This is a genomic window from Streptosporangium sp. NPDC002721 (assembly GCF_042888905.1).
GTDB lineage: Bacteria > Actinomycetota > Actinomycetes > Streptosporangiales > Streptosporangiaceae > Streptosporangium.
The window spans coordinates 260,130-315,356 of the sequence record NZ_JBIAQI010000003.1; the positions used below are offsets into that span (position 1 = coordinate 260,130).

Here is a 55,227-nt window from a genome sequence, read left to right on the forward strand (position 1 = left end):
TCAGCAGGCCGAGCGAGGGAGGGCAGTCGATGAGGATGTAGTCGAACTTGACGGCGTCGTACGCGGTCAGCGCGCGCTGCAGGCGGGCCTCGCGGGCGACCATGGAGACCAGTTCGATCTCGGCACCGGCCAGGTCGATCGTGGCGGGAGCGCAGTAGAGGCCCGGCATGTCCGGGACCTCCTTCACGACCTCCGCGAGCGGCAGGTCCTCCACGAGCACCTTGTACATGTCCGGTACGTCACCGCGGTGCTCGACGGCGAGGGCCGTCGAGGCGTTGCCCTGGGGGTCCAGGTCGACCACGAGCACCCGCTGGCCGTGCATGGACAGCGCCGCCGCCAGGTTGACCGACGTGGTGGTCTTGCCGACGCCGCCCTTCTGGTTGGCGACGGTGAAGATCCGGGTCTTGGCGGGCCGGGGCCAGTCACCGTCCCGGACCCCGGCGGAGCCTCCGGGGGCGGCGGCGGTCTTCTGGGCCGATGTTTCACGTGAAACCACTGAGCTGAGTGCCTCTCGTACCAGCGGCGAGTCGCCGGGATTAAGGGGGGTCTGGGTCACGGTCGTCTTCCTTTCAACCGGCCTGACTACGGCACCGGGTGCCGATGCCGGCCAGCCCAGACCGGAAAGGCGTCCATGGGGCAGAGCGGCGGGAACCTCGGGCCAGCCGAGACCGCTCCTCGCGCTGGCGATCGCACTCGAACGGTCGTTCACTGGCCTCGTACTCGCTTTGCTCGGTTTACCTGATGGCCTCGCGCTTACCTGCCTCGCGAGGCGCGATCCTTCCGGCGAGAGGCCTTCCGCGCTCCTTCGGGAGCCCGACCGGCGACCACCCGGATGAGAGTTGCGGGCGGCTCGACCTTACCGTGCCCGACCGATGCGAGCTCGGCGGTTTGCACCCCACTCGCCCGTAATTGCGGTTCGGCGTCCGCCAACTCCTCCGCGGCGCGCTCGCCCTTCATGGCCAGCAGCTCGCCTCCCTCCCGCAGGAGGGGGAGCGACCATTTCAGCAGGCGGTCGAGCGGCGCCACCGCGCGGGCGGAGGCGACGTCGAACTCCCGCCTGCCCGCGAACTCCTCGGCCCGGCCGCGCAGCACCTCGACGTTGTCGAGTTTCAACGACTCCACGCACTCCTCCAGGAAGACCGTCCGGCGAAGGAGCGGCTCCAGGAGGGTGACGGTGATGTCGGGCCGTACGATCGCCAGGACCAGGCCGGGCAGGCCGGCACCGGAGCCGATGTCGACCAGGCGCACGTCGGCGGGCACGGCCTCGGCGATCACCGCGCAGTTGAGCAGGTGCCGGTCCCAGATGCGCGGCACCTCCCGAGGGCCGAGCAGCCCGCGCACCACCCCGGGGCCGGCCAGCAGCTCCGCGAAGGCCTCCGCTCTGGCCCAGGCGTCGCCGGTGAACACCTCGCGCGCGACCTCGGGCGGCTCGGGGATCTGGTCACTCACTCGATGCTCACTCTTCCCTCGGGAATATCGCGGTCAGGCCGATCTCAAGGCTAACGGCCCGCCTCCGCGCCGTCGTACAGCACGGGGTGGCGACACCCGGGACACGGCCCTCCGGAGGACGGCCGGAGGGGCGACATCAGCGCGCCGGAACACGCCCCTCCGCGCGCGGCCCCGCGCAGGACGGCCAGGAGGCGCCATCAACGCGCGGGACACACCACTTCGCGTACGGCGCCGTGCGGGACGGCCAGGATGGCGACACCACCTCAGGACAAGCCTCTCCGCGTACGGCACCGCGAAGGACGACCAGGACGGCGACACAACCGCGCAGCGCGTCCGGCCGGAATGGCGACACCACCGCGGAGTGCGGGGCATGAAAAAAGCCGCCGTCCCCGGGAACCGGGGACGGCGGCCACTGTCGGCCCGTGCTGTCGCTGGAGGGCCTTCTAAACGGGAAGGACCACCACGAAACGGCGGGGCTCCTCGCCCTCGGACTCGCTCCGCAGGCCCGCCGCGGCGACGGCGTCGTGCACGATCTTCCGCTCGAACGGCGTCATCGGCTGCAGCGACTTGGGCTCGCCGTCCCGCTTGACGTCCGCCGCGATCTTGGTGCCGAGCTCGCTCAGCTCGCTCCGGCGGCGGTCGCGGTAGCCGCCGATGTCGAGCATCAGGCGCGACCGCTCGCCCGTCTGGCGGTGGACCGCCAGACGGGTCAGCTCCTGGATCGCCTCCAGCACCTCGCCGTTGGGGCCGACCAGGTCGCCGCCCTTGATATCGACGACCGACACCACGGCGCGATCACCCTCGACATCCATGTCGATGTCACCGTCGATGTCGGCGATGTCGAGCAGACCCTCGACGTAGTCCGCCGCGATCTCGCCTTCCTGCTCCAGGGCGGCGAGATCGGGAGCCGTCTTCGCGGGCTCCTTCTCGGCCTCGGCCTCGGTCACGTCCGGCCACTCCTTCGTGCTGTCGGTATGAGACGTCAGGACTTCTTGCTACCGGTCCGCTTGCTGCGGGGCTGGCGGGTGGGCTGCTGCCGGACCACCTTGACCTCCGGCTCGGGCGGCGCCTCGGGCGCGGGAGCGGTCTTCTTGACCTTGCTCAGCAGGCCCGGCTTGGGCTCGGGAGTCGTGATGTTGCCCTTGGCGTCGACCACCGGGGTGGGGTTGCGGCTGTAGAACCAGTGCTGCTGGCCGAGGGTCCAGAGGTTCGTGGTGACCCAGTAGAGGATCAGGCCGAGGGGGAAGTTCAGCGAGAAGATGGCGAACAGCGGCGAGACGTACATCAGGATCTTCTGCTGCTGCGCCATCGGGTTGTCCGGCATCTGGGCGATCGAGCGGGTCACGCTCTGCCGGACGGTGAGGAAGGTCGTCAGCGAGCTGACCGCCACGAAGATGGCGAGCACGATCTTGGTGACGATCGGGTCGGCGTCCAGCTTGAGGATGTCGGCCGAGCTCGTGAAGAACGTCGCGGGGATCGGGGCGCCGAAGATGTGCGCGGCCCGGGCGCTGTCGACGAGCTCCTGCGTCATGCCGAACTTGGCCTGGCCCGCGGCCATGGCCTGCAGCACGGTGAACATCGAGATGAAGATCGGGAACTGCGCCAGGATCGGGAGGCAGCCACCCAGCGGGTTGGCCCCCTGTCCCTGGTACAGCGCCATGACCTCCTGGTTCATGCGCTGCTTGTCGTTCTTGTAGCGCTTGCGGATCTCCTGGACCTTGGGCGCCAGCTCCTGCATCTTCTTCGACGAGCGCATCTGCTTGAGGAAGAGCGGGAAGATCAACAGTCGCATCAGCACGGTGAGCGTGATGATGGTCAGCGCCCAGTTGAGCCCGTTGTCCTTCGGGATGAAGGTGCTGTAGCCCTGGTGAATCCAGGTGATTACTTGGGCGACGGCTGTGTACAGCCAGTTCAGCCAGGACAGCTCCACCGAGCTAGCTCCCTTGCGTTTCGTCGGACCGGCCCGGGCGCGGGGGCACCGGGTCAAAGCCTCCGGGATGGAATGGGTGGCAACGCCCGATTCTCCGGATCGTCAACCATGTACCGCGCAGCGCGCCGTGAACGGCCACGGCTTCGAGGCCGTAGGCACTGCACGAGGGGTGGAAACGGCAACGGGGACCCAGCAGAGGGCTCACGAAGGCCCGGTAGAACCGGATCGGAGCCATCAGGATCCTGGCAGCCGGAGAAATTCCAGCGGTCTGCTGCGCCGTCATCATCGCCCATCCATGCGAGCCCCGGGGGGCTCCAGCCGCCTGAGTAAACGATCCAGCGCGACGTCGAGTTCGGCGGCGATGCGCTCGCTTCGCGCGGACGCGGCCGGTGGATTGGCGCGTACCACCAGCAGGCTACCTCTCGGAAGCCGGTCGAGACGGTCTCGCATGAGGTGTCTCAACTGACGTTTGACCCGATTTCTGATGACCGCGCCTCCGACGGCACGGCTCACCACGAATCCGACCAGGGGGGGAGCGTCCCTGTCAGCGCGCATGCCGAAATGCGCGACCAGGGTGGGACGGCCTGCTCGGCTTCCCCTTCTGACCGCGCCGGCGAACTCGTCGCCCCGGCGCATGCGGGACCCGGACGGCAGCACGAGAGATCTTGGTGACCCTGGGCAGGTACGCCTGTCGCCCGCCGACAGCGATGCCGGCGGGCGACGGGCGTTACTGCCTCGGCCCGGCGAACCGGGCGCAACGGATGCGTCAGGCGGAGATCTCGGCGCGGCCCTTGCGACGGCGAGCGGCAAGGATGGCGCGGCCGGCGCGGGTGCGCATGCGGAGCCGGAAGCCGTGGGTCTTCGCACGACGGCGGTTGTTCGGCTGGAAAGTACGCTTGCTCACGAGTGGGCTCCAGGCTCAAGACGCATCCCCAGCACATGGGGACGCTCGACAATGGCTGGCCTGCCGGACGCGGGGCATGCGAAATAGCCGCCGCATGGCAAGCCGACCTTCGTACGCTACGGGGCGGGCATGTCCCAGGTCAAACCGGGGAGCGTTCCGGAGCGCGTCCACCCAGGTTATCCACGTTTCCACAGGCACGTTATCCACCGGCGCCTCGCCGTCCACAGGATGTGCGCTCCGTCCCCCTCGTACGCCACTAGGCTGTGGACAACGTCTTGTACACAGCTGTGGACAGGGCTACTGTCGGCCCTTCCAGACCCTCTCTCCGCTGCGAGGACGCGTCGGACCGCAGGTAACGGGCTGTGCACAGCCTGTGGATTCGATGTGGATTTCGTACGGCGCCCACGACGGGGCCACGAGACTCCCGGCATGTGGACAACGACGAGATCCGGTGCGCCCGGCGGCCACCATTGTGGATAAACAGATCGCGGTAGGCCAGCGGGGCCGCGTCGGGAGGAGGGGAGCCGGACCATGGACGGAACGGACCTCAGCGCGGTCTGGGCGAGGGCCCTGGAGAACTCGCTGAACGAGAACGTCCCGTCCCAGCAGCGGGTCTGGCTCAACATGACCCGGCCCTTCGGCCTGATGAACGACACCGTGGTGCTCGCCGCACCCACGGATTTCGCCAGGGATGTCCTGGAGAACAAGCTTCGTCCGCTCATCAGCCAGGCGCTCTCCCAGGAGTTCGGCCGCCCGATGCGGGTGGCGGTCATGGTCGACCCCAGCGCGGCGGGCCCGGACAACGGGCTCACCCCCCGCCAGGACGCTTATCCCCAGGCGCAGCCGCCGGGTTATGCACAGGGTGGCGGGGCCCAGCAGGGTTATGCACAGCCCGCGCAGGGCCAGCACCACGGGGGTTCCGGGCTCCAGCACCCCTATCCCGGGGGCAACCAGGCCGCGCAGCCGTCCACCGACTATCCACAGGCCCAGCCGTTCTCCTACCCGTACCAGCAGGGCGAGGAGTCCCCCCAGCCGTACCTCCCGGCGGAGCCGTCGCAGGCCCCCTCGCAGGGGGAGCAGAACCCCGGATATGGCCGCGGCTACACCCCGCAGCCGTCGCCGCCGCGCTCCGAGCCCGACTCCTTCGAGCGCGGCGCGCCCCCGGTGCCCGCCGCGGGCGGCGCCGGCGGCGTGCAGAACAGGTGGGACGGCCGCGGGAGCCGCACGCCGGGGGAGCCGGCCCGGCTGAACCCGAAGTACACCTTCGACACCTTCGTGATCGGCTCCAGCAACCGGTTCGCCCACGCGGCGGCGGTCGCGGTGGCCGAGGCGCCGGCCAAGGCGTACAACCCGCTGTTCATCTACGGTGACTCGGGCCTGGGCAAGACCCACCTGCTGCACGCGATCGGCCACTACGCCCAGAGCCTGTACGACGGCGCGCGGGTGAGATACGTGAGCTCGGAGGAGTTCACCAACGACTTCATCAACTCCATCCGCGACCACAAGGCCGACAACTTCCGGGGCCGCTACCGGGCCGTGGACATCCTGCTGGTGGACGACATCCAGTTCCTGGAGGGCAAGGAGCAGACGCAGGAGGAGTTCTTCCACACCTTCAACACGCTGCACAACTCCAACAAGCAGATCGTCATCTCCAGCGACCGGGCGCCGAAACAGCTGGTCACGCTGGAGGACCGGCTCCGCAACCGGTTCGAGTGGGGTCTGATCACCGACGTCCAGCCGCCCGAGCTGGAGACCCGGATCGCGATCCTGCGCAAGAAGGCGATCCAGGAGGGCCTGGCCGCGCCGCCCGAGGTGCTCGAATACATCGCGAGCCGCATCTCGACCAACATCCGCGAGCTGGAGGGCGCCCTGATCAGGGTGACCGCGTTCGCGAGCCTGAACCGGCAGTCGGTGGACCTGCAGCTCACCGAGGTCGTGCTCAAGGACCTGATCACCGAGGACGCCGGTTCGGAGATCACCGTCGCCACGATCATGGCCTCCACCGCCGCCTACTTCGGTCTGTCGATCGACGACCTGTGCGGCGGGTCGCGCTCGCGGGTCCTGGTGACCGCCCGCCAGATCGCCATGTATCTGTGCAGGGAGCTGACCGACATGTCGCTGCCGAAGATCGGCCAGCAGTTCGGCGGCCGCGACCACACCACGGTCATGCACGCCGACCGCAAGATCCGCTCCCTGATGGCCGAGCGACGCTCGATCTACAACCAGGTCAACGAACTGACGACCCGGATCAAGCAGCAGTCCCGCAATGGATGATGAGGTTTCTCACCCCGTGATGCACAGGCTGTGGAAAACCTTGTGGATCAACGGTTCGCAGGGGCTCGGGAGGCTCCAATGCCTCAAACCATGACCAAATGGAAACCCGCTGGTCCGAACGCCGTTCTGGGCATGTGGACAACTCTGGGGAGAACTTGGGGACAACCTGGGGACAACTCGTGGATAACCTGGGGACGCCCTGTGGGGAGAGTTTTCCACAAGGACAAAACGACCTCCTACCCCGTGGATAACCTGGGGAAACCTCGTGGAAAACTTGGGGACAGAGGGCACCGAATCTGGGGACGGCCTGTGTGTACTCCGAGGTTCTCCCCAGGCCCAAGAGTTGTCCACAGTCTCCGCCCACAGCCCCGGTGGATGAAAAAACAGCACTTGACCTGCGGAAACAATGGCTTTCCACAGTATCCACAGCCCCTAATACGAAGGCCACTTGTATCTCTAACTAGGAAACCCAAGAGCCATAAGAGGGGTTCCGAGGGAGCGCAGGTGCGCGAGAGTGAACACTTGAACCCCAGGCACCGAGCGGATGGCGCTCGACACACAGGAGGCAGATCCACGTGATGTTCCGGGTCGACCGAGACGTGCTCGCTGAGGCGGTCGCATGGACGGCGCGCAGCCTGCCCGCGCGTCCCTCCGTGCCGGTGCTGGCCGGCATGCGTCTTGAGGTCACGGAGAACGGGCAGCTCAAGCTCTCGGGCTTCGACTACGAGGTCTCCGCCGAGGTGACCCTCGAACTGCAGACGGGCGAGGCGGGCGTGGTGCTCGTCTCCGGCAGGCTTCTGGCCGAGATCACCAGGGCGCTCCCCGCGCAGCCTGTGGATTTCGTGGTGGAGGGCGCCAAGGCGGTCGTCACCTGCGGCAGCGCCCGGTTCACACTTCTCACCATGCCTGTGGAGGACTACCCCTCCCTGCCGACCATGCCCCCCGCCGCCGGCAAGATCGGCAGCGACGTGTTCGCCTCGGCCGTCGGCCAGGTCGCCGTGGCCGCGGGCAAGGACGACACCCTGCCGATGCTCACCGGCGTCCGCGTGGAGATCGAGGGCGACACGGTCACGCTCGCGGCGACCGACCGCTACCGCCTGGCCGTACGGGAGCTGAAGTGGCAGCCGGGCCAGCCCGACTTCTCGGCGATCGCGATGATCCCGGGCCGGACCCTCGCCGACACGGCCAAGGCCCTGGGCGGCACCGGCGCCGAGGTCGAGATCGCGATGAGCTCGGTCGGCGGCACCGGCGAGGGCATGATCGGCTTCTCCAGCGCCGGTCGCCGCACCACCACCCGGCTGCTCGACCCCGAGTTCCCCAAGTACCGCTCGCTGCTGCCGACGGAGTTCTCCGCCCGCGCGGAGCTGCCGACGGCCGCCTTCGTCGAGGCCGTCAAGCGCGTGGCCCTGGTCGCCGAGCGCAACACCCCCGTGCGGCTGGCCTTCCGCGGCGACGAGGTCGTCCTGGAGGCGGGCAGCGGCGACGAGGCGCAGGCGGTCGAGGTGCTCCCCGTCGACTTCGAGGGCGACGACATCAACATCGCCTTCAACCACCAGTTCCTGCTGGAGGGCCTCGGCGCCATCGACTCCGACGTGGCCCGCCTGCAGATGACCACGTCCACCAAGCCCGCCATCCTCACCGGGGGCAAGCCCGCGGACGACGGCGGCGTCCCCGACTACCGCTACCTGATCATGCCCATCCGCCTGTCCAGCTGATGACGGCCCCGCTGCGGCCCGGCGCGGTGGCTCCCGCGACGGGCCGTGAAAGTGGCCGGGCACCGGAAACGGCCGTCCACAGGACCGCCGAGACGCACCACGAGGCGCGCGGCGGGGCCGGAGGGGGAGCGACGTGGCTCAAGGCGTGCCTGAACGGCGCCAGGAGGCCCGGCGAGCACCCCGCCCTCCCCCTGACCCCCCTGGAGCTCGCTGAGGCGGCCCGTGGGGCGCGTGGGGCGGGTGCGGACGCCGTTCACATGCATCCGCGCGACGAGGCTGGCAGCGAGTCGCTCAGCGCCGCGCACATCGGGGCGGCCGTGCGCGCCGTGCGCGAGGCCTGCCCCGGCCTCCCCGTGGGGGTGAGCACAGGGCTGTGGATAACCGGCCGGGACGAGGGCGCGCGGCGCGAGGCCGTCCGCGGCTGGGCCGCGCTCTCCCCCGGCGAGCGGCCGGACTTCGCGTCGGTGAACCTCTCCGAGCCCGGCTTCGAGACCCTGTGGCATGATCTGCGACGGCTCGGCGTGCAGGTGGAGGCCGGGGTCTGGTCGGTGGAGGACGCCGACGCGCTCGCCGCGACCGGCCTTGAGTGCGTGCGGGTGCTCGTCGAGATCATCGGCGGTCCGCCGGACACCGCGCTCCCCCGGGCGCGCGCCGTCCTGGACCGCCTCGCCGAGCTCGGCGTCCCCGGTCCGAGGCTGCTCCACGGAGAGGGGGACCCCACGTGGATTCTCCTGGACGAGGCCGGGCAGTCTGGACTCGCCACGCGCATCGGCCTGGAGGACGTCCTCCACAGCCCTGTGGGTGACCCTGTCGGCGGGAACGCCGAGCTGGTAAGGCTTGCGCGGGCACGCCTGGCGTAGGTGAATGATGAAACCCTGAAGGGGGTGCTCGTATGCAGATCGGCATGGTCGGGCTGGGCAAGATGGGCGGCAACATGGCCGAGCGCCTGCGCCGCGGAGGTCACGAGGTCGTCGGGTACGACCGCGACCCCGCGGTCAGCGACGTCCCAGGCCTGGAGGAGCTCGTGGAGCGGCTCCAGGCGCCGCGCACCGTGTGGGTCATGGTGCCCTCCGGCGACCCGACCCGGGCGACGGTCGAGGCGCTCGGCGACCTGCTCTCGCCCGGCGACATCCTCGTCGACGGCGGCAACTCGCACTACGTCGACGACCGGAAGCACGGCGCCACGCTCGCCGCCAAGGGCGTCGGCTTCGTCGACTGCGGCGTGAGCGGCGGCGTCTGGGGGCTGCAGAACGGCTACGCGCTCATGGTCGGCGGCGACAAGGCCGACGTCGAGCGGGTCATGCCGATCTTCGAGACCCTCAAGCCCGAGGGCGAGGACGGCTTCGTGCACGCCGGCACGGCCGGCGCCGGCCACTTCGCCAAGATGGTCCACAACGGCATCGAGTACGGCATGATGCAGGCCTTCGCCGAGGGCTGGGAGCTGCTGGAAGCCTCCGACATCGTGACCGACGTGGCGGGCTCCTTCAAGAGCTGGCGCCAGGGCACGGTCATCCGCTCCTGGCTGCTCGACCTGATGGTCCGCGCGCTCGACGAGGACCCGTCCCTGGCGGAGCTGGAGGGCTACGCCCAGGACTCGGGCGAGGGCCGCTGGGCGGTGCAGGCCGCCGTCGAGCACGCGGTCCCGCTGCCGGTCATCACCGCCGCCCTGTACGCCAGGTTCGCCTCCCGCCAGGACGACTCGCCGGCGATGAAGGTCGTCGCGGCCCTGCGCAACCAGTTCGGCGGCCACGCGGTCACCTCCAGGGCGGGCTCGGCGGAGAAGGGCGCCGACTCCCCCGGCGCCGACGTCACGCCCCCCGCCGAGGCGGCCGGCTGACCGCTCGTCCACACCCGGCCCGCGCCCTGTGGAGAAGGCGGGGCGCGAGCCGTACGGACGCGGGGGCCCTCAGGGTGGGGCTCACGCCCGGCTCGCGCCTCCCGCGCGAGTCCGCGCGAGCCGTACGGACGCGGGGGCCCCGGTGACGGGCGGGGCCGACTAATCTTCCTGGGGTGCATGTCGCCCATCTCTCCCTGACCGACTTCCGGTCCTACGAAACCGTCGACCTCGGCATGGAGCCGGGGGTCACGGCCTTCGTCGGGCCCAACGGCATGGGAAAGACCAACCTGGTCGAGGCGCTGGGTTACGTGGCGACGCAGGCCAGCCACCGGGTCGCCAACGACGGGCCGCTGGTCCGGCAGGGCGCGGCGCGGGCGATCGTCCGCTCGTCGGTGGTGCGCGACGACCGGCGCGCGCTGATCGAGCTGGAGATCAACCCGGGCCGGGCCAACCGGGCCAGGCTGAACCGCTCGCCCGTCTCCCGTCCCCGCGAGATCGTCGGCATGCTGCGCACGGTCCTGTTCGCCCCCGAGGACCTCGCCATGGTCAAGGGCGACCCCTCCGAGCGGCGCCGTTTCCTCGACGACCTCCTGGTGGCCAGGACGCCCAGGTTCGCAGGGGTGCGCGCCGACTACGACCGGGTGCTCAAGCAGCGCGGCGCCCTGCTGCGCACCGCCGCGCAGGCCCGGCGGGGCTCGGGCCGGAGCCGGAGCGCGCGGCGGGCCGAGAGCGACGCGGCGTTCGCCGAGGCGGGGGCGGGAGACCCGCTGAGCACCCTGGAGGTCTGGGACGCCCACCTGGCCACGCACGGCGCCGAGCTGCTCGCGGCCAGGCTGGAGCTGGTCGAGACGCTGCGCCCGCTGGTCGCCGCCTCGTACGCCTCCCTCGCGCCCGACTCCGCCGCCGCCGGGCTGGAGTACCGCGGCACCCTGCCCCCGGACGCCGGGACCGGCCGGGCCGAGCTGGCGGAGCGGCTGCGGGCCTGCCTGCTGGAGGTCCGGTCCGCCGAGCTCGAACGCGGCGTGACCCTCGTCGGCCCGCACCGCGACGACCTGTTCCTCGGCCTGGGCGAGCTGCCGGCGCGCGGCTACGCCAGCCACGGCGAGTCGTGGTCGTTCGCGCTGGCGCTCAGGCTCGCCGCCTACGACCTGCTCAGGGCCGACGGCGGCGACCCGGTCCTGATCCTGGACGACGTCTTCGCCGAGCTGGACAACAGGCGCAGGCGCCGCCTGGCCGAGATGGTCGCCCCCGCCGAGCAGGTGCTGATCACCGCCGCGGTCCCCGACGACGTGCCGGGAGAGCTGGCCGGGAGCCGCTTCGACGTGACCGAGGGGGGCGTGGCCCGTGTCCGATGACGCCGGAGGGGGCGCGGGGGGCCCGGGGCCGGGCCAGGCCGGCGCGGCACCCGCGCCGGGCGGTGCGGGCGGTACGCCTGTGGACGACGGGGCAGCGGCCGGTTCCGCGAGGAGCGCGGCCGCCAAGGGGGCCGCGATGGCCAGGGAGAAGCTGGCCCAGGCCAAGTCGGACGCCGCCAGACGGGGGCAGCTGCCCCGCCGCGAGCCGCGGCGCAGGGCGTCGGGGCCGCGCAGGGACTCCGGCGACCCCCAGCTCTTCGGCAGGGCCATCGCCGACCTGCTGTCCGACCGGGGCTGGGAGCAGCCCGCCGCGATCGGCGGGGTTTTCGGTCGCTGGCCCGAGATCGTCGGCCCGGTCATGGCGGCCCACACCAAGCCGGAGACCTTCGCCGACGGCGAGGTCGTGGTGATCGCCGACTCCACCGCCTGGGCCACCCAGGTGCGCATGATGGCGAGGACGCTCATCAGGAGGTTGAACGAGGAACTCGGGGACGGAACGGTGCAAAAGGTAAAAGTTCGCGGGCCGCAGAACGGCCCCCGCTCCAGCGGCGGCCTGCGCGTCACCGGAAGCCGCGGCCCGGGCGACACGTACGGCTGATCCGGGGCTCGAAAACGGATCAGCGGCCCCTCTGGCGCGGTGAACCCCGTCCCCGTAGGGGGATGTCCAAGGCGATGATCGTCGCGCGACAGGCCATTCCAGAGGCCGTCAATGCCACATGATGTGCTCTGAGCCGCTAGAATGAAATCGAATTCCGGACACGTCCGTTTGCGTGTCACCCCCGGCGCGCATGCCGGCTCCCCTGGGTGAACGCATCGGGGCATTCACGACGGTGACGGGCACGGCGGGGCTACATGTTGTCTCCCTGCCGCGTGTCCGCGGCAGGAGGATTTCGCACTTGTCCTACGACGCTAGCTCAATCACCGTTCTCGAAGGGCTCGAGGCGGTCCGTAAGCGCCCAGGCATGTACATCGGCTCCACCGGCGAGCGCGGTCTGCACCACCTCGTCTACGAGGTCGTGGACAACTCCGTCGACGAGGCGCTGGCGGGGCACGCCGACCGGATCGAGGTCACCCTGCTCGCCGACAACGGCGTGCGGGTCGTCGACAACGGCCGTGGCATCCCGGTCGGCATCGTCCCCGGCGAGAACCGTCCCGCGGTCGAGGTCGTCCTGACCGTGCTGCACGCGGGAGGCAAGTTCGACGACAAGTCGTACGCCGTCTCCGGCGGACTGCACGGCGTGGGCGTCTCCGTCGTCAACGCGCTGTCCAGCAAGCTCGACGTGGAGATCCGCACCGAGGGCCACCACTGGCGGCAGAGTTACGTCGAGAGCAGGCCCACCGCCCAGCTGGCCAAGGGCGAGAAGACCGACGAGACCGGCACCTCGATCACCTTCTGGGCCGACGAGACCATCTTCGAGACCACGACCTGGCACTTCGAGACCCTCGCGCGCCGCTTCCAGGAGATGGCCTTCCTCAACAAGGGCCTGACGATCTCCATCAGGGACGAGCGCCCCGAGTTCGCCGAGGGCGAGGAGGGCGAGCCCAGGGAGGCCACGTACCACTACGAGGGCGGCCTGTCCGACTTCGTCAAGCACCTCAACTCCAAGAAGGAGCCGGCCCACCTCTCGGTGATCGACTTCGAGGAGCAGGGCGAGGGCATCGCCGTCGAGATCGCGATGCAGTGGAACAACTCCTACAGCGAGTCCGTCTACACCTTCGCCAACACGATCAACACGGCCGAGGGCGGCACCCACGAGGAGGGCTTCCGCGCGGCGCTGACGTCCATCGTCAACCGCTACGCGCGCGAGCAGAAGTTCCTCAAGGAGGGCAAGGACGACAACCTCGCCGGAGAGGACATCCGCGAGGGTCTCACCGCGATCATCTCGGTGAAGCTGACCGACCCGCAGTTCGAGGGCCAGACCAAGACCAAGCTGGGCAACACCGAGGCGAAGTCGTTCGTGCAGAAGGCGTGCAACGACCACCTGCGCGACTGGTTCGAGCGCAACCCCGGCGAGGCCAAGGACATCATCACGAAGTCCCTGCAGGCCTCCCGCGCCCGCCTCGCGGCCCGCCAGGCCCGCGACCTGACCCGGCGCAAGTCGCTGCTGGAGTCGGGCTCCGGGCTGCCGGGCAAGCTGGCCGACTGCCAGTGGAGCGACCCGGAGAAGTGCGAGCTGTACATCGTCGAGGGCGACTCGGCGGGCGGCTCCGCCAAGGGCGGCCGCGACTCCAAGTTCCAGGCGATCCTCCCGATCCGCGGCAAGATCCTCAACGTCGAGAAGGCCCGGATCGACAAGGTCCTGCAGAACAACGAGGTCCAGGCGCTGATCACCGCCATGGGCACGGGCGTGCACGACGAGTTCGACATCTCCAAGCTCCGCTACCACAAGCTCATCCTGATGGCGGACGCCGACGTCGACGGCCAGCACATCACCACGCTGCTGCTCACCCTGCTGTTCCGCTTCATGCGGCCCCTGATCGAGGCCGGGCACGTCTACCTCTCCCAGCCGCCCCTCTACAAGATCAAGTGGGACCGCAAGGGTGAGGACGCCTCCTACGCCTACTCCGACCGCGAGCGCGACGTGGTCATCCAGGCCGGCATCGACGCGGGCAAGCCCGACCCCCGGCCGCGCGACAACGTGCAGCGCTTCAAGGGTCTGGGCGAGATGAACGCCGGCCAGCTCTGGGACACCACCATGAACCCCGACACCCGCCTTCTCCTCCAGGTCACCCTCGACGACGCGGCCCAGGCCGACGAGCTGTTCAGCGTGCTCATGGGTGAGGACGTCGAAGCCCGCCGCTCCTTCATCATCAGGAACGCCCGGGACGTCCGTTTCCTCGACGTGTAGCGGTAGCCGTACCAGAAAAGGATCTTGACCTGTGACGGAAGTCAACACTCCGCCCGGCCCTCCGACCGACCGCGTCGAGCCGGTCGACATCCAGTCCGAGATGCAGCGCAGCTACATGGACTACGCGATGTCGGTCATCGTCTCGCGCGCGCTGCCGGACGTCCGTGACGGCCTCAAGCCGGTGCACCGCCGCGTGCTGTACGCCATGTACGACGGCGGCTACCGGCCCGACCGCGGCTACTTCAAGTGCTCCCGCGTCGTCGGTGACGTCATGGGCTCCTACCACCCGCACGGCGACGCGTCGATCTACGCCACCGTGGTGCGGATGGCCCAGCCCTGGTCGCTGCGCTACACCCTGGTCGACGGGCAGGGCAACTTCGGCTCGCCGGGCAACGACCCGCCGGCGGCGATGCGCTACACCGAGTGCAAGCTCGCGCCCATCGCCATGGAGATGCTGCGCGACATCGACAAGGACACCGTCGATCTCGTCCCCAACTACGACGGGCGCTCCCAGGAGCCGCTGGTCCTGCCCTCGCGCTTCCCCAACCTGCTGGTCAACGGGGCGGCGGGCATCGCGGTCGGCATGGCCACCAACATCCCGCCGCACAACCTGCGGGAGGTGGCCGGCGGCATCGTCTGGTGCCTGCAGAACCCCGACGCCGACGACGAGGAGCTCCTCGAAGCGCTGATCGCCCGCGTCAAGGGGCCCGACTTCCCCACCGGCGCGCTGATCGTCGGCCGGCGCGGCATCGACGACGCGTACCGCACCGGGCGCGGCTCGATCACCATGCGGGCGATCGTCGAGGTCGAGGAGGACGCCAAGGGCCGCCAGTGCCTGGTCGTCACCGAGCTTCCGTACCAGGTCAACCCGGACAACCTCGCGCTGACCATCGCCGAGGCGGTCAAGGACGGCCGGATCAGCGGCATCGCCGACGTCCGCGACGAGAGCTCCTCGCGCGTCGGCCAGCGCCTGGTGATCGTGCTCAAGCGCGACGCGGTCGCCAAGGTCGTGCTGAACAACCTCTTCAAGCACACCCAGCTGCAGACCACCTTCGGCGCCAACATGCTGGCCCTGGTCGACGGCGTGCCGCGCACGCTCAGGCTCGACCAGTTCGTCCGCCACTACGTGGCGCACCAGATCGAGGTCGTGGTCCGCAGGACCCGCTACCTGCTGCGCAAGGCCGAGGAGCGGGCGCACATCCTGCGCGCGCTGCTCAAGGCCCTGGAGCGGATGGACGAGGTCATCGCCCTGATCCGGCAGTCGCCCTCGGCGTCCGCGGCGCAGGGCGGCCTGATGACGCTGCTGGAGATCGACGAGATCCAGGCGCAGGCCATCCTCGACATGCAGCTGCGCAAGCTGGCCGCCCTGGAGCGCCAGCAGATCACCGACGAGTACGACTCGCTGATGGCGCAGATCACCGAGTACCAGGCGATCCTCGCCTCGCCCGAGCGGCAGCGCACGATCGTCCAGGACGAGCTCTCCGAGCTCACCGCGCGGTACGGCGACGAGCGCAAGACCGACATCATCGCCTACGAGGGCGACATGTCGATCGAGGACCTCCTGGCCGAGGAGGACATGGTCGTCACGATCACCCGTGGCGGCTACGCCAAGCGGACCAACACGGACCTTTACCGGGCGCAGAAGCGCGGCGGCAAGGGCGTGCGGGGCGCGCAGCTGCGCCAGGACGACATCGTCGACCACTTCTTCGTCACCACGACCCACCACTGGCTGCTGTTCTTCACGAACAAGGGCCGCGTCTACCGGGTCAAGGCGTACGAGCTGCCCGACTCCGGCCGCGACGCGCGCGGGCAGCACCTGGCGAACCTGCTGGCCATGCAGCCGGACGAGGTCGTGATGGAGGTCCTCGACCTGCGCGACTACGAGGTCGCCCCGTACCTCGTGCTCGCCACCCGCAGCGGCCTGGTGAAGAAGACGCGCCTCTCCGAGTACGACTCGCCGCGCACGGGCGGCCTCATCGCGATCAACCTGCGCGAGGACGACGAGGTGATCGCCGCCAGGCTGGTGTCGGAGGACGACGACCTCCTCCTCGTCTCGCGTGGCGCCCAGTCCATCCGCTTCACGGCCTCCGACGAGGCCATGCGCCCGATGGGCAGGGCGACCAGCGGTGTGATCGGCATGCGCTTCCTCGACGGCGACGAGCTCCTGGCGATGAACCGCATCGCCGACGGCGACAACGTGCTCATCGCGACCGAGGGCGGATACGCCAAGCGCACCCCCGTCGATCAGTACCCTCTCCAGGGAAGGGGCGGAAAGGGAGTCCTGACCGCCAAGATCGTCAGCGCTCGTGGCAAGCTGGTTGGCGCGGTCATGGTCAGACCCGAGGACGAGGTTTTCGCGATCACGTCCGCCGGAGGGGTTATCCGGACGAGTGCCGGGGAGATCAAGCAGTCTGGCCGCCAGACGATGGGGGTTCGGCTGATGAATCTGGCGGAGGGGGACAGCGTCGTGGCGCTGGCCCGTAACGCGGAGGCGCTGGAGACCGGAGAAGGCTTGGTCACCGAAGAAAGCGCCGAAGTGCAGGTGGAGACCGGTGACAACGGGGAAGGGGAGAATCCGTGAGTGCTCAGGGCAAGCCGGGATCGCGCCCCGCCTCTTCCTCGACACGCGATCAGGCGACGGAGAAGATGGACAAGACCGCTGGAACGAAGGACGTCGAGGCGGCCTCGTCACCGGTTAACGGTAGCGCGCCCGCGCCGGGGACCGATGAATCGGTATCCGACGATCGCAAGGGCAGGAAAAAAGTGACGACGACAGAGGACGGCAAGCAGGCCGACACCACGGTGCGGATCCGTCCAAGCGGATCCCCACCGCCCTCCGCGCCCTCGCTGCAGTCGCCCGCCCCGCCCCCGACACCGCAGTCCTCGCCCCCGCCCGGCGGGCAGCAGGGCCGTCCCCCGGTGGCCTCGCCCTCACCTTCACCGGGAGGGCAGCAGGGGCGTTCCCCGGTCGCCCCGTCCTCGCCTCCGCCCGGCGGGCAGCAGGGCCGTCCCCCGGCCGGCCAGCAGAACAACCGCGCCGCGTGGTCGCCCGGCAGCCTGTCGTCGCCCGAGGCCCCGTCGGACGCGTCCGGCAGGAAGGCCAAGGACCTCGGCGGTGCCAGGTCGCCCCGCAAGGCACACCTGGTGCTGCGCAGGGTCGAGCCGTGGTCGGCCATGAAGTTCAGCTTCGTCGTGTCGCTGGTCTGCTTCGTGGTGCTGTTCATCGCGGTCGCGGTGCTCTACATGGTGCTGTCCGGCCTCGGGGTATTCGAGAACATCATCCAGACGGTCACCCAGCTGACGACGGCCGACGGCAAGGCCACCAGCGGCGTCGACATCGCCTCCTGGTTCGAGCCGGTCCGCATCCTGGGCTACACCGCCCTGATCGGCGCGGTGAACGTCGTGCTGATCACCGCCCTCGCCACCCTCGGTGCGGTGATCTACAACGTCGCCTCCGACCTGGTCGGCGGCGTCGAGGTCACTTTCAGCGAGGCCGAGTAACCGGTCTGTCGCGTGTCCCCGCCCTCTTTCGAGGGCGGGGACATGGCGCGAGCAGGTACCGAAACAGGGTAAGCTTTTCCCTGTTCGAGCGAACGGGTTCGCCTCCGTCAAGCGGATGTGACACCGTTCGTCTGTGTGATGAGGGGCTATAGCTCAGACGGTTAGAGCGCTTCCCTGATAAGGAAGAGGTCCCAGGTTCAAGTCCTGGTAGCCCCACCAGCGAAAACGCCCCGAAGCGATCATGCTCCGGGGCATTTTGCTGCAACGGGTACTGCAACGGCCTCATTCGAACAGTCCGTTGACTTTCTTGATGGCGTCTTGGCGGCTCTCACCGTCCCCATGTGTGTAGATCTCCATCGTGACCGAGATGCGGCTGTGCCCGAGAATCTCCATCGCGTCACGCGGCGCGACACCTAGTTTCTTGAGCAGCGACGCGGCCGTGTGCCGCAGGTCGTGAACCCGGATCAGCCGCAGCTTGTTCGCCTCCACGATCCGGGCGAAGGACCGGGCGAGATTACGCGGCTCGATTGGCCGGCCCGACTTTGTCGTGAACACGAGCCCGGTGTCCACCCAATCTTCACCCGCTTCCTCCTGGCGGATCTTCTGCCCGCCCCGCTGCACCTCCAAGGCTTCACGGACGACACCGAGGAGAGGCAGCGAGCGGTTTCCTGTCCTGGTCTTCACCGGCCCATGGTGCAGCTCCTTACCGACACGGACGAGTTGGCGGCGGATGTTGACGTGCCCCTCGTCGAAGTCCACATCTACCCAGCGGAGCCCCAGGGCTTCACCCCTGCGAAGGCCGTATAGCAGCAGGAGCACGAAGGCCGGATACAGCGGATCGAAGCGCGCGACCCGAAGGAAGGCCCTTGCCTCGTCGGCTGTCCAGGGCTGATTACGCTGGGAGTTGGTTGTAACAGCGCTTCTTGGCTCCAGTTGGCGAGTTAGGACTGGCCCCACTGTGTAGCCGAGCGGTTACTGTTCAGCGAGATTTGGCCCCACCCAGGTGGTTGTGGTGAGACGCTCGGCGTGCTGAGCGGCCCTTGGGGGTGGGTGTGGCACTGAGCAGGGTGGAGCAGTTCGCGGCGATCCGTAGGGACTCGCGGCTGGGAGGCCTGTCGGTGCGGGCGTTGGCGAAGAAGTACGGGGTGCATCGCCGGACGGTTCGCGAGGCTTTGTCGTCTGCGTGGCCTGCGCAGCGGAAGAAGCCGGCGCGGAGGTCGTCGCGGCTTGATCGGTTCAAGCCTGTGATTGATGAGATGTTGCGGGCTGATCTGGATGCTCCGCGCAAGCAGCGGCATACGGTGCGGCGGATCTTCAATCGGCTGGTCGCCGAGCATGAGATGGAAGCGGTCTCGTACTCGACGGTCTGTAACTACGTTGGAGAACGTCGCCCGCAGATCTTGGCCGAGGCGGGACGGATCGTGCTGCCCGAGGTTCCGATCGACCAGGTCCACCGGCCGGGGGTCGAGGCCGAGGTTGACTTCGGGGAAGTCTGGGTGGACCTCGGCGGGGTGATGACCAGTTGCTTCTTGTTCGTGTTCCGCCTGTCGTATTCGGGCAAGGCAGTACACCGCATCACCGCGACGGCGGGTCAGGAGGCGTTCTTCGAGGGACACGCGCACGCTTTCAGGGTGCTGGGTGGAATCCCGACGGGCAAGGTCCGCTACGACAATCTGCGGGCCGCGGTTGCACAGGTCGTCGGGTTGTCACGAGCCCGGGTGGAGAACGAGCGGTGGGTGGCGTTTCGCTCCCACTACGGCCTGGACGTCTTCTACTGCCGTCCCGGCAAAGACGGGGCTCATGAGAAGGGCGGAGTCGAGGGAGAGGTAGGCCGGTTTCGCCGCAACCATCTGGTCCCGGTCCCGCAGGTCGCATCCCTCGCGGAGCTGAACGCCATGATCGAGGATTGGGAAGCTGAAGACGACCACCGGCGGATCGGGGCTCGGGCCCGCACGATCAGCGAGGACTTTGCGACTGAACAGCCCTTGCTGCAGCCGCTGCCCGAGGAGCCATTCGAGACCGGGCGGGTCTTTCATCCGCGGGTGGATCGCAGGGCGCAGATCTGTGTTCGGATGAACCACTACTCGGTGCCGGTCCGGCTCATCGGCCGGCAGGTCCGGGTCCTGCTTCACGCATCTGAGCTGGTGGTCTTCGACGGGCGGACCGAGGTCGCCCGGCATGAGCGGATGGGCACCCGGCACCAGTCCCGCCTGGACCTGGACCACTATCTGGAAATCCTGATGCGCAAGCCCGGCGCGTTGCCGGGCTCAACCGCGCTGGAGCAGGCGCGCCAGACCGGTAAGTTCACCCCGGTTCATGACGCGTGGTGGGCGGCGGTCCGCCGAGCCCACGGCGACGCTGATGGGACCCGGGCGCTGATCGAGGTTCTGCTCTTGCACCGGACCATGGCGCACGACCACGTCGTCGCCGGGATCGCCATGGCGTTGAGCGTTGGTGCGCTCTCTGCGGACGTTGTCGCGGTCGAAGCCCGCAAAGCCGCCCAAGCCGATCAGGTCGGCAGCGCTGAACCTCAGCACACCACCCCTGGATCACGCCCGGTCGGCAACCCGGCCGAGATTCCTGATGACGTCGCCTCCCTCACCCAGCGGCGGCTGACGACGTTACCGGTCGATTCCCGGCCGTTGCCCTCAGTCGCCGCCTACGACCAGCTGTTGCGCCGCCGTGATCGCCCATCCGCCGCCAGCCAGGGAGATGCCTCATGACCTTCAAACCTCAACGAGGACTGACCGAACCCGCCGCCGACGCCGCCATCGACCAGGCCTGCCGGATGCTCCGGCTGCCGACCCTACGCAATCAGTTCGCCGCGATCTCCGATGCCGCCGACCGCGAGCAGCTCACCTATCGCGGCTTCCTGGCCGAGCTCCTCATGGCCGAATGCGAAGACCGCCAGCGCCGCCGCTCCGAACGGCGCATCAAGGCCGCAGGGTTCCCGCGCGAGAAGTGGCTGACCGACTTCGACTTCTCCGCCAACCCCGGCATCAACCCCGCCGTCATCCACACCCTCGCCAAAGGCGACTGGGTCAAGAACGGTCACCCGCTCTGCCTCATCGGCGACTCGGGCACCGGCAAGTCCCACCTGCTCATCGCCCTGGGCGCCGCAGCAGCCATGGCCGGCTACCGGGTCAAATACGTTTTGGCGGCCAAGCTTGTTAACGAACTTGTTGAGGCAGCCGACGAACTCGTCCTCAACAAGACCATCGCCCGTTACGGACGTGTCGACCTTCTCTGCATCGACGAACTCGGCTACATGGAACTCGACAAACGAGGCGCTGACCTGCTCTTCCAAGTCCTCACCGAACGTGAAGAGAAAGCAAGCGTCGCCATCGCCTCCAACGAGAGTTTCGGCGGATGGACCAAGACCTTCACCGAACCACGCCTTTGCGCCGCGATCGTCGACCGGCTCACCTTCAACGGCGCCATCATCGAAACTGGCACCGAGTCCTACCGGCTCGCCCACACCCGCGCCCGCCAAGCCGCGGAGCCTTCGTGATCAAAGGGTATCTGCCGGTCAGAGCGCTCAGGTCAGGGTGGGATCGTCTTAGGTATGTCGACCTCTCACGAGTCCCGATGGGCCGAGGCTCTGGCCAGCATGAGCGACCAGGATCGGGACGCGGCGACCGCTCTGCGTGATCGCTTCACCGAACTTGGAGCCAATAACCCCGAAGAATGGGCCCTCTCAGAGATCTCCGAGAACATCCCCCAACTGGCCCGGTTCCTGGTCCTGCGAAACATCTGGCCCGAGTTCATCAACAGCTGGACCAATGTCTTGAACAACATCCCCGCAGGCGCTCGTCTGCTGACTGCGGGAGCAGACCGCGACGACCTGACGACACTCGCCCGCGCAATCGCCTACGAAACAGCGTTCGGCCTACTCGCACACCTCACGGCATCGGAGTGCAACCACACAGCACCCGGCTGGAGCCTGAGGGAAACCACGCCAGAGGGCCACCTCACCGGCCGAACAGTCCAAGGACTTCACGAAGACCTTCTCAGCACGGACCCCTCCGGCCGCGACGGACAAGACCTCTTCCGATAGCCGACACCCGCCAGGCCCCCCGAGCCCCCGCCAGCCAGCCAGGGTGGGGCCAATTTTTCTTCGCCGAACACCCTCACGAGATCACCAACTGGGGCCACCAGAGGCTAGAACTCGGGGCCAACTGAGGTTCACCAAATCAGGGAGTCGATTGCCGGAAGAGTCGCCAGTCGTGCGACATTGCGGGAGATGATCTCTTCCCGCATCGCCCGAGTCAGGGCCGCGCTGAGGACGTTCCGCATCACATGGACGGTCCCGATCGCATGCTCCTCCCCATTGATCTTGCCGTTGAGGAATGTCTGAACTTCCGCGACGGTCAGCCTGTCGAGCTTCTTCCGGCCGAGCCCCGGCTTGAGATAGAGACGGACGATCGTCTCGTACTTGGCGTAGGTGGTCTTGCGGATCGAGTGACGGGCAACGTCGTTGAGCCAGTAGTCGAGGTAGTCACCGACCTTCCAGGCCCGATCAGCCGCAGGCACACCCCGACGTGACTTGATCTTCATTTCTTGGATTTTGGCCCGTGCCTCGTCGGCGGTCTTGCCGTAGACGGTCTTGCGCTTCTCTGTACCGTCTGCGGTGAGAACGTAGACTTGCCCGCACCACTTACCGTCCGCCCGCTGGTAGACGGTTCCCTCGTTGTTGGCACGCTTGCGCCGGCTTCTCTTACGCGGTTCCTCACCGAGGGGATCGATCAGGGGCTTGGTCATCACGCAGCCTCTTCCATGAGCAGGTCAACGAGTTCGGTGATCGCGGAGACCGGCACGAGACGACGCCGACCGGCCTTGAATGACTTGAGCTGGCCCGAACGGATGAACTTGTAGAGCGTCCAGCGGCTCACCCGGAGCTGTTCGGCGGCCTCTTCGACCGAAAGGACGGGACCGTTCATCAAGCCGCCTTTCCGATTGCCGAAAGATCCGGAACAGGAATGCCTTCTGCTCTGGCCTGGAGTTCGGTCAGGCGTGCTTTGGTGCGATGGCGGTTGGCGACCCCGCGTAGCAGCCGTTTGGCCAGCGGGGTCCGGTTGGGGTCCTTGGAGGAGACCGGCCGCCACACGTAGCGGTGAGCGTCGGTCACGGTGTCATCGGGCAGGCCGAGCATGTCGAGGACCCAGGCCCGGCGTTCGGCCTTGTGCTCGCGCAGGGTCTTGTTCGACCACTTGCGCGAGACCAGGACGCGGCGGCCCGCGTAGCCGAGGTGTTCGGCCTTGTGCGCCTTGCCCTTGCACCGGCCCGGCAGCATGCCCGCTTTGGCGCCCTTGGGCTGGATGCCGTAGCGCAACCAGTTCGAGCAGGTGGCCGAGCAGGGTTCGTAGCGCAGCGCCTCAACCATGCGGGTGGCGTGATCACGGCGTGCGGGGTTCTCGGTGGTGGGATCGTCGGGGTCGAGGGGGTCGCCGAGGCTTTTGGTCAGGTACTTGGTGAGGTAGCCGATGCGCTTGTGTGCGTCCGGCGCTCCGGCGACGAGGCCCTGAACATCAACTTGAGCACCGAAGCGCACCACGTGCAGCGGTTCGGCCTCGTCGTCCTGGTCGAGCTGGTCGAGGGCTTCGTCCCAGGTGGGCAGCAGTTCCCCGGTAGCGGGGTCGAGGTAGTCGCCGGCCTGTCCGTCCGGGTAGGTAGCGCCGTCGCCCAGGTCGGCCCGTTCCGTCCAGAGGGGCAGGTGGTCGCCGTCGAACTTCACCTCGTCAACGGATGGCCACCACACTTGGTGGTAGGTCGCGGCGGCGATCGCCTTGATCTCAGCGCGGGGCATGGTGCCGCGGACGGCCATGTGCAGGTGAGGCGCGAGCCGTTTTTGTGGTTCGACGGTGGCGAAGTACTGCACGTCATAGCTCGCCACCCGCCGGAGGTTCTGCACGAAGCGGTCGACGAGCTTGGAGAAGTGCAGCGCATCGCGAGCAGCCGCCGCGTAGTCGTAGGTGCTCGGGTCGACCGGCACGCCCAGGCCGGAGCGGACACGGCCGTAGGAGGGCAGGGTGAGCGTGATGAACAGCGACGGCCGATACACCCTGCCATCGGGGGCGATGAACGTCCGGCCGAGCGTGGTGTTCTCCTTGGCCCGCTTGGGCAGGTCCGGCGCATCCTGGCGACGGCGGGTAGAGCGCGACCGCTTCGGGGTCGACCGCCCGCCCAGGACGTTGCCCCGCATCCCGGCGGCGTTGATCTCGGCGTCGATGCCCGTGATGGCCTCGTCCCAGTCGGCGACCTCTTCGCCGTTCCGCTCGGCCTCGTCGCGCTTGGCTTGGACGTCGGCCCGGAACTCGATCAGCCATTTCTGGTCATCGGTGGAGGGGTGGGGTTCGGCGATGGGTTCGTGGTCGAGGTGCCAGCCTTCCCGGCACTGTGCCCGGCGGAGTTGCTGGTTGCGTTTGGCGCACGGTGGGCACTTGGCCTCTTGGGTGGTGCCGCAGGGGATGTCGAAGGGTTCGCTCTGGCCGGTGTGGGTGTCCAGGCGTCGCATCTCGATGGGGCGGACGCAGACGCCGTTGAGCTTGGCGACCTCGATGGCCACGTCCAGGGCGACGGGCAGGGTGTCGCGGACGAGGCGGGGAAGGGTGCGGTCAGCACCGTTCGGCGGGGTGTCGGTCGAGGGGATAGCGGGGGTGTCGGTCACATGGCCCCCTTCGGGTCGACGAGATCGGCGCAGATCCGGTAGGCGTCGCGGTAGGGGTGTTTGCGCAGCCGCGCGGAGCCGAGGTCAACGATCACTGTCACTTCGGCGAGGTCGGAGCCGTCGACGGTGTGCAGCCGCCGGACGGGCAGGCCCGCGATCTGGGCGGGGGTGGCGTGCAGGATGATGCGCATCAGGCCGCCCCGTCCATCTCGATGGGCAGGGTGTCACTGGTCATCAGCGCCGCCATGTCTCTGATGTCGGTGTCGGAGACGTAGGCCGCGCGGACCCGGATCGGGTCGGGTGAGGTCTCCAGTCGGACGTAGGCGACGCCCGCGCCCTGCTCGGGGATGGGTGAGATGTGGTCGGCGAGTGCTCCCCTGTCGCGTGCGCCGTCGCCGAGAACCATGTCCACCTGTTCTGACTCGTCCAGGCGGAGCGCGATTTTGTCGGGGAACAGGTTGCGGATGTTCATGACCTCCTTGCACGGGTCCTGGAGGGCCGCCATCACGCCGAACCCGACCGCACGGCCCTGCGTGGTCAGCGTCGCCAGCGCAGCCGAGATGCGCAGCTTGAGGCCCTTGTCCGACTGATAAGCGGTCAGGAACGCCACCTCGTCGACCACCACCAGGACGAACGGATCCTCAACGGTGGGGGTGTGGGAGCGCTGGAGCCCGGCGTAGCGGTCGGCCCGCTCCTGCATGACCGTCACGGCGGCTTCGAGGAGATCGGCGCACGCGGCCGGATCAGCGGCGTACCGGTCTTCGAAGATCTCGTGGCCGTAGGACAGTTCCATCCGCTTGGGATCCAGCGCCCAGACCTCAGCGATGCCCGCCCGGACCGCCGGGAGGAGACCACGGATGGCCGACCACAGGAACGAGCCCTTGCCCGCGCCCGTGGTGCCCGCGATCAGCACGTGTGTGCCGTGCACCTTGAGCAGGTACGGACGACCGTCCTCACACGTGCCGATCTCGACCGGCCCCACCGACGCGACCACCGGGAGGGGAATGGCCGGCAGCGGGACGGCCAGCGGGTCATGGCGGGGAAAGGTCAGCTGGAGGCGACCGGCTCGCACGATGGCCACCCGGCAGGAGGAGGCGCCGAAGCCGTGGGCGAGGTTGTCGATGCGGTCGGCCCAGTCCTTGACTGACTGCCCGCTGATCATCTTCACTGTGACCACATCGGCCCAGGAGGTACAGCGGATGCGGACGAGGTAGGGCAGGTAGTCGCGGCCCTGGAGGTGACGGCCGAGCCCGGAGACGATCATCACCGGTTGCCAATGGCGCCGATACACCCACACCAGCCGCCACCAGGCCAGCAGCCGCCAGCCCATCCACCGGTTGAACGAGGCCCGATCGAAGAACGGCCACGGCGCCAGCAGCGAGATGGGAACGGCGACGACGACCAGGGCGAGACGCCAGCCGTACACGATGGCGACAGTGGCGGGAACGGCGAGCACGGCCACCGCGACCGGATGACGCCAGACGAGCCGGACCACTCCGGCCAGCAGTCGCCACAGGAAGATGGTGATGGTGAAGATAGCCGGGGTACGCACCACGGCCGGGCGGAACACCACGGCGGTGTCGGGGGTGGTGGTGACGAGGGTACGTGCCTCGTCGCCGGGCAGTTTTTTGAACATTAGGCTGGAGCCCTCTCTTGATTCGCTGTCTGGGGAGACCGAGGGGCCGCCGGAAGTTGCCGCTTCCAGCGGCCCCGCTTCGTGTCAGGCCGCTTCGCCCTGCTCGGACTCGTCGGCCGCCTGGTCGGGGTTGGTGAACTGGGTGGTGTGCAGGCGCTCGCAGTCGGCCAGGTAGCGCGCGGCGGCGTCGACGATCTGCCGGGCGAGGATCACGTCCCGGTCGGTGACCGGTCCACAGCCGGTGGTGGTGACCGTCATCTGCGCCTCAGTGCTGGACAGGGTCAGGAACGGCCGCTCACCGTCGCCCCCGAACGCCCGAGCCGACACCTCCGAGGTGCAGAAGGAGATATCGAGTCGGGTGACGCCCTCATGGATCGACGCGGTGACGTAGGTATAAGGCTTGCGCTCACTCATGCCGCCACGTCCTTACCGGCCGCCGCCTTGGCCGGAGCCGCCGCCGAACGGAGAGGACGCATCGCGGTGGCGCGGATGGACCAGGCCAGACGGCCGGTGTTCTGGCCGACGTAGGCGGTGGCGGTCATGCCGTCGAACTCCACCGGCACGAACGGCACCCCCGGCAGCGCGGCCGGGACGACCGGCTGAGTCGGGGACAGGATCTTGACCGCCACCGTCTTCTGTCCGGCCTTGACGGTGGGGTCTGCGTCCATGACCGCGACCTGCCACACCAGTTCTCCGGTGTTCTTGTCCTTGGCGTAGACGGTGCGTCCCTTGGACGAGGCGTCGAAGTCCTTGACCTGCTCGACCTCGCCGACGATGAAGCAGCCGTGCGGGAAGACCTGGTGGAAGCTGACGGGGATGGGTCCCTGAAGGGCCATCGCATTCTCCTAACGTGACAGAACCTACTTGAAGTTCAACCTAACCTATCAGGTTGCTCTATAAAAATAGGTTCGCTAACCTGTCACGTCAAGTTGAATTACAAAGGTGATCTGTCAGGCGGGATCAGGTCAGGGGGTAAGCGTCGCGCAGTTCATGGCGATCCCCAGGAAGGACAGCGTCAACGAGCTGGAGCGCCTTGCCGTCAGCGTCATGTCCGGTCACCACAAGATTCAGCACCGGCGCACCGGCCGACATCCCCAGAGCGTGCGCCTCATCTGCCGTCGCCGATCGCGCGAACGTGCGTTCCACGGCGTAGTCCAGCCGAAGCCGCTTGCGACCGTACAAATGACGGCGGATGCCCTCGTCCATCGGCTCAGGCGCGGCCAGCTTGGTCCCGGTTACCAGGTCGATGGGAAACCACGCCGAAACCAGTTCCACCGGGCCGTCCTCATCATTGAGGACGTATTGCCGCAGGAAAGCCTTAGACCCGGCGGGCAGCTCAAGCAGGGTGGTAACCCGCGTGGGGGCGACGATGATCCCGGCTTGCAGCAGTTCGGCCGAGGACTCCGACTCGGCGAGGTCGAGAAGACGCTGACCGGGGTAGGCGCGCTCCAGGTTCAGCAGGGGCACCTTCCCGCGCACGAACGAACCACGTCCGGTCTGGGATTCGATCAGTCCTTCTTGGCGAAGCAGCCGCAACGCCTCGATCACTGTCGGCCGTGACACGTCGAACTCGGCGACAAGCTGGCTTTGGGAAGGCAGCATCATCCCCGAGGGATAGGTTCCATCCGCGATGCGCGACCTCAAGGCGTTCAGTACCCGCTCGTATTTGAGGCCGTCCCCAGGTGGAGCTGCCATTACAACCGCCTTACCAGCTTTAACGTGTTCTATCAGGTTGAGGGTAGCATCGGCGTTCTGATCTTCCACCCTCCATGAAGGTGGAAGGCCCGACAAGCCTAGGTGTGGGAAGGGCAGGCTTGCCGGGCCACAGCGCGACGGCGAAGAACACGCTCAGTGCCGGTCACACACCGGCAGCGGTCACTCTCGCCGTCGCGCCTGCTTCGGTGGACCACTGGCAGCCGAACCGGGACCCTCCAGAACACCGGCCGTCCACCACTGCTCCTCGATGCGCTTCTCAGCCGCCAGACAGCCGGCCAACTCCTCCAAGGTCTGGCCACACCGCACATGAGACAGGCCACGCTGGAGGCTCTTGAGGGAAAGATCCTCTCGGCGCACCGCGTACCACCCGCCCCCCAGGGACGCCGAGATGCTCCAACGCCTGCCGTAGGCGGCCTTCAACTCGTTGAGGGTCACGAGATCACTCCGGACAGGCAAGCGGGACAGAACGCCTCCCACGCAGGTCGACCGGTCGGCGATCATCCGGAAGAACGCACTGCGCCTCTTCGACCAGCCTCGACAAGGGATGGCCACCGCGCAGCTCCGCATACCGAACAGCGATCCGACGAGCAGCGGTCACCGGATCACCCACCGGGTTGTACGCATAAAGTCGGCGTCCGCGCGTCGACACCGTTCCCGACCACCAGTGGTACGAGACCCCGTTGGTCCAGACGACCAGGTCGATCCACACCGAAACCAGCGCGATACCGAAACCCCGGTGAATATCGGCGGGCATTCCCAGATTTCTCAGCTCCTCGGCGAGCGCCGCAGCAGCATAGGAAGGATCATCACTTCCGGATTCAACAGGCCACCGCCAAACAAGTATGTCCGTCATGTTCCCTGCCATCCAGTTCCGGAGCAGTCGAAACAATCGCTCCGCGTTCTCTGGCTGCGTCGGCCATCGATGACCTGCACGCCGTAGGCCGCGCTCACCTGGACATACCGCCACCCTTTGCCCCGGCAGGATGAACAGTCTTCCCCGCCGGTTCCACGTGAGCCTGTCGTATCCACTCCTTACTCCTCCGTCGCGATGGACGTTTTCTCGGTCAGTCGAGACACTAGGAAGAACAGGCCGCTCCGCCCCGGAAAAGAATTCCGGGGTCTCCGAGATATCCATGCGAGGCTGACCGGTATGCGAGGCATGACGGATCACCTGACCATCGGAGAACGCGTAGCGTGGTATCGTCGGCGACGCGGAATGTCGCAAGAAGTCCTGGCCGGTCTTGTCGGCCGCACGGTCGATTGGCTGAGCAAAGTCGAAAACGACCGCATCGACCTTGACCGCTTGTCGGTCATCAAATCCCTGGCGGGCGCTTTGGACGTCGCCCTCGGTGACCTTCTCGCCGAGCCGTCCCTGCTCGACTGGAACTCCGACAGCGGAGATCGCACCATCCCAGCCCTGCGAGCGGCGATCACCGACTACCGCCAGCTCACCCCGCTCGCCAATCTCGCCCAGGCCCACGGACCCCCCAGCCTCACCGAGCTACGCAGCGAGATCGCCGACGTATGGCACGCCTACCAGGCATCCCGGTACGGACTCGTGGTCCGCCGCCTGCCGGCACTTCTCGCCGAGGCCCACCACGCCGCAGGCGCCTACCACGCTGACCAGCGCATCCAAGCTCTCAGCCTGCTTGGTCAGACCTACCACGCCGCAGCCACCATCCTCGTCAAAGTCGGAGAAACCGACCTCGCGTGGATAGCCGCCGAACGTGGCCTGACCTACGCCCAAAGCTCCGGCGATCAGATCATGGTGGCCTCACTGCTGCGATCCGTCACCCATGCCCTGCTTTCCAACGGCCGCTACGACGCCGCCTCCCAGTTGACGAGCGACGCCGCCGGACTTCTCCAAGAAGACCTGTCCCAGGCGAGCCCTGAACTCCTGTCGGTGCACGGCACGCTCTTCCTCGCCGGATCGATGGCCGCCGCCCGCGCAGAAGACCGCGCCACCACCCGAGCCTTCCTGACCGAAGCCGCGGAATCCGCCCAACGGTTAGGAGGCGACGCCAACCACGTATGGACCGCGTTCGGCCCCACCAACGTGGCCATCCACCAGGTAGCCACCGCCATCGAACTGGGAGACATCCAAGTCGCCATCGACCTCGGCCCCGGCCTGGACACCAGCGCCCTGCCGATCGAACGCCGCGCCCGCCACGGCATCGCCGTCGCCCAGGCGTTCAACCAGTGGAACCGCACCGACGAGGCATTGGACACCCTTCTACAAGCTGAGCACCTGGCCCCCGAACAGATCCGTCACCACTACCTCAGCCGCCAACTCGTCCTGACCTGGATCCGCCGCCAGAAGGGCAAACCCAGCCACCGACTCACCGACCTGGCTCGCCGACTGCGCGTCACCTGAGGCACCTTCACACGGGGCGGACTTCCCGTACCGTAGGGATCATGACCGGACAAGAGACCCCGCCAATGGCCACCCCCCGCGCCGCAGCCGGGGCACTCTTCTTCGACGAACACGACCGCCTGCTTCTGGTCCGCCCCCACTACAAGGACTACCGCGACATCCCCGGCGGCTACATCGAACCCGGCGAGACCCCGTTCCAGGCATGCGTACGCGAGGTTCACGAAGAACTCGGCATCCAACCGCCGATCGGTGACCTCCTCGTGGTCGACTGGGCACCGCACCCCGAGGAAGGCGACAAGGTCCTGTTCCTCTTCGACGGGGGAACCCTCAGCCCGAGCATGCGCGACAGCATCCGCCTCGGCGCCGACGAGCTGGCCGGCTACGACTTCCACCCCGTCGAGGAGCTACCCAGCCTCCTGATCGAACGACTGGCCAACCGCGTCACAGCCGCCGTCACCGCCCGCAGCATCGGGCGCCCGCTCTACCTGGAGCACGGCCAACAGTTGCCGAATTAATCAACGCCGCTGCGGAGGCACGGCCCCACATGAACAGCTCCGCACCGAAGGTGCGCGTATCCTGCTCGATCCCAGGGGCAAGCCCCATGCCACAGGTACGAAACCGCCCGAACCGGCGCTTGCCATGGCACCTGACTTTGAAAAAACTTCAGGCCGCGTGACGCGAGGTGGTGATCCCCGACAGGATGCTTAGGGCGCCCGCTTTGCTGAAAGCACAGCCAGGCCCAATCCTGCTATGAGGAAAGCGATCGCGAGCACGAGCATCGCTACGTCAAGTACGGATCCTGGCTCCATTACGTCCTGGCCCAGCGTCCCGGTGACCCCGAAGGCCGCTATTGACAGCACCGCCCAGCCGTAGTATTGGGGATCACGGCGGCCGAACCGGAGGAAAGGCAGGTGAGGCATTCGCTTGGTCGCCAACGCGTAGACGCCTAATGCAGCGATCAGGCATGAGATTCCCAGCACGACTGCCTGCACCACTTCGATATCCATCCGTGCCAGCTCCTTCGATACACGGAGCGATCAGGCTCCTGAAGATAGCTTGCCGAATTGTTCTTATATGGATCAAGGGGCGGCGGCGCTGCGCGCCGTCGCCCGGCCCTGCGCCTGCGGCGCACGCCGGGCATGCGGCCTGGAGGCCGGTCCCGACGCGCGGGCAGGACTCCGGGCCGTCGCCGCACGCGCGCCGCGCCGTACCTATGCCCCTCGCCAGCCTTTGGTCGCGCCGCCGCCCCGATGCAGCCCGACGATCGCCTCATCGTGGCTGAGGTCTGCCGTGGTCGGGGGCGATCGAAGATCCAGGGTTCGTTCCTCACCCTGGCTCACCGGGGAACGTGGTAGACGACCGCTCTTGCGTCGGCTGCCTCCGGTTCTCATTGCGGTGACGCACGCTTTCCCTTTGGCTGTGTTCCATAACCGCACCGTGTTGTCTTCAACGCCGTTGGCCAGCCAGGTGCCATCGGGGAAGGCCCTCTTTGGCAGGCTCAGAATTGTAAACCTGTCAGCTTGGCCTGTTTAAGTCGGCTCATGTAACGCTTCGTTTGGCTTCTTCCAAGTAGAGGTGTAGCTCGGGGAGGACAACGAAGGGAACACGGCCGGTGCGCCTCAGACGAACGGGGTCGGTGGAGATCTCCACCGACCCCGCGGCTTTCGAAGCCTTCTACCAACGCCACATAGAAGCCGTCACGCGATTCCTGGCCCGCCGGGTCGACGACCCCCACACAGTCGCCGATCTGGTCGCCGAGGTCTTCATCGCGGTACTCGACTCAGCGCATACCTACCGCCCCGGTCTGGGCAGTGAGATCGGCTGGCTGTACGGCATCGCGCGTAACACACTCTCCGCCGAACGGCAGCGGGCCGCACGCGAGCTCCGGCTGGCTGGACGGATCAGCGGACGCAGACTCCTCGACGCCGACGACCTGTTACGCCTTGAGGAACGCCTGGACGCGGAGAGGCCCGCCCGGCGGGCGCTCGCCGCCATGGCCATGCTGCCCGAGAGCGAGCGGGCCGTCCTGGAGCTGGTCGTCGTCGACCAGCTCACTGTAGGAGAGGCGGCCGTCGCGCTCGGGATCAGGCAGGGGACCGCCAGGGTCCGCCTGCACCGTGCCCGCCGTTCGCTACGTCACGTTCCCGGCGTGGTCCCTCCCGCCGTCATGGAAGGACTCCGATGAACTTCGAAGAGAGACTGTTGATGGAACTCAAGACCGAGATGGCCGAGCGGGCAGCGCGAGAGCCCGCCCCCAGGCCACGAGGGATCATGACCCGTACGCGCCTCGTCGCGGCGGCAGCCTTGACGGCGGTTGCCGTCGCGATTCCGCTTGTGCTGGGCGGGGGAACGGCCGCGTACGCGGTTACGAAGAACTCTGACGGTACGCTGATCGTAACGATCAACGAGTTGCAGGATTCCGAAGGCTTGCAGGCCGCGCTGAACGCCCAGGGCATCAAGGCTGACGTCACCTACACCCCACGAGACAAGGTGTGCGCGCCCGGCCGGTTCGCCAGTGCGGACTATGCCTACGGCGGGCCCAACCCCAAGAACATGACCGCGGAGCAGCGCGAGGAGTTCAACCGGCCGGAGCACTGGCGGTCCAGGGACGTCGCCCGCCCCATTGCCAAGGACAAGTTCAGGATCTCCCCGAACTTCATGAGGCCCGGAGAGACTTTGGTGCTGGAGTTCAGGCTCGGCAACGATCCGAGGGTTGGCTGGAGCTTTGGGAATTGGCTGGCCAAGGCGGACAGCTCCGTGCGACCCTGCACGCTCGTGGACGAGGGAGGGGCAGACAAGGAGCATGCCGAGGAGATGGCGGGAGGCTGACAGTGAGGCTTCTGCGGGACGATCTGACCCCGCAGGAGCCTCCTGCTCTGGGGCCTGCTCGCAGTAGTGCATCGGGGAGTGGTCGCCGCAGCGGTCCAGCCGCAGGACAACCCGCCGGGCCTCGACCGCCGGCTGAGAGCAGATGCTCACTGCGCTGGACGTTGTTGACGCCTGGAGAGGCTCCGGAACAGGCTGTGATCAACGCTCTGCGTCACCGGCTGAACTTCCTGATCAATGCCCAGCTCCGGTTCTCCTTCGGGCAGTAAGGGTTCTCAGCGGGCGCGTACTGCAACGAGTACTGCAACAGAGGCGCACGATGGCTCACATCCACACCCGTCCAGCACCGCTCAGGACTGGGTTGCGAGTCCCCGATCACGGCCTAGATGGTCCTGATAAGGAAGAGGTCCCAGGTTCAAGTCCTGGTAGCCCCACCCAACTCAGAGGCCATTTCCCGGCAGGGAAGTGGCCTTTTTCGATCTTCCGGGTGACCAAGCTTTTTGGCTTCAATGGAGAAGATCATGTCCATCGTTCCGGCTCCATCGAGCAGCACGGGGCGGAGCTGTCTCCGGTAGATCTTCTCCGTCACCGCGGTCCCCTTGTGGCCGATCGGGCAGGAGATGTTCTCCAAGTCCTTCTCCCTCACCGGGTAGCCCTGAGCCTTGAGCCGGCGGACCGCGACGTCCAGGTAGGCCGTCGTCCACAGGGTGACGCAGCGGAGCATGTCGAGGGCTGACGTCGGCGATTGGGCGCGTCTTTCGATGAAAGGACTCTCATGTTGGCCTCAGGGGCGCCTCACCGCCGGTCGTGATGCTTCGTATCGGGCCGGGTAACCGTTCGGGCCGAAGTTGACGGAGGAATGACATGAGCAGGATCAGAATGGTGCTGGCCGGAGCCGTCCTTGGTGCCGCCGTCGGAGGGGTGGCCGTCGCCACCCCGGCGTTGGCCGAGGAGCGTACCTGTCGTGGCACCCTCGCCGCGGTGACCCTCGACAACGTGCGCGTGCCGCAGGGCGCCACCTGCACACTCAAGGGAACCCGTGTCAAGGGCACCCTCAAGGTCGAGAGGAACGCGACCCTTGTCGCCCGCGGAGTGTACGTCGTCGGCAACGTCCAGGCCGAGAGAGCCGCCAGTGTCTCGGTCGTCGGCGGGTCTGTCGTCGTCGGCAGTGTCCAGGTGAAGCAGGGCGGCGCGGCCACCGTCGAGTCGTCGCGGATCAACGCCGACATCCAGTACGACGCCAACAGCCGCTACCTCAGGGCCAATGGCAACCGGGTCGGCGGCAGCATCCAGGTGGTCGGCAACCGAGGTGGCGCGCAGATCACCGGGAACAAGATCAAGGGCAACCTTCAGTGCAAGGAGAACCGGCCCGCGCTGACGGGGAAAGCCAACGCTGTCGGGGGCAACAAGGAAGACCAGTGCAGGCGCTTCTGACCAGCTGGTGATGACCGCCCAGACATGCCGGAGCGGCTCGGCGACGATCTCATGAGCGCTGTCCCTTCGGGGTCGACGTGAGGCCACCCGATCGGGCGATGTGATCGTCCCACATACGTGACCGACCAAGCCGCTGGGGATGGCCGGTCACGGGCGATCTCTCCGCGACGGTCATGAGAGGTCTTCTCGCGGCGGGGATGGGGATTCCCACAGCGGGGACGAGCGTGTTCTACGGGGCGGCGAGTGCCTCGGCCGGGAAGAGACGGGCGGTGCGGACGGCCGGGTAGAGACCGCCGTGGTCGTCGACGACGAGGGACGCATCCTCATGCGGAAGCGCACCGACAACGGGCTGTGGGCGCTGCCCGGCGGCGGGATGGACCTCACCGGGTCGGTGCCCCGGGCGGCCGTGCGGGAGGTGAAGGAGGAGACCGGCTACGACGTCGAGGTGACCGGGATGGTCGGGCTCTACATCTCCGGATCACGGTGGTCCCTTGATCTTTCGAGATCGCCGCTGACTCCAATGTGGCGTTACCGAATGTGAACGACAATCAGCCCGGCCGGAAATGGTCTCAGGGGATTGCCGTGCCGGAATCGTTGTTCGCGAGTCCGCCGGTAGGCGCGGTGGGCATATCCGTGAAGAATACGGAAAGCCGCGACGGGATCGTGACGAGGTGAAAGTTCGCGGGTGCCGGATTGTCGTCGATAATGCCACGATGAAACTTCAGGGGCGTCGCGCCGTATCCGCTGTGATGGTCCTGGCGCTGGTCGCGGGCTGCGGCCTCGTCGACCGAATCGCCGGACGCCGGGGGTACGTGGCCGAGGACGAGGCGATGGAGCCCACCATCGAGAAGGGGGGTCATGTCACGAGCCGCTTGACCGATGGCGAGTATGTTCCCAGGCGTGGTGACGTCATCGTTTTCCGGGCGCCTGAAACGTGGAGGGAACGGGGCGAGGGCGGAGACACCCTGTCGCGAGTCGTCGGAGTTCCCGGAAGCGTCGTGGAATGCTGTGACTCCATGGAACGAATGGTCGTGAACGGCGAGTCGCTGGAAGAGCCCTACCTGCTCGGCGCGCCGGCGTCCCGCACCGTTGTCGAACCTTTCACCGTCCCGGACGGGCACGTGTGGGTCCTGGGAGACAATCGTGATTCCGCCATCGACTCACGTTCCTATCGGACGTCCCTCGGCGGAGGTGCCGTCCCGGTGGCCAATGTCATTTCGGTGGTCGAGATCGAGGGCTCCCGGTAGAGACGGCGGATTCGGCAAGGAGATCCGACGGCCGACGCGCACCCCTCGTGTGACCTCGATCACAGCCGTACATAGGATGGCTCTGTAACGGGGGAGGCGGTTGTCCGATGGCGAAGCTGCTTTTCGTGATGACGGGGACGGCGTACTGGACGCTCAAGGACGGCACCAGGCACGCGACGGGATACTGGGCCGAGGAGTTCGCGGCCCCCTACAAGGCGCTCACCGACGCGGGTCATCAGGTTGTGGTGGCCACGCCCGGCGGGGTGGTGCCGTACGTGGACATGATGAGCCTGCGGCCCGAGATGGCAGGGGGCGCGGGGGCGGCGGTCGAGCTGGAGGAGATCATCCGCTCCGCGGAGGTGATGCGGCGGCCGATCGGGCTGGCCGACGCCCGCCTGGACGACTACGACGCCGTCTACCTCCCCGGCGGCCACGGTCCCATGGAGGATCTGTGCGTCGACGCGGACGCCGGCCGGTTGCTGACCGAGGCCCTGGCCTCCGGCAAGCCCCTCGCCATCGTCTGCCACGCGCCGGCCGCGATGCTGGCGACCAGGATCCACGGCGTGTCGCCCTTCGCCGGCTACCGCGTCACCGCGTTCACCAACGAGGAGGAGAACGCGGTCGGGCTCGCTCCCAAGGCCCGCTGGCTGCTGGAGGACGAGCTCGTCGGCCTCGGGGTCGACTTCACCAGGGGCGACGCGTGGAAGCCCTACACGGTGGCCGACCGCAACCTGCTCACCGGGCAGAACCCCGCCTCGGCGGCCGAGCTGGCCGGACGGCTGCTCGAAATCCTCTAGGGCACCGTTCGGCCCGCGCGCGTCAGGTCACCGGCCGGGTTTCCGGTACGCGAGGACCTCGCGGAGCAGCAGGTCCCAGTCCGACAGGAAGCGGGCCAGGCCGTAGCGGGTGAGGGCGGCGGCGCGGGCGGCCTTGCCCGCCTGTGCGGCTCGGGCGGGGTCGGCGACGAAATCCTCGAGGGCGGCGGTCAGGGTAGTGAGGCGGGTGGAGACGACCCCCGCCTCGGGGGGTACGGCCTCGACGGCCTCGGTGCCGGCGAGGGCGACGACGGGCAGCCCGAGGAGCATGGCCTCGATGAGAGCGAGGCCGAGCGAGGTCCACCGGTAGGGGTGCAGGTAGACGCGGCGGCGGGCGAGCTCGGTGTGCATCGCCTCCTGGGGCGGGTTCTCGAAGGTCCCGAGGGGCAGGCCGAGCCGCCCCGGCAGGCCGGTGACCTCCATGCCGAAGACGTCGAGTGGCACGGCCCTCGCGAAGGCGGGCAGCAGGTCGGTCCCGGCGACCCGGCCGCGCCGGACGGGCTCGTTGACGACGACGCCCGCGCGGGGGAGGTCGCCGGTGTAGCGGTGACCGGGATCGGGGACGCCGTGCTCGATCACGCGGGTGGGCGCGCGGCCCGAGTCCCAGAACAGGTCGTTGAAGTGGGTGACGTGGACCAGCGTGACGTCGTCGCGGTCGGCGAGGTGGTGCCGGGTGTGCGGGACGGCCCCGGCGGGGGTGTTGTGCTCGACGTAGACGGCGGGAAGGTCGCGGCCGGGGCGACGGCCGAGCCAGTGTTCGGCGAGGTCGGCCTCGTGCGGCCGCTGGAGTACGACCACGTCGACGTCCTCCTCGCGCAACCGGTCCCAGGGGACCTCGCGCGCGTTCGGCGGCCACGGGTAGGTGAGCGCCCGCCCGCGCCCGTCGGGGCCCCGGTCCGGGACGACGGGCACCAGGTAGTCGTGGCCGCCCCGCACGAACGCGGTGGCCCACGAGCCGTGCACGTGCCACAGCAGGATTCTCATCGGATCACCCTCTCCACCGCGCTGACGAGGTCGGCGGCGGTCTCCGGTGCCGTCGCCACCTCCCGGGGCAGGGTCCGCGAGGTCGGCACGAGGATGCCTCTCGCCCCGGCCGCCCGGGCGGCGTCCATGTCCCTGCCGATGTCCCCTATCACCACGCAGTCGCGGGCGTTCACGCCGAGGATCGCCGCCGCCCTCACGATGAGGCCGGGGGCGGGCTTGCGGCACCCGCATCCGTCGTCCTCGCCGTGCGAGCACACCGCCCAGACGTCGAACGGCCCCAGGAGCGTCTCCACCCGGGAGTTCACCTCGTGCAGTTCCTCGACGCCGATGAGGCCCCTGGCCACGCCCGACTGGTTGGTGACCACCCCGATCGGCACGCCCCTGCGACGGAGCCGGTCCAGCGCGGCCCGCGCGCCCGGCATGGGGCGCACCAGCCCGGGGTCGCGGTTGTAGGGGACGTCGACGACGAGCGTGCCGTCGCGGTCGAAGAGGACGGCGGCCGGTCGCGTCCGGCCCGGTGGCGAGTGTCTCTCGTCCTGAGTTTCCACGACGGCTCCCCGTGAATGTTCTCGCTGCCCAGCCGGAAAGGCCGTCAAACTCCCGAACGACTACTCACTGCGACAAGCGGCGGCTTTTCTGGTCTAGTGAATGGGCTTATGTCCGATTTCTTCGTTTGAGAAGCGCTGCTCTCGGTAGTCATTAGGTATCCGACGAGAGGCCACTCCATGAGATTTCTCGGCATAAACGCGATCTTTCATGATCCGGCGGCGGCCCTGGTCGTCGACGGGGAAGTCGTCGCCGCCGCGGAGGAGGAGCGGTTCAGCCGGCGCAAGCACGGCAAGCGCCCGCTCCCCTTCTCCGCCTGGGAACTGCCGGAGCGTGCCGCGGCCTGGTGCCTGGAGCGGGCGGGACTGCGGCCCGAGGACCTCGACGCCGTCGCCTACTCCTACGACCCCGATCTGGTACGGCCGGGCGGGCCGGGTCTCGACGAAGGCTGGGAGGACCTGCGCACCACCTACGCCCGCAGGGCGCCGGCCTTCCTGGCGAGCGTCCTGCCGGGCCTGGACTCCGAGCGGGTCCGCTACGTGCCCCACCACGTCGCGCACGCGGCCTCGGCGGGGCTGGCCGCGCCGTACCGGGACTCGGCGGTGCTGGTCTGCGACGGGCGGGGCGAGGCGGTCTCGCACCTGGCCGGGCACTACCGCGACGGGGAGCTGACGATCCTGGCCGCCCAGGAGCTGCCGCACTCGCTGGGGCTGATGTACGAGGAGGTGACCCAGCACCTGGGGTTCCTCCGCTCCAGCGACGAGTACAAGGTCATGGCGATGGCCTCCTACGGCGAGCCCCGTCACCTGGGCGCGCTGCGCGAGGTGATCCGCCCGGACGGGGAGGGCGGGTTCCGGGTCGAGCCCGTCGACTGGGGCGGTTACGCCAAGGCGCTGGAGCGCGGGGAGCCCTGGACCGAGGAGCACGCCGACCTCGCGGCGAGCGTGCAGAGGCGCCTGGAGGAGGTGCTGCTCGACCTCGCCCGCTGGCTGCACGGGCGGACCGGCGACCGGTGCCTGACCATGGCCGGAGGCGTGGCGCTCAACTGCGTCGCCAACACGCGACTGCTCGCCGAGGGGCCCTTCGAGGAGTTGTGGGTGCAGCCGGCGGCCGGCGACGCGGGCACCGCGCTCGGCGGCGCGCTGCACCTGGCCCAGGCCTTCGGCGAGCCGGCCGCGCCCATGCCGGGGGCCGATCTCGGCCGCGGCTGGAGCGACGAGGAGCTGGCCGCCTGGCTGGACGTGGCGCGGGTGCCGTACGAGCGGCCCGCGGACCTGGCCGGCGCGGTCGCGGCGGAACTCGCGGCCGACGAGATCGTGGCCTGGTTCCAGGGGCGCGGCGAGTACGGCCCGCGGGCGCTCGGCCACCGCTCTCTCCTGGCCCATCCGGGACGGGAGGCCAACACCGAGCGGCTGAACGACGTCAAGGGCCGCGAGCAGTTCCGCCCGGTCGCCCCGATGGTGCTGGCCGAACGGGCTCACGAGATCTTCGGCCGGGGCCCGGTCCCCAGCCCCTACATGCTCTTCGTGCACGACGTCCGGCCCGAGTGGCGCGAGCGGATCCCGGCCGTCGTGCACGTCGACGGCACCGCCAGGATCCAGACGGTGGACCGGGCGGACGACCCGCTGCTCGCCCGGATGCTACGGGAGTTCGAGCTGCGCACCGGGCTGCCGGTGGTGGTCAACACCAGCCTCAACACGGCGGGGAGACCGATGGTCGACGACCCCCGCGACGCGCTGGAGTGCTTCGGCTCCGCGCCGGTGGACCTGCTGGCGCTGGGCCCGTACCTGATCCGCCGGAGGGAGGTGTTCGCCACATGATCACGGTGGTGATTCCCACGGTCGGCCGCCCCAGCCTCGCCGGCACGCTCGCGGCCCTGGGCGCGGTGACCCCGGCGATCCCGGTGATCGTGGTCGACGACCGCCCCGAGGGCACCTCCGCCGGGCTCCCGCGGATGCCGGACCACGTCCGGACGCTGCGCTCGGGAGGGCGGGGGCCCGCCGCCGCCCGCAACACCGGCTGGCGCGCCGCCGTGACGCCTTGGGTCGCCTTTCTCGACGACGACGTGGTCCCACGGCCCGGCTGGGAGGAGGCGCTGCGCGCCGATCTCACCGGCCTGCCCGAGGACGTGGGCGGCAGCCAGGGGCGCGTCGAGGTCCCGCTCCCGCCCGGCCGGCGGCCCACCGACGCCGAGCGCAACACCGCGGCCCTGGCCGGCGCCAGGTGGATCACCGCGGACATGGCCTACCGGCGCGCGGCCCTGGAGCGGACCGGCGGATTCGACGAGCGCTTCCCCCGGGCCTACCGCGAGGACGCCGACCTCGCGCTGCGCGTGATGGCGGCCGGGTACCGGCTGGTCCGGGGTGAGCGCGTCACCCTGCACCCGGTCAGGGACGACGGCCCGTGGACCAGCGTCCGCCTCCAGCGGGGCAACGCCGACGACGCGCTCATGCGCCACCTGCACGGTCCCGCCTGGCGGGCGGCCGTCGGCGGCGCTCCCGGGCGGGTGCGCGAGCACGCCCTCACCACCGGCCTCGGCGCGCTCGCGCTCGTCACGGCGGTGACGCGGCCCAGGTGGGTGGCCGTCCTGGCCGGTACGGCGTGGGCGCTGCTCACCGCGGGGTTCGCCTGGCAGCGCATCGCTCCCGGGCCCCGGACGAGGGAGGAGATCCGGCGGATGGTGGTCACGACGGTGCTCATCCCGCCGGTGGCGTGCGCGCACCGCCTCCGCGGCGAGCTGCGGGTGAGGCGATGACCGCCGCGACGGCCGGCACCGTCCTGGTCGCCCGCCTGGACAACGCGGGCGACGTCCTGCTGGCCGGGCCCGCGATCCGGGCGGTCGCCCATGCCGCGCGGGAGGTCGTGCTGATGGTGGGACCGCACGGCCGGGCGGCGGGCGAGCTGCTGCCCGGGGTGTCGCGGGTGGTGGAGTGGCGGACGCCGTGGATCGACCCCGAGCCGTCGCCGATGACGGGGGCGCACGCGCTGCGGCTGCTGCGGATCCTGCGGAGGACGGCTCCCGAGCAGGCGCTGATCCTCACCTCGTTCCACCAGTCGCCGTTGCCGCTCGCCCTGCTGCTGAGGCTGGCCGGTACGCCGAGGATCGCCGCGATCTGCGGCGACCACGCCGGCTCGCTGCTGGACGTGCGGCACGTCGTCGACGAGACGGTGGACGTGCCGGAGGCCGAGCGCATGCTCGCCCTGGTCAGGGCGGCGGGCTTCGACCTGCCGCCCGGGGACGGCGGAGCGCTCGCCGTGCGGCGCCCGCTGCCGGAGACCGGCCCCCTCACCGGGCCGCCCGGATACGTGGTCGTGCATCCCGGCGTCTCCGCCCAGGCCAGGGCGTGGCCGGTGGAGAGCTGGACGGGGGCGGTACGGGACCTGGTCCGCGCGGGCCGGCGGGTCGTGGTGACCGGTGGCCGGGGGGAGCGGGCGCTCACCGCGCGGGTCGCCGGGACGGACGCCCACGACCTGGGCGAGAGGAACGCAGGGAAGTACGCCCACGACCTGGGAGGGACGCACGCAGGAACGGACGCTCGCGACCTGGGCCGGACGCACGCCGGGACGGACGCCCACGACCTGGACGGGAGGGTCGCGGGGCCGCAGGTTCCCGGCACCGGCGGGAGGGGCGCGGGGCCGCACGTCATCGACCTCGGCGGGAAGACCTCGTTCGCGCAGCTGGCCGCGGTGCTCGCCGGGGCGTGCGCGGTCGTCGTCGCCAACACCGGCCCGGCGCACCTGGCCGCGGCGGTCGGCACGCCGGTGGTCAGCCTGTTCGCCCCGGTCGTCCCGGCCGTCCGCTGGGCCCCGTACGGCGTGTCGACGGTGCTGCTCGGCGATCAGCGAGCCGCCTGCCGGGGCAGCCGGGCCAGGGAGTGTCCCGTTCCGGATCATCCGTGTCTTTCGTCGGTGAACAGCGAGCGGGTCGTCGAGGCCGTCGACCGCCTGACATCCGTGAGGGAGGTCGTTCGATGAGGATCGCCTTGGTATCGGAACACGCGAGCCCGCTCACAACCCTGGGAGGCGTCGACGCCGGTGGGCAGAACGTGCACGTCGCGGGGCTCGCCGTAGCGCTGGCGGGCAGGGGGCACGAGGTCGTCGTCCACACCCGCCGCAGCGGGCGGGACCAGCCGGACAGCGTGGTGATCGCGCCCGGCGTGACCGTCGAACACGTCCCCGCGGGCCCCCCTGAGCCGCTTCCTAAGGACGAGCTGCCGCCTCACATGCCCGCCTTCGCGGCCCACCTCACGCGCAGGTGGGCGGCCGACCCCCCGGACGTGGCCCACGCCCACTTCTGGATGAGCGGCCTGTCCACGCTCGCGGCCGCGCGGGATCTCGGGATACCGGTCGTGCAGACCTTCCACGCCCTGGGCACCGTCAAGCGGCGGCGGCAGGGAGCGGCCGACACCAGCCCGCCTGAGCGGATCGCCATCGAGGCCGACATCGGGCGGCGGGTCCACGCGGTCGTCGCCACCTGCTCCGACGAGGTACGGGAACTGCGGGCGATGGGGGTGCCCGACGGGAAGGTCTCGATCGTTCCCTGCGGGGTCGACCTGGACCACTTCCGTCCCGACGGCCCGGCGGCGCCCCGGGGCGGCCGGCCGCGTGTCCTCAGCCTCGGCCGCCTGGTGCCCAGAAAGGGCGTCGACACGGTCGTCCGGGCGTTGTGCCAGGTGCCGGACGCCGAGCTGGTGATCGCCGGTGGCGCGCCCGACGACGAGGAGAGCGGGCGGCTGCGCGAGCTGGTCGTCGGGTACGGCCTCACCGGCCGGGTGCGCCTGATCGGCGGCGTCGGCCGCGCGGAGGTCCCGGCCCTGATGCGCTCGGCCGACGTCCTGGTGAGCGTGCCCTGGTACGAGCCGTTCGGCATGGTCCCGGTGGAGGCCATGGCCTGCGGGCTGCCGGTGATCGCCTCGGCCGTCGGCGGCCACCTGGACACGGTCACCGGCTGCGGCGTGCTGGTGTCCCCGCGCCGCCCGCGAGCCCTGACCCGCGTGCTGAACGACCTGCTGGCCCGCCCCGACCTGCGGGAGACGATCGGGACGGCCGGAGCGCGGCGGGCCCGCGCCCGTTACGGCTGGCCCCGGGTAGCCCTCCGGACCGAATCCGTGTACCGGACCCTGATCAGCGGCCGGCTGGACCGGTTCGCCGTCGCGGAAGGCTGAGCCATGCACCCTCATCTGTTCCGGTTGAGCACGGCGCTGTCGGCCGTGAACGGCGAGATCCCCAGGATCTACGCGTGGGGCAGCAAGCTGGCCGCGGTACTGGGCGACGGCGGCCGGCTGCTCGTCTGCGGGAACGGCGGCTCGGCCGCCGAGGCCCAGCACCTGACCGCCGAGCTGGTCGGCCGCTACCGCGACGACCGGCGTCCGTACGCGGCGATCCCGCTGCACGCCGACACCTCCTCCGTCAGCGCGATCGCCAACGACTACGGCGCCGAGCAGGCGTACGCCCGCCAGGTGCGGGCCCACGGGAGGCTCGGCGACGTACTGGTGTGCCTGTCCACCAGCGGCGCGAGCCGCAACGTGGTGGCGGCCGCCGAGGCCGCCCGCGAGTGCGGGCTCACGACCTGGGCGCTGACCGGCCCCGCGCCCAACCCGCTGGCCGAGCTCTGCGACGAGGCCTTCGCGGTACCGGCCGACGACACCGCCACCGTGCAGGAGGTGCATCTCGCGGTGATCCACATGCTCTGCGAGGTGATCGAGGAGGAATGCCCATGACCGGCGACGCCAGGGCCTCGGCGGCCGCGGGAGGGCTCATGACCGGGCCGATCGTGGTCCTCGGGGACTCGCTGCTCGACGTGGACATCGAGGGGCACGCCGAACGGCTCTGCCCGGACGCCCCGGCGCCCGTCGTCGACGGGCGATCGGAGTGCCGCCGCCCGGGGGGCGCCGGTCTGGCGGCCCTGCTCGCCGCGCGCGACGGCGCCGAGGTCGTCCTGGTCACCGCGATCGGGAACGACGCCTCCGGCCGGTGCCTGGCGAGCCTGCTCGCCGACCACGTGGAGGTGGTACGGCTGCCGCTGCGAGGCGCCACCGTACGCAAGACCCGGGTCAGGGTGCGAGGGCGGACCCTGATCCGGATCGACACGGGTGACGGCCGGGCGCGGGGTTCGGGGGGAGACGACCGCTGCCCGTACCGGACGGGCCACGGCGGGCTCCGGTACGACCTCGCGGGCGGGTGGCCCGGCCGGAGCCTCGCCGGTGAGCGCGTCGCCGCCGTGCTGCGGAGCGCGCGGGCGGTCCTGGTCTCCGACTACGGCCGTGGCGTCGCCGAGCTGTGCCGCGACCTCCTGCGGGATCTCGCCGCACCGGTGGTCTGGGACCCGCATCCGCGTGGCGCCCCGCCCGCGCCCGGTTGCGCGCTCGTCACGCCGAGCGAGGCCGAGGCGCGGCTGCTGTGCGCCGAGCCGCGCGACACCCCGGACAGGATCGCCCGCTACCTGGTTCGCGACCTCGGGGCGGAGGCGGTGGCCGTCACACTGGCCGAGCGTGGGACCGTGCTCGCCCGCCGGGGCGGCCGGCCCCTCCGCATCCCGCCGCCCGCGCTCGTCACCGGGCGGGACTCCTGCGGGGCGGGTGACAGGTTCGCGACCGCGGCGACACTGGCCCTGGCGGAGGGCGCCTCCACCGAGGACGCGGTCGCGGCGGCGGTCGGCGAGGCCACCCGGTTCGTCGAGCGGGGCGGGGCCGCGGCGGTCCGGCTCCCCCGGCCCGCGCGGCGGCGCCGGTCGCCGGTTCCGCGGACGGACGTGCCCCCGGCCCCCGCTCCGGGCCCGGAGAGCCTGGCGGGGGCGGTCCGGGCCGCCGGGGGCAGGCTGATCGCCACGGGGGGCTGTTTCGACCTGCTGCACGCCGGTCACGTCAGCCTGCTGCGCCGGGCCAGGGCCCTGGGGGACGCGCTGATCGTCTGCGTCAACTCCGACGAGTCCGTCCGGCGCCTGAAGGGTCGGGGCCGTCCCGTGGTGGGCGAACGCGACCGGGTCGAGGTGCTGCGGGCGCTGGAGTGCGTGGACGCCGTGGCCGTCTTCGACGGCGACACCCCCTGCGCGCTGATCGGCCACCTCCGCCCGGACGTGTGGGTGAAGGGCGGCGACTACACCGGCCGCGAGATGCCCGAGACCGAGGCGGTGTGGCGGGCCGGCGGCGACGTCGTGATCCTGCCCAGCGTCCCCGGACATTCCACGACCGGCCTCATCGCCGCGGCGCGGCGGCTTCGTGATCCGGAACCTCGCGGGGGCTCCTCGCGACCGGGGGGACTTCATGACCAGGGGGATCTCACGACCGGGGGGACTTCATGACCAGGGGGCTTCACGGCCGGAGGAACTCCATGACCAGAGGGATCTCGCGACCGCAGGAACTCCATGACCAGGGGCTCCTCGCGACCGGAGGAACCCCGTGACCAGGGGAACCTCGCGACCGGAGGAACCCCGTGACCGAAGGGGCCGGCGACCGGAGGAATCCCGCGGCCAGAAGGGCTTCACGACCGGAGGAACCCCGCGACAAGGGGACCTCACGACCGAAGGGGAGACATCCATGGTGGGAAACATCCTGATCACCGGTGGCGCGTCCGGCCTGGGACGGGCGGTCGCGGTCGCGGTCGCCAAGGCGGGTGGCCGGCCCCTCGTGGTCGACGTCACCGCGCCCGAGGCGGGCACCGACCACGTGGCGGGCATCGACCACGAGACGGCCGACGTCTCCGACCGCGAGCAGGCGGAGCGGGCCGTGCGCGAGCTCGCCGAACGGGCCGGCGGGCTCGACGGCGTCGTCACCGCGGCGGGCGTCGACGCCTGCGGGGCACTCTCCGACGTCCCCGCCCCTGACTGGGAACGGGTGATCCGGGTGAACCTGCTCGGCACCGCCTCGATCGTCCGGGCGGCACTGCCGTACCTGCGGCGCTCCGGGGGCCGGGTGATCACCTGCGCGTCCACCCTGGGCCTGCGCGCGGTGAGCGACGCGACCGCCTACTGCGCGGCCAAGTTCGGCGTCGTCGGGTTCACCCGGGCCCTCGCCGCCGAGCTCGCGGGACAGGTGGGGGTGACGCTGCTGGTGCCCGGCGGCATGCACACGAACTTCTTCGCCGACCGGGACGAGCGCTACCGGCCCGGCCCCGACGCCCGGCTCAACCAGCCCGAGGACGTGGCCGCCACCGTGCTGTTCGCCCTCGGCCAGCCCGCCGGTTGCGAGGTCAGGGAGCTCGTCGTCTGTCCCTCGACGGAGACGTCGTGGCCGTAGGTCCGGGAGCTCGTCCGTCCTGGGACGGAGACGTCGTGGCCGTGGGTCCGGGAGCTTGTCCGTCCTATGACGGAGATGTCGTGACGGCAGGTCCGGGAGTTCGTCCGTCCCGCGACGGAGATGTCGTGGCCGTGGACCCGGGAACCGCGGGTAGGAGGGTGCCGGAAGGACGTAACGGTGCCGGGCGCGCCGGGGTGCCGGAGCTGGTCGCGCTTCGCGGGCTCGGGCTCGGCGACGTGCTCACCGCGGTGCCCGCCCTGCGGGCACTGCGGCGCGCCCACCCCGGGCACCGGATCGTGCTGGCCGCGCCGGCTCCCCTGGCGGGACTGGTGCCGCTGATCGACGCCGTCGACGAGCTCCTCGACGTGTCCGGACCCGGGCCGGTGCCCGTCGATCGTCCCGACACGGCGGTCAACCTGCACGGCCGCGGCCCGCAGAGCATCGCCGCGCTGCGCCGTACCCGCCCGCGACGGCTGCTCACCCACGCGCACCCCGGCTTCCCGGACGCGCAGGGGCCGCCGTGGCGGTGCGACATCCACGAGACGGTCCGGTGGTGCGCGTTCCTGGAGTGGTACGGCATCGCGGCCGACCCCGCCGACCTGGCCCTTCCCGCGCCGCCCTCGGAGACGACCGGTCACGTGATCGTCCACCCGGGTGCGGCCGGCCCGGCCAGGCGCTGGCCGCCGGAACGGTTCGCCCGGGTGGCCGCCGCGCTGAGCCGTACCGGACGCCGGGTGCTGGTCACCGGGAGCGCGGCCGAGCGGGCCCTCGGGCGGAAGGTGGCGGCGCTCGCCGGGATGCCGGAGGAAGCCGTCCTGGCCGGTCGTACGGACGTCGGAGCGCTGGCGGCCCTCGTCGGGTCCGCGCGGCTGGTCGTCTGCGGCGACACCGGCGTGGCCCACCTGGCCGCCGCGTTCGCCACCCCCTCCGTGGTGCTGTGCGGTCCCGTCGCGCCGGCCCTGTGGGGGCCGCCGGCGGCGGGACCGCACCTCGTCCTGTGGACCGGACGCCGCGGCGACCCCCACGGGCACCGGCCCGATCCGGGCCTGCTGGAGATCGGCGTGGGGGAGGTCCTCGACGCCGTGGGCGCGCTGCTGGAGGTGAGCGCGAGATGAGCGCGCGACCGGCGCCACCGGATTCCTCGAGTCCCGTTCCCGCGCTTTCCGGGGATCGCCGGGCGTACGTCGTCCCAGGTGACGGCCTCAAGCGCTGGGGTGAGGAGGGACGGGCCGGGCGGCCGCCTCGAAGGCCGACAGCCGCAGGAGATGCCGCCAGGCCGAGAAGAACTCCATGGGGCGGGAGGTCATCAGGCTCACCATGTCGGGCGCAACGGTCTCACCCTTGGGCTTGCGCGTCCCAGGCCGCCGCGTCGGTGGCGAGCGCGTGCAGGCGAGGATCGCGGGGATCCCAGTCGATGGTCTCGTCGAGGGCCTGGTAGGTACGGACGAACTCGGGGTCGTCGAGAGCGGCGTTCTTCGTGGCGGCGAACTCGTGGATCGACTCCGGGGACAGGGCGGCGACGATGATCCACACGTCGCGCCCGATGCGCACCATCTGCTCGCTGAAGTCCAGGGCGCGTTACCGGTCGAGGATTCGGGCCACCTCATCCGGCACAAACAGCCGATCGCCCGCCGTCAGCTTGGTGATGCGTCGGCGGTGCCGGCTGAGCTCGCGCGCCTTCCTCGCCAGCTCCCTGTCGATGTCGGCGATGGCCCTGGCGAACTTCTCGGGCTCCGCGCCGAGCAGCTCGTCGAACGCGGGCCAGGGGCACGCCAACGTCGGCCAGGGTCTTGATCCGGATCAGATCCATCACGGCCTGGGCGCCGTAGCGCCGGTAGCCGGAGGCGTCGCGCTCGGGCTCGGTCAGCAGGCCGCGCTGGTGATAGTGGCGGACAGTTCGGAGCGTCACGCCCGCACATGTGGCGAGTTGGCCGATGGTGAGCATCGGCACTCCTTCACGACACGCGCCGCCACAGGTCGTCGATGGCCTGCAGAACGACGTCCGGAGCATCGGTGCTGATCGTGCTGTGGCGCGCATCGAGCAGAACACGTGTTTGACCGTTCTCCGCCGAATCCCCGAGGGGCCGGTAGAGAGCGGCCTTACCCTCGGTTATCTCACGCAGCACCTGTTTGGACATCAGGAACTTCATGCTGGTGTCGATTCCAAGCGCGACGAGCGCGATCAGTGGCTTGTCCGGGACCTGGCCCCACGCCTTGAGCTCGTCGCGCAGCTCAGGCACGTTACTGCGCTCCTGCGCGCTCGCCCGTTGTGGCTCGACCGTGGCGTACTTGGCCAGGAGTGCCTGCCTGACCTTCGGCGGCCATGTGGCGAACATCTTCCCGTACAGCTTGCGTGAGGCGAAGGCGATGAGACGCATAGCCAGGTCACCCGGCATCGGTTGTGGCCTGAGGCGCGTCTTCGCGCCGATCAGGTGTGTGTCCCACTCCTCGTAGAAGGCGTCGAGGTAGACCACGCTCGCCACCTCCTCGGAGAACAGCTAGATGAAGCGCCGGGCGTAGGCACCGCCGAGCGAGTGCGGCACGAGCAGATATGGAGCGGGCACGTCCGCGGCCAGCAGCAGCTCGCGCAGCTCGGCGACGGTAACGGGAGTTCCACCGGGTCGCTCCAGCCGGTGCCCGCGCGGTCGTAGAGGACGGAGGTGGTGAACTCCGCGACGCGCTCGTGCAGGTTCAGGTAGTCGAGCCCGACGGCGCCGGCACCGGGCAGGAACACCACGGCGGGACCGCCGCTGCCGGACCTGTGGAGGAAGAGGTGACGTCCCTGGACCTCGCGGTGACGCCCCGCCGGGGGGCCGGGTGAAGTGGTCATGCCCCAATGGTGCGAACCTGCCTCTACATCAAGGTCAAGCTTTGCCGTTCGCCCAGGTCAGAGGCAGAAAACGCGCTCTGCTCATGGAGAAAAAAAGGGCTCTGTTCGGGGAAATACGGGCTCTGTCGCCTCGCGTACCGGCGCGACGACCTCGCCGGTCAATCCAGGGACCCGCGATCGCCTCACGCCCGCGATCGTTGTGGACCGTATCCGCGGGTTCCGCCCTCTCCCACCTCTCCTGACAGAGAGGCCCGGGTCAGGTCCTGGTGGCCCAACCGGCTGGGAGGCCGTTTCCCGGTGGTGCGGGATTCCCGGCACCATCTCGTGCTACCGAATACTATTCCATTCGGAAAATATGTGAATAAACTTTACTTTCGAGGCGTGGATGATCAAGATAGTGGTTATCCGGGGCCTCCAGCAAGGGTATTTGTGCGCTTTTTTGGTAACTGGTTACGGGATTTATATACCCTAGAACGCCGATGTCTGATTTATGGTAATTCGTCGGATACCCCCAGGTCACCCGGGGTGAGGCTCTATGGCCTACGAACATAGGTGATCCTCGGTGACCGGCTGTGACCAGGAAAAATACGCCTATCCGGAAAAGTCGTAAAATCATTCAGGAAACGACTCTCTTGCCGTCCCAGATCCGATAGAAATCTCCCTGTGGGATTGGTTCGGGTGTCTGACGTGCCATGACCTCCTGAAAAGGTCGGTTTGCCGTCCGGAATCAGTCGGGTCGAGCCCGGGCGGACGGTCAACGGTGATCGGCCGGCGTAAGTCTCGACCTCTAGTGAAGGCAAGGGATCGCCATGGTCGCCAACGAAGGTTGGTGGCGTCGATGGATGCCCGGGGAACTCGAGAACGCGGTGCTCGCGCATCTCGTCGCGAGTGGACTCTTCGAGGTGGTCCATCAGGTGGAGAGGGTCCTCGCGGTGGTACCTGGAGGGCCCGGCTGTGCCTAGCCGGATCTTCCCTCCAGATACCAGCGGTTTTGCAAGGTGAAACGCACGAAGGAACGACCCTCGGGCGCGCATTCCGGATCAGGAATGCGTGAGCGGGGGTTTTTCCCTGTAAGCGCCGACTGTGGTGCCTGTCATAAGCACGCCGACTCTGCGTTCCAGAGTCCGGCCACCATAAGCCTTCCCCGCCGGCGCCGGTGAGCGAACTCGTGTGACTCTCCGCAGCGAGGCAAATGCGACCTCGTGCGGGACAACATTTTGGCGTTTTTTTGGTCCAATCCGCAACCAAAAGCCAATAATTCATAAGGGATAATACTCTCAAAAGAGGCATTTCGGTCAATATGGCTGGCGTCCGGCATGAACGACGGAAACTCCTGATGCGCGAGCGTCGGCCGTGACATGCCTGCTCATCAGCTGGGAAACCGGATCGGCGATGCTTCGGTAACCATCTCCTTGCTCGGCGCCCTCATGGAGGAAGCCTCGCCCACGGGTGGTTGCGAGCGGACCGATATCGACCCGTCGAGTCGCGAACATCGTCAGTGATCGGCCGGGCGGACGCCGGTACACCGAAAACGACTTCGAAAATCCAATAAGAAAATTATTCACGCACCGCTCTTCACATAAAGGTAATCAAGAGTTTGAAGTGCGTGACAGGACTCGGCGCCTTAATGGGCGGACCGGTCCGGCTCACTCTTCTTGCCGGGAGCCACGACCGGGCCGCTCGAAGGAACGGAGACGGGGATCATCGGCCGGTGATCAGACGGATGTCCCCCAGCTCCTGAGTGACCGCAGGCCCGGCGACGCCGGGACCGGGGGGCGAGGCTCCCTTCTGGGGCCTCGCCCCCCGGTGACCGGGCCGGGGACTCATCCGGCGGGAAGCCGTGACGCGACACGGCCCGACACGACATGGCAGGTCGTCGCGTCGGGTCGTCGTCACAGGTCGGTGGATATGATCTTCTCGATGTTCCGTTCGGCGAGCGCCGTGATGGTGACGAACGGGTTGACGCTGGTGTTGCCGGGGATCAGCGAGCCGTCGATGACGTACAGGCCGGGGTAGGCGGTGAGGCGGCCGTAGTTGTCGGTGGCCTGGTTCAGGACCGCGCCGCCGAGCGGGTGGTAGGTGAGGTGGTCGCCCCAGATCTTGTACACGCCGAAGAGGTCGGTCCGGTAGATCGTCCCCTCCTTGGCGTTGATCTTGTCGAAGATCGTCTTGGCCATGTCGATGGACGGCTGCTTCCAGGCGGTCTGCCAGTTCAGGTCGACCCTGCCCGTCGCGGCGTTCCAGGAGAACTGGGCGCGGTGGGGGTTCCTGGTGATCGACAGGTAGAACGAGGCGAAGGTCTCGATCCCGACGGGCAGCGGCGCGACCTCGGCGAACGCGCCGCCCGCGGCCCAGTTGTCGATACCTGAGCAGGGGATGGTCGACTGGAGGCTGCCGGTCGGGTCCCACAGGTGGTTGGCGCGGCCGCACATGACGTTGCCGTTGTCACCCCAGTTCCTGCCGATCTCGCCGTTCAGGTTGGGCAGCGCGCCGGTGGCCTTCAGCTTGACCAGCAGCTTGCTGGTACCGACGCTGCCGGCGGCGAAGAACACCCTGTCCGCGGTCACGGTCTTGGTGGCGGTGACGTTGCCGCCGGTGTCGAGCTGCTCGATGACGACCGTGTAGCGGCCACCGGACCCCGGGGCGACCGAGGTGACCCGGTGCAGCGGCGAGACGGTGACGTTGCCGGTGGCCTTGGCCAGGGCGATGTAGGTCTTCTGCAGCGACTTCTTGCCGTGGTTGTTGCCGTAGAGGATCTCACCGGCGAGCGCCGACTTGGTGGCGGTCCCGGCGGCCTCCTGCTTCATGTAGTTCCAGTCGTACACGTTGGGCACGGGGACGAACGGGAGATTGGAACGCTGGGCGTGCTTCCTGCCGACCCGGCTGTACTGGTAGCAGGCGGTGGTGTCGAACCAGGCCGGGTCGATGGAGGTGACCCCGAGCCCGGCGGTGGCGCGCGGGTAGTAGGTGTTGTACATCTCGTCGGCGTTCACCGACGGGAGGACGGCGCCGAAGTTCTCCCGCCTGGGGACGACGGCCATGCCGCCGTTGACCAGCGACCCGCCGCCGACGCCGCGGCCCTGGTAGACCGTGATGCCGCCGAACTCCTCGGCGTCCAGGATCCCGGTGTAGCGGGTGATGTCCCTGTCGATCGGGAGGCCGAGGAAGTAGTTGAGGGGGGCCTTGGTCTTGGTACGCAGCCAGTAGGACCGGTGGTCCGGCGAGGTCGTGGTGCAGAAGATCTTGCCGTCGGAGCCCGGGGTGTCCCAGGCCATGCCCATCTCGATCATGTGGACGTCGACGCCGGCCTGGGCGAGACGCAGGGCGGCCACGGAGCCGCCGTACCCGGTGCCGATCACCAGGGCCGGGGCATGGGCGCCGTTGGAGATCGGGGCGGCCGCGGTGGCGGCCTGCGCCTGGGCCGTGCCGGTGTGGCCCGTGAGGGCCGTGATACCTAAGATAGAACCAGTTCCAGTTATGAATCCGCGACGCGACACGCCCTTGGCGCCGGATTCAGCTGAGCCTTTCTCTCGCATGTGATTTTCCTCACACTTGGGGGGTGGAACCAGTTCTATATGTTTCTGGTGTGTTAATCCACCACGCCGTCCGCGAGTGATTTGTGGCCTGCGGGCTACCTGAAACTCCAGGTCACGGTGGGGCGGGCGCCAGGTGCGACCGGACCCCTCCCAGCGGGCCCCGCCCGGGGGCCGGATCCCGTGGGACGGCCCGTCACCATGACCTCCCTGATCAGGTGGGTGCCATGGTGACAGGCCCGTCGGCGGGCGTACGGACGTGGGAGCCGTCCGCCAGGGTGCTCGGGACGTCAGCCCTCGCAGGACTCCCGGACCTCGGCGGTGCAGATGTCCCTGCCCTCGCCGCCGACGACGGAGTCGGAGCCCAGGTTGCCTTCGAGGACGTCGTCGCCGCCGTTCCCGCTCATGGTGTCGCCGCCGGTCTGGCCGGAGACGATGTCGCGGCCCGAACCGCCGGAGAAGCCGTCCTTGCCGGCGCCCAGGAAGGCGCGCATGGACAGGGCGGTGTTGTTGCGCAGGGTGTCGGCGCCGCCCTGGAGGCTGGCCTGGAGGCCGGTGATCCCGGTGGCGGGGCAGCGGACCGTGTTGTCGTCGACCTTCTGGCAGGCACCCGAGGTGGAGAGCGTGTCGTTGGCGTTCCTGACGAGGAGCGTGCCGTCGACGTCGACGTCGACGCTGATGTCGTCGGCCAGGTTTCCCGCGTTGACGGACAGCAGGCTTCCGGTCACGACCACGTCGGTGCCGGCCAGCGCGGGCCCGGCGAGGGCGAGTGGCGGGGTGACCGTCAGGATCCCCACCGCCAGCACCCGCAGCCCGGCCCTGCGGACCACCCCCGGCCGCGACGGCTCGCGCTGTGTGACGTTCCTCCGTGTACGCATGAATCCCCCGTGTGTTCGGCTGCCGGTCCCTTCTGGCGGTGACCGGTCGGCGGGCTCCGTGCCCGGGACGATTACATCCCGTTACCGCCCGTCACCTCGCGGCGCTCCGCCCACGGTGAGAGAACTGTTTTACGGAGAGTTCTGAAAGCTAGACCGTCCCCGTCCCCGTCCCCTCCGTTCCTTCCACGCCCTTTCCGCGCCCCCACCCCTGTGTGGGGGCGCCTCCTCGCAGGGCGGACCGCTCAGCCCTGGGCCGGGGTCAGTTCCGCCATCCGCGACCAGCCCTCGCCGGGCACCTCGACGTTGATGATCTCCGGGGTCGTCGCGATCACCTCGGGCATCCAGGCCATGGCGGTCGTGAAGTGCTCCGAGCTCACATGGGCCTCACCGGCGGCGGGCGAGGCGAAGGCCTCCAGCAGGACGAACTGGCCGGGCGTGTCGACGCTCCTGGACCACTCGAAGAAGACGTTCCCCGGCTCGTCGCGGGTGGCCTGGGTGAACTCGTCAACGAGCGAGAGCCACTCCTCGGCGCGCTCGGGACGGATGGTGAAGTTGACGGCGATGAAGATCATGGGTTGGCCTCTCCAGCTCGGTTCCGGTCGGTCTGGCGCTGTCGAGAACCGGGACGGACGCCCGTCTCGCGGGTGTCGCGCGGGACGGCACCCGGCGCCATGGCCAAGATAAGTGGCGGATGCCGTCACACGGGCACCGCCGTCACCGTCGTCACCAGAGAAGGAGCGGATCATGCAGGCTCCCCCGTCCCCTCACCTGACCAGCCCGGTCATGTACCACCGCTGGTCCGAGATGACCTTCACGCACTGGCGGTACCCACCGGCCGCGATCCAGCGGCTGCTGCCCCCCGGGCTCACGGTCGACACCTTCGACGGCGCGGCCTGGGTCGGCCTCACCACCTTCCTGATGGAGGACGTACGGGCACCGGGCGTGCCCGCGCTGCCGTGGCTGTCGCGGTTCCCCGAGACGAACGTCCGCACGTACGTACGCGACGAGCAGGGGCGGGACGGCGTCTGGTTCCTGTCGCTGGACGCCGGGCGGCTGCTCGCGGTGCTCGGCGCGCGGGCCGGGTACGGGCTGCCCTATTTCTGGTCCCGGATGGCCGTGAGCGCCGTCGGGGAGCGGCGCGGCTACCGCGGCCGGCGGCGCCTGCCGGGGCCCGCGGGCGCGCGGTGCGACGCGGTCGTGGAGTTCGGCCCGCCCCTCGCGGAGGCGGAACGCGACGAGCTGGCGCACTTCCTCACCGCCCGCTACCGGCTGTTCACCACGTTCGCGGGCAGGACGGCCACCGCTCAGATCGAGCACCCCGACTGGCCGCTGCGCCACGCCCGGCTGGTCCACCTGGACCAGGACCTGCTCCAGGCGGGAGGGCTCGACGCCCCGGACCACGCTCCCGTGCTGCACGCCTCCTCCGGGGTGCCGGTACGGATCGGGATGTGGACCCGGTGACCCGGGACCGTACCCTCACTCCTGCCTGACGAGGAGGTGGCGCGGCCCGCGCAGCACCGCGCTCTGCCGGTACGGGGGCGGGTCGGCGACGAGCCGGGGGCTCTCCAGGTTGCGGACGAGCTCGTTCAGCGCGATCTGCGTCTCCAGGCGGGCGAGGGGAGCCCCGAAGCACAGGTGGATGCCGGCGCCGAAGCCGAGATGCTGGTTGTCGCGCCGGTCGGGGTCGAACCGG

The 55,227-nt window shown here is 69.2% G+C and carries 58 protein-coding genes, 1 tRNA gene and 2 pseudogenes (2 of these 61 running past the window's edge); 30 read left to right on the forward strand and 31 right to left on the reverse strand.

The features are described from left to right. The 7 genes from ACFYWM_RS05310 to rpmH form a co-directional block, all read right to left on the reverse strand. Positions 1–556 carry the 5' portion of a ParA family protein gene (locus ACFYWM_RS05310; RefSeq protein ID WP_389908851.1) on the reverse strand. The gene continues 371 nt to the left of window position 1, outside the view, so the window shows 556 of its 927 coding nt (coding positions 1–556); the start codon lies at positions 554–556; its stop codon lies beyond the left edge, outside the window. Between the two features lie 197 nt (positions 557–753). Beyond that, a complete protein-coding gene (rsmG, locus tag ACFYWM_RS05315) occupies positions 754–1,449 on the reverse strand; it encodes a 16S rRNA (guanine(527)-N(7))-methyltransferase RsmG (RefSeq protein WP_389908854.1) in 696 nt (231 codons plus the stop codon). Positions 1,450–1,892: 443 nt separating this feature from the next. Further along, positions 1,893–2,396: a R3H domain-containing nucleic acid-binding protein gene (locus ACFYWM_RS05320; RefSeq protein ID WP_362874737.1), complete on the reverse strand. Its 504-nt coding sequence runs from the start codon at positions 2,394–2,396 to the stop codon at positions 1,893–1,895. Positions 2,397–2,431: 35 nt separating this feature from the next. Then, the gene (gene yidC, locus ACFYWM_RS05325; protein WP_389908857.1) at positions 2,432–3,379 is read right to left on the reverse strand and encodes a membrane protein insertase YidC; all 948 of its coding nucleotides are present in this window, start codon (positions 3,377–3,379) and stop codon (positions 2,432–2,434) included. 4 nt (positions 3,380–3,383) lie between these two features. Further along, positions 3,384–3,662, reverse strand: coding sequence for a membrane protein insertion efficiency factor YidD (gene yidD / locus ACFYWM_RS05330; protein WP_326646938.1), 279 nt, complete (start codon positions 3,660–3,662; stop codon positions 3,384–3,386). Continuing rightward, complete coding sequence (gene rnpA / locus ACFYWM_RS05335) at positions 3,662–4,036, reverse strand: ribonuclease P protein component (RefSeq protein WP_389908862.1); 375 nt, start codon at positions 4,034–4,036, stop codon at positions 3,662–3,664. Before rnpA ends, yidD begins: the two co-directional genes overlap by 1 nt. 109 nt (positions 4,037–4,145) lie before the next feature. Next, positions 4,146–4,283, reverse strand: coding sequence for a 50S ribosomal protein L34 (gene rpmH, locus ACFYWM_RS05340; protein ID WP_329088117.1), 138 nt, complete (start codon positions 4,281–4,283; stop codon positions 4,146–4,148). A 531-nt stretch (positions 4,284–4,814) separates the two neighbouring features. On the opposite strand from rpmH, the gene dnaA reads away from it, so the two are divergent. The 10 genes from dnaA (at position 4,815) to ACFYWM_RS05390 (ending at position 18,033) form a co-directional block, all read left to right on the forward strand. Next, positions 4,815–6,557 carry a chromosomal replication initiator protein DnaA gene (gene dnaA / locus ACFYWM_RS05345; RefSeq protein ID WP_389908866.1) on the forward strand — a complete coding sequence of 581 codons (1,743 nt, stop codon included), beginning with the start codon at positions 4,815–4,817 and terminating at the stop codon, positions 6,555–6,557. 575 nt (positions 6,558–7,132) lie between these two features. Then, positions 7,133–8,272, forward strand: coding sequence for a DNA polymerase III subunit beta (dnaN, locus tag ACFYWM_RS05350; RefSeq protein WP_389908869.1), 1,140 nt, complete (start codon positions 7,133–7,135; stop codon positions 8,270–8,272). Then, positions 8,272–9,132, forward strand: a complete 861-nt coding sequence (locus ACFYWM_RS05355; protein WP_389908872.1) for a 3-keto-5-aminohexanoate cleavage protein — start codon at positions 8,272–8,274, stop codon at positions 9,130–9,132. The genes dnaN and ACFYWM_RS05355 overlap by 1 nt, the downstream gene beginning before the upstream one ends. A gap of 32 nt (positions 9,133–9,164) precedes the next feature. After that, on the forward strand, positions 9,165–10,109 hold the full coding sequence (gene gnd / locus ACFYWM_RS05360) for a phosphogluconate dehydrogenase (NAD(+)-dependent, decarboxylating) (protein ID WP_389908875.1): 945 nt from the start codon (positions 9,165–9,167) through the stop codon (positions 10,107–10,109). 173 nt (positions 10,110–10,282) lie between these two features. Then, complete coding sequence (gene recF, locus ACFYWM_RS05365) at positions 10,283–11,464, forward strand: DNA replication/repair protein RecF (RefSeq protein ID WP_389908878.1); 1,182 nt, start codon at positions 10,283–10,285, stop codon at positions 11,462–11,464. Between the two features lie 79 nt (positions 11,465–11,543). Further along, on the forward strand, positions 11,544–12,062 hold the full coding sequence (locus ACFYWM_RS05370; protein WP_389908881.1) for a DUF721 domain-containing protein: 519 nt from the start codon (positions 11,544–11,546) through the stop codon (positions 12,060–12,062). Positions 12,063–12,360: 298 nt separating this feature from the next. Beyond that, entirely contained in the window at positions 12,361–14,313 is a 1,953-nt protein-coding gene (gene gyrB / locus ACFYWM_RS05375) for a DNA topoisomerase (ATP-hydrolyzing) subunit B (protein ID WP_389908884.1), read from the forward strand. A 31-nt stretch (positions 14,314–14,344) separates the two neighbouring features. After that, a complete protein-coding gene (gyrA, locus tag ACFYWM_RS05380) occupies positions 14,345–16,894 on the forward strand; it encodes a DNA gyrase subunit A (RefSeq protein ID WP_389908887.1) in 2,550 nt (849 codons plus the stop codon). Positions 16,895–17,076: 182 nt separating this feature from the next. Next, positions 17,077–17,814: a DUF3566 domain-containing protein gene (locus ACFYWM_RS05385; RefSeq protein WP_389908890.1), complete on the forward strand. Its 738-nt coding sequence runs from the start codon at positions 17,077–17,079 to the stop codon at positions 17,812–17,814. A 142-nt stretch (positions 17,815–17,956) separates the two neighbouring features. Continuing rightward, a tRNA-Ile gene (locus ACFYWM_RS05390) sits at positions 17,957–18,033 on the forward strand. A 63-nt stretch (positions 18,034–18,096) separates the two neighbouring features. Here the strand turns inward: ACFYWM_RS05390 and ACFYWM_RS05395 are convergent. Then, the gene (locus ACFYWM_RS05395; RefSeq protein WP_389908893.1) at positions 18,097–18,633 is read right to left on the reverse strand and encodes a site-specific integrase; all 537 of its coding nucleotides are present in this window, start codon (positions 18,631–18,633) and stop codon (positions 18,097–18,099) included. Positions 18,634–18,872: 239 nt separating this feature from the next. On the opposite strand from ACFYWM_RS05395, the gene istA reads away from it, so the two are divergent. The 3 genes from istA (at position 18,873) to ACFYWM_RS05410 (ending at position 21,871) form a co-directional block, all read left to right on the forward strand. Continuing rightward, positions 18,873–20,537: an IS21 family transposase gene (istA, locus tag ACFYWM_RS05400; RefSeq protein ID WP_389909332.1), complete on the forward strand. Its 1,665-nt coding sequence runs from the start codon at positions 18,873–18,875 to the stop codon at positions 20,535–20,537. Next, positions 20,534–21,325, forward strand: coding sequence for an IS21-like element helper ATPase IstB (istB, locus tag ACFYWM_RS05405; protein ID WP_389908896.1), 792 nt, complete (start codon positions 20,534–20,536; stop codon positions 21,323–21,325). Before istA ends, istB begins: the two co-directional genes overlap by 4 nt. 99 nt (positions 21,326–21,424) lie before the next feature. Next, positions 21,425–21,871 carry a hypothetical protein gene (locus ACFYWM_RS05410; RefSeq protein ID WP_389908899.1) on the forward strand — a complete coding sequence of 149 codons (447 nt, stop codon included), beginning with the start codon at positions 21,425–21,427 and terminating at the stop codon, positions 21,869–21,871. 128 nt (positions 21,872–21,999) lie between these two features. On the opposite strand, the gene ACFYWM_RS05415 is transcribed toward ACFYWM_RS05410, so the two are convergent. The 10 genes from ACFYWM_RS05415 to ACFYWM_RS05460 all read right to left on the reverse strand — a co-directional run bounded on the left by ACFYWM_RS05415 (position 22,000) and on the right by ACFYWM_RS05460 (position 28,686). After that, positions 22,000–22,575: an N-terminal phage integrase SAM-like domain-containing protein gene (locus ACFYWM_RS05415; protein WP_389908902.1), complete on the reverse strand. Its 576-nt coding sequence runs from the start codon at positions 22,573–22,575 to the stop codon at positions 22,000–22,002. Beyond that, positions 22,575–22,754, reverse strand: coding sequence for a helix-turn-helix domain-containing protein (locus ACFYWM_RS05420; RefSeq protein WP_389908906.1), 180 nt, complete (start codon positions 22,752–22,754; stop codon positions 22,575–22,577). The genes ACFYWM_RS05415 and ACFYWM_RS05420 overlap by 1 nt, the downstream gene beginning before the upstream one ends. Further along, positions 22,754–24,481: a replication initiator gene (locus ACFYWM_RS05425; RefSeq protein ID WP_389908909.1), complete on the reverse strand. Its 1,728-nt coding sequence runs from the start codon at positions 24,479–24,481 to the stop codon at positions 22,754–22,756. Before ACFYWM_RS05425 ends, ACFYWM_RS05420 begins: the two co-directional genes overlap by 1 nt. Next, entirely contained in the window at positions 24,478–24,672 is a 195-nt protein-coding gene (locus tag ACFYWM_RS05430) for a hypothetical protein (protein WP_389908911.1), read from the reverse strand. The genes ACFYWM_RS05425 and ACFYWM_RS05430 overlap by 4 nt, the downstream gene beginning before the upstream one ends. Beyond that, positions 24,672–26,117, reverse strand: a complete 1,446-nt coding sequence (locus tag ACFYWM_RS05435; protein WP_389908914.1) for an FtsK/SpoIIIE domain-containing protein — start codon at positions 26,115–26,117, stop codon at positions 24,672–24,674. Before ACFYWM_RS05435 ends, ACFYWM_RS05430 begins: the two co-directional genes overlap by 1 nt. An 84-nt stretch (positions 26,118–26,201) precedes the next feature. Then, positions 26,202–26,531: a hypothetical protein gene (locus ACFYWM_RS05440; RefSeq protein WP_389908917.1), complete on the reverse strand. Its 330-nt coding sequence runs from the start codon at positions 26,529–26,531 to the stop codon at positions 26,202–26,204. After that, positions 26,528–26,953, reverse strand: coding sequence for a plasmid replication, integration and excision activator (locus ACFYWM_RS05445; RefSeq protein ID WP_389908920.1), 426 nt, complete (start codon positions 26,951–26,953; stop codon positions 26,528–26,530). The genes ACFYWM_RS05440 and ACFYWM_RS05445 overlap by 4 nt, the downstream gene beginning before the upstream one ends. Before the next feature lie 124 nt (positions 26,954–27,077). After that, positions 27,078–27,881, reverse strand: coding sequence for a GntR family transcriptional regulator (locus tag ACFYWM_RS05450; RefSeq protein WP_389908923.1), 804 nt, complete (start codon positions 27,879–27,881; stop codon positions 27,078–27,080). 111 nt (positions 27,882–27,992) lie between these two features. After that, on the reverse strand, positions 27,993–28,268 hold the full coding sequence (locus ACFYWM_RS05455) for a hypothetical protein (RefSeq protein ID WP_389908926.1): 276 nt from the start codon (positions 28,266–28,268) through the stop codon (positions 27,993–27,995). A gap of 4 nt (positions 28,269–28,272) precedes the next feature. Then, a complete protein-coding gene (locus ACFYWM_RS05460) occupies positions 28,273–28,686 on the reverse strand; it encodes a hypothetical protein (protein WP_389908929.1) in 414 nt (137 codons plus the stop codon). A gap of 306 nt (positions 28,687–28,992) precedes the next feature. On the opposite strand from ACFYWM_RS05460, the gene ACFYWM_RS05465 reads away from it, so the two are divergent. Both ACFYWM_RS05465 and ACFYWM_RS05470 read left to right on the forward strand, forming a co-directional pair. Further along, a complete protein-coding gene (locus ACFYWM_RS05465; protein WP_389908932.1) occupies positions 28,993–30,207 on the forward strand; it encodes a helix-turn-helix domain-containing protein in 1,215 nt (404 codons plus the stop codon). Positions 30,208–30,248: 41 nt separating this feature from the next. Continuing rightward, a complete protein-coding gene (locus ACFYWM_RS05470) occupies positions 30,249–30,722 on the forward strand; it encodes an NUDIX domain-containing protein (protein WP_389908934.1) in 474 nt (157 codons plus the stop codon). A gap of 189 nt (positions 30,723–30,911) precedes the next feature. Here ACFYWM_RS05470 and ACFYWM_RS05475 read toward each other — a convergent pair whose 3' ends face one another. Beyond that, positions 30,912–31,214: a hypothetical protein gene (locus tag ACFYWM_RS05475; protein WP_389908937.1), complete on the reverse strand. Its 303-nt coding sequence runs from the start codon at positions 31,212–31,214 to the stop codon at positions 30,912–30,914. A 605-nt stretch (positions 31,215–31,819) separates the two neighbouring features. Between ACFYWM_RS05475 and ACFYWM_RS05480 the strand changes: the two genes are divergently transcribed. Together ACFYWM_RS05480 and ACFYWM_RS05485 are read left to right on the forward strand one after the other, a co-directional pair. Next, positions 31,820–32,392 (forward strand): RNA polymerase sigma factor, encoded by a 573-nt coding sequence (locus ACFYWM_RS05480; protein ID WP_389908939.1) that lies wholly within the window; start codon positions 31,820–31,822, stop codon positions 32,390–32,392. Next, positions 32,389–33,036, forward strand: a complete 648-nt coding sequence (locus tag ACFYWM_RS05485) for a hypothetical protein (RefSeq protein ID WP_389908942.1) — start codon at positions 32,389–32,391, stop codon at positions 33,034–33,036. The genes ACFYWM_RS05480 and ACFYWM_RS05485 overlap by 4 nt, the downstream gene beginning before the upstream one ends. A gap of 412 nt (positions 33,037–33,448) precedes the next feature. Here the strand turns inward: ACFYWM_RS05485 and ACFYWM_RS05490 are convergent, their stop codons facing one another. Continuing rightward, complete coding sequence (locus ACFYWM_RS05490) at positions 33,449–33,757, reverse strand: hypothetical protein (RefSeq protein WP_389908945.1); 309 nt, start codon at positions 33,755–33,757, stop codon at positions 33,449–33,451. 140 nt (positions 33,758–33,897) lie between these two features. On the opposite strand from ACFYWM_RS05490, the gene ACFYWM_RS05495 reads away from it, so the two are divergent. Both ACFYWM_RS05495 and ACFYWM_RS05500 read left to right on the forward strand, forming a co-directional pair. Continuing rightward, complete coding sequence (locus tag ACFYWM_RS05495) at positions 33,898–34,467, forward strand: hypothetical protein (RefSeq protein ID WP_389908948.1); 570 nt, start codon at positions 33,898–33,900, stop codon at positions 34,465–34,467. Between the two features lie 289 nt (positions 34,468–34,756). Further along, a pseudogene (locus ACFYWM_RS05500) lies at positions 34,757–34,936 on the forward strand (NUDIX domain-containing protein); the annotation flags it as partial. Between the two features lie 100 nt (positions 34,937–35,036). Here ACFYWM_RS05500 and ACFYWM_RS05505 read toward each other — a convergent pair. Further along, positions 35,037–35,327: a hypothetical protein gene (locus ACFYWM_RS05505; RefSeq protein ID WP_389909342.1), complete on the reverse strand. Its 291-nt coding sequence runs from the start codon at positions 35,325–35,327 to the stop codon at positions 35,037–35,039. On the opposite strand from ACFYWM_RS05505, the gene lepB reads away from it, so the two are divergent. Then, positions 35,217–35,714 carry a signal peptidase I gene (lepB, locus tag ACFYWM_RS05510; protein WP_389909336.1) on the forward strand — a complete coding sequence of 166 codons (498 nt, stop codon included), beginning with the start codon at positions 35,217–35,219 and terminating at the stop codon, positions 35,712–35,714. The two genes, ACFYWM_RS05505 and lepB, sit on opposite strands and share 111 nt — an antisense overlap. Before the next feature lie 107 nt (positions 35,715–35,821). Further along, positions 35,822–36,511: a type 1 glutamine amidotransferase domain-containing protein gene (locus ACFYWM_RS05515; protein WP_389908951.1), complete on the forward strand. Its 690-nt coding sequence runs from the start codon at positions 35,822–35,824 to the stop codon at positions 36,509–36,511. Positions 36,512–36,538: 27 nt separating this feature from the next. Here the strand turns inward: ACFYWM_RS05515 and ACFYWM_RS05520 are convergent, their stop codons facing one another. Next, the gene (locus ACFYWM_RS05520) at positions 36,539–37,513 is read right to left on the reverse strand and encodes a glycosyltransferase (RefSeq protein WP_389908953.1); all 975 of its coding nucleotides are present in this window, start codon (positions 37,511–37,513) and stop codon (positions 36,539–36,541) included. Continuing rightward, positions 37,510–38,061 carry an HAD-IIIA family hydrolase gene (locus ACFYWM_RS05525; RefSeq protein ID WP_389908956.1) on the reverse strand — a complete coding sequence of 184 codons (552 nt, stop codon included), beginning with the start codon at positions 38,059–38,061 and terminating at the stop codon, positions 37,510–37,512. Before ACFYWM_RS05525 ends, ACFYWM_RS05520 begins: the two co-directional genes overlap by 4 nt. Positions 38,062–38,238: 177 nt before the next feature. On the opposite strand from ACFYWM_RS05525, the gene ACFYWM_RS05530 reads away from it, so the two are divergent. The 8 genes from ACFYWM_RS05530 to ACFYWM_RS05565 all read left to right on the forward strand — a co-directional run bounded on the left by ACFYWM_RS05530 (position 38,239) and on the right by ACFYWM_RS05565 (position 47,408). Beyond that, positions 38,239–39,879, forward strand: a complete 1,641-nt coding sequence (locus tag ACFYWM_RS05530; protein WP_389908958.1) for a carbamoyltransferase — start codon at positions 38,239–38,241, stop codon at positions 39,877–39,879. Beyond that, entirely contained in the window at positions 39,876–40,814 is a 939-nt protein-coding gene (locus ACFYWM_RS05535) for a glycosyltransferase family 2 protein (RefSeq protein WP_389908961.1), read from the forward strand. Before ACFYWM_RS05530 ends, ACFYWM_RS05535 begins: the two co-directional genes overlap by 4 nt. Beyond that, positions 40,811–42,034, forward strand: a complete 1,224-nt coding sequence (locus ACFYWM_RS05540) for a glycosyltransferase family 9 protein (protein WP_389908964.1) — start codon at positions 40,811–40,813, stop codon at positions 42,032–42,034. The genes ACFYWM_RS05535 and ACFYWM_RS05540 overlap by 4 nt, the downstream gene beginning before the upstream one ends. After that, positions 42,031–43,224, forward strand: coding sequence for a glycosyltransferase (locus tag ACFYWM_RS05545; RefSeq protein ID WP_389908967.1), 1,194 nt, complete (start codon positions 42,031–42,033; stop codon positions 43,222–43,224). Before ACFYWM_RS05540 ends, ACFYWM_RS05545 begins: the two co-directional genes overlap by 4 nt. A gap of 3 nt (positions 43,225–43,227) precedes the next feature. Beyond that, positions 43,228–43,779 (forward strand): SIS domain-containing protein, encoded by a 552-nt coding sequence (locus ACFYWM_RS05550; protein ID WP_389908970.1) that lies wholly within the window; start codon positions 43,228–43,230, stop codon positions 43,777–43,779. Then, positions 43,776–45,359 carry a D-glycero-beta-D-manno-heptose 1-phosphate adenylyltransferase gene (rfaE2, locus tag ACFYWM_RS05555; protein ID WP_389908972.1) on the forward strand — a complete coding sequence of 528 codons (1,584 nt, stop codon included), beginning with the start codon at positions 43,776–43,778 and terminating at the stop codon, positions 45,357–45,359. Before ACFYWM_RS05550 ends, rfaE2 begins: the two co-directional genes overlap by 4 nt. Positions 45,360–45,594: 235 nt before the next feature. Next, positions 45,595–46,293: an SDR family oxidoreductase gene (locus ACFYWM_RS05560; RefSeq protein WP_389908974.1), complete on the forward strand. Its 699-nt coding sequence runs from the start codon at positions 45,595–45,597 to the stop codon at positions 46,291–46,293. A 158-nt stretch (positions 46,294–46,451) separates the two neighbouring features. Next, positions 46,452–47,408, forward strand: coding sequence for a glycosyltransferase family 9 protein (locus ACFYWM_RS05565; RefSeq protein ID WP_389908977.1), 957 nt, complete (start codon positions 46,452–46,454; stop codon positions 47,406–47,408). A 220-nt stretch (positions 47,409–47,628) separates the two neighbouring features. On the opposite strand, the gene ACFYWM_RS05570 is transcribed toward ACFYWM_RS05565, so the two are convergent. The 7 genes and pseudogenes from ACFYWM_RS05570 to ACFYWM_RS05600 all read right to left on the reverse strand — a co-directional run bounded on the left by ACFYWM_RS05570 (position 47,629) and on the right by ACFYWM_RS05600 (position 54,106). Further along, a complete protein-coding gene (locus ACFYWM_RS05570) occupies positions 47,629–47,847 on the reverse strand; it encodes a hypothetical protein (protein WP_389908979.1) in 219 nt (72 codons plus the stop codon). 24 nt (positions 47,848–47,871) lie between these two features. Further along, on the reverse strand, positions 47,872–48,069 hold the full coding sequence (locus ACFYWM_RS05575; protein WP_389909345.1) for a hypothetical protein: 198 nt from the start codon (positions 48,067–48,069) through the stop codon (positions 47,872–47,874). Positions 48,070–48,091: 22 nt separating this feature from the next. Beyond that, a pseudogene (locus ACFYWM_RS05580) lies at positions 48,092–48,331 on the reverse strand (MerR family DNA-binding transcriptional regulator); the annotation flags it as partial. Continuing rightward, positions 48,249–48,767: a hypothetical protein gene (locus ACFYWM_RS05585; RefSeq protein WP_389908982.1), complete on the reverse strand. Its 519-nt coding sequence runs from the start codon at positions 48,765–48,767 to the stop codon at positions 48,249–48,251. The pseudogene ACFYWM_RS05580 and the gene ACFYWM_RS05585, both read right to left, overlap by 83 nt. Positions 48,768–51,015: 2,248 nt before the next feature. Continuing rightward, entirely contained in the window at positions 51,016–52,659 is a 1,644-nt protein-coding gene (locus ACFYWM_RS05590) for a GMC oxidoreductase (RefSeq protein WP_389908985.1), read from the reverse strand. A gap of 287 nt (positions 52,660–52,946) precedes the next feature. Further along, the gene (locus tag ACFYWM_RS05595; RefSeq protein WP_389908987.1) at positions 52,947–53,534 is read right to left on the reverse strand and encodes a calcium-binding protein; all 588 of its coding nucleotides are present in this window, start codon (positions 53,532–53,534) and stop codon (positions 52,947–52,949) included. A 242-nt stretch (positions 53,535–53,776) separates the two neighbouring features. Continuing rightward, positions 53,777–54,106, reverse strand: coding sequence for a putative quinol monooxygenase (locus tag ACFYWM_RS05600; RefSeq protein ID WP_389908990.1), 330 nt, complete (start codon positions 54,104–54,106; stop codon positions 53,777–53,779). A 172-nt stretch (positions 54,107–54,278) separates the two neighbouring features. On the opposite strand from ACFYWM_RS05600, the gene ACFYWM_RS05605 reads away from it, so the two are divergent. Next, positions 54,279–54,995, forward strand: a complete 717-nt coding sequence (locus tag ACFYWM_RS05605; RefSeq protein ID WP_389908993.1) for a YqjF family protein — start codon at positions 54,279–54,281, stop codon at positions 54,993–54,995. A gap of 15 nt (positions 54,996–55,010) precedes the next feature. Here the strand turns inward: ACFYWM_RS05605 and ACFYWM_RS05610 are convergent, their stop codons facing one another. Continuing rightward, positions 55,011–55,227, reverse strand: the end of a protein-coding gene (locus tag ACFYWM_RS05610; protein WP_389908996.1) for a cytochrome P450. Its footprint extends 1,004 nt past the window's final position; the window shows 217 of its 1,221 coding nt (coding positions 1,005–1,221); its start codon lies off the right edge, out of view — the gene reads right to left on this strand; the stop codon is at positions 55,011–55,013.

What these genes read in the sequence shown, in the direction of transcription:
- ACFYWM_RS05435 (WP_389908914.1), bottom strand. Translation starts at nt 26,117, where the DNA reads ATGTTCAAAAAACTGCCCGGCGACGAGGCACGTACCCTCGTCACCACC.
- ACFYWM_RS05590 (WP_389908985.1), bottom strand. Translation starts at nt 52,659, where the DNA reads ATGCGAGAGAAAGGCTCAGCTGAATCCGGCGCCAAGGGCGTGTCGCGT.
- ACFYWM_RS05505 (WP_389909342.1), bottom strand. Translation starts at nt 35,327, where the DNA reads ATGACCCCCCTTCTCGATGGTGGGCTCCATCGCCTCGTCCTCGGCCAC.
- istB (WP_389908896.1), top strand. Translation starts at nt 20,534, where the DNA reads ATGACCTTCAAACCTCAACGAGGACTGACCGAACCCGCCGCCGACGCC.
- ACFYWM_RS05465 (WP_389908932.1), top strand. Translation starts at nt 28,993, where the DNA reads ATGACGGATCACCTGACCATCGGAGAACGCGTAGCGTGGTATCGTCGG.
- ACFYWM_RS05545 (WP_389908967.1), top strand. Translation starts at nt 42,031, where the DNA reads ATGAGGATCGCCTTGGTATCGGAACACGCGAGCCCGCTCACAACCCTG.
- ACFYWM_RS05490 (WP_389908945.1), bottom strand. Translation starts at nt 33,757, where the DNA reads ATGCTCCGCTGCGTCACCCTGTGGACGACGGCCTACCTGGACGTCGCG.
- ACFYWM_RS05530 (WP_389908958.1), top strand. Translation starts at nt 38,239, where the DNA reads ATGAGATTTCTCGGCATAAACGCGATCTTTCATGATCCGGCGGCGGCC.
- ACFYWM_RS05560 (WP_389908974.1), top strand. Translation starts at nt 45,595, where the DNA reads ATGGTGGGAAACATCCTGATCACCGGTGGCGCGTCCGGCCTGGGACGG.
- ACFYWM_RS05415 (WP_389908902.1), bottom strand. Translation starts at nt 22,575, where the DNA reads ATGACCAAGCCCCTGATCGATCCCCTCGGTGAGGAACCGCGTAAGAGA.
- ACFYWM_RS05420 (WP_389908906.1), bottom strand. Translation starts at nt 22,754, where the DNA reads ATGAACGGTCCCGTCCTTTCGGTCGAAGAGGCCGCCGAACAGCTCCGG.
- ACFYWM_RS05595 (WP_389908987.1), bottom strand. Translation starts at nt 53,534, where the DNA reads ATGCGTACACGGAGGAACGTCACACAGCGCGAGCCGTCGCGGCCGGGG.
- ACFYWM_RS05520 (WP_389908953.1), bottom strand. Translation starts at nt 37,513, where the DNA reads ATGAGAATCCTGCTGTGGCACGTGCACGGCTCGTGGGCCACCGCGTTC.
- ACFYWM_RS05445 (WP_389908920.1), bottom strand. Translation starts at nt 26,953, where the DNA reads ATGGCCCTTCAGGGACCCATCCCCGTCAGCTTCCACCAGGTCTTCCCG.
- rfaE2 (WP_389908972.1), top strand. Translation starts at nt 43,776, where the DNA reads ATGACCGGCGACGCCAGGGCCTCGGCGGCCGCGGGAGGGCTCATGACC.
- ACFYWM_RS05495 (WP_389908948.1), top strand. Translation starts at nt 33,898, where the DNA reads ATGAGCAGGATCAGAATGGTGCTGGCCGGAGCCGTCCTTGGTGCCGCC.
- ACFYWM_RS05605 (WP_389908993.1), top strand. Translation starts at nt 54,279, where the DNA reads ATGCAGGCTCCCCCGTCCCCTCACCTGACCAGCCCGGTCATGTACCAC.
- ACFYWM_RS05460 (WP_389908929.1), bottom strand. Translation starts at nt 28,686, where the DNA reads ATGACGGACATACTTGTTTGGCGGTGGCCTGTTGAATCCGGAAGTGAT.
- ACFYWM_RS05540 (WP_389908964.1), top strand. Translation starts at nt 40,811, where the DNA reads ATGACCGCCGCGACGGCCGGCACCGTCCTGGTCGCCCGCCTGGACAAC.
- ACFYWM_RS05430 (WP_389908911.1), bottom strand. Translation starts at nt 24,672, where the DNA reads ATGCGCATCATCCTGCACGCCACCCCCGCCCAGATCGCGGGCCTGCCC.
- ACFYWM_RS05485 (WP_389908942.1), top strand. Translation starts at nt 32,389, where the DNA reads ATGAACTTCGAAGAGAGACTGTTGATGGAACTCAAGACCGAGATGGCC.
- ACFYWM_RS05355 (WP_389908872.1), top strand. Translation starts at nt 8,272, where the DNA reads ATGACGGCCCCGCTGCGGCCCGGCGCGGTGGCTCCCGCGACGGGCCGT.
- yidD (WP_326646938.1), bottom strand. Translation starts at nt 3,662, where the DNA reads ATGACGGCGCAGCAGACCGCTGGAATTTCTCCGGCTGCCAGGATCCTG.
- ACFYWM_RS05535 (WP_389908961.1), top strand. Translation starts at nt 39,876, where the DNA reads ATGATCACGGTGGTGATTCCCACGGTCGGCCGCCCCAGCCTCGCCGGC.
- ACFYWM_RS05570 (WP_389908979.1), bottom strand. Translation starts at nt 47,847, where the DNA reads ATGGTGCGCATCGGGCGCGACGTGTGGATCATCGTCGCCGCCCTGTCC.
- gnd (WP_389908875.1), top strand. Translation starts at nt 9,165, where the DNA reads ATGCAGATCGGCATGGTCGGGCTGGGCAAGATGGGCGGCAACATGGCC.
- ACFYWM_RS05600 (WP_389908990.1), bottom strand. Translation starts at nt 54,106, where the DNA reads ATGATCTTCATCGCCGTCAACTTCACCATCCGTCCCGAGCGCGCCGAG.
- dnaA (WP_389908866.1), top strand. Translation starts at nt 4,815, where the DNA reads ATGGACGGAACGGACCTCAGCGCGGTCTGGGCGAGGGCCCTGGAGAAC.
- ACFYWM_RS05410 (WP_389908899.1), top strand. Translation starts at nt 21,425, where the DNA reads ATGAGCGACCAGGATCGGGACGCGGCGACCGCTCTGCGTGATCGCTTC.
- ACFYWM_RS05475 (WP_389908937.1), bottom strand. Translation starts at nt 31,214, where the DNA reads ATGGATATCGAAGTGGTGCAGGCAGTCGTGCTGGGAATCTCATGCCTG.
- ACFYWM_RS05440 (WP_389908917.1), bottom strand. Translation starts at nt 26,531, where the DNA reads ATGAGTGAGCGCAAGCCTTATACCTACGTCACCGCGTCGATCCATGAG.
- ACFYWM_RS05515 (WP_389908951.1), top strand. Translation starts at nt 35,822, where the DNA reads ATGGCGAAGCTGCTTTTCGTGATGACGGGGACGGCGTACTGGACGCTC.
- lepB (WP_389909336.1), top strand. Translation starts at nt 35,217, where the DNA reads ATGGTCCTGGCGCTGGTCGCGGGCTGCGGCCTCGTCGACCGAATCGCC.
- ACFYWM_RS05550 (WP_389908970.1), top strand. Translation starts at nt 43,228, where the DNA reads ATGCACCCTCATCTGTTCCGGTTGAGCACGGCGCTGTCGGCCGTGAAC.
- ACFYWM_RS05470 (WP_389908934.1), top strand. Translation starts at nt 30,249, where the DNA reads ATGACCGGACAAGAGACCCCGCCAATGGCCACCCCCCGCGCCGCAGCC.